The sequence below is a fragment of the Verrucomicrobiia bacterium genome, from assembly GCA_035946615.1.
In the GTDB taxonomy this organism is placed as follows: Bacteria; Verrucomicrobiota; Verrucomicrobiia; order Limisphaerales; family UBA8199; genus DASYZB01.
The window spans coordinates 1-57,671 of the sequence record DASYZB010000125.1 but is presented as its reverse complement, the minus strand read 5'-3'; the positions used below and the strand labels follow the sequence as shown (position 1 = coordinate 57,671).

General features: G+C 58.0%; 45 protein-coding genes, 1 tRNA gene and 1 pseudogene (1 of these 47 running past the window's edge). 25 read left to right on the top strand and 22 right to left on the bottom strand.

The features are described 5' to 3' along the window. A protein-coding gene (locus VG146_18550) for a DEAD/DEAH box helicase (protein HEV2394354.1) crosses the window boundary here: on the bottom strand, positions 1 to 644 show its 5' end (the start). 2,632 nt of this gene lie to the left of the window's left edge; only the first 644 of its 3,276 coding nucleotides appear in the window; its start codon is at positions 642 to 644; its stop codon lies beyond the left edge, outside the window. 255 nt (positions 645 to 899) lie between these two features. Between VG146_18550 and VG146_18545 the strand changes: the two genes are divergently transcribed. Together VG146_18545 and VG146_18540 are read left to right on the top strand one after the other, a co-directional pair. Further along, complete coding sequence (locus VG146_18545; protein ID HEV2394353.1) at positions 900 to 1,871, top strand: hypothetical protein; 972 nt, start codon at positions 900 to 902, stop codon at positions 1,869 to 1,871. A gap of 176 nt (positions 1,872 to 2,047) precedes the next feature. Continuing rightward, positions 2,048 to 3,175 carry an ATP-dependent 6-phosphofructokinase gene (locus VG146_18540; GenBank protein ID HEV2394352.1) on the top strand — a complete coding sequence of 376 codons (1,128 nt, stop codon included), beginning with the start codon at positions 2,048 to 2,050 and terminating at the stop codon, positions 3,173 to 3,175. 360 nt (positions 3,176 to 3,535) lie between these two features. Here VG146_18540 and secA read toward each other — a convergent pair whose 3' ends face one another. Continuing rightward, complete coding sequence (secA, locus tag VG146_18535) at positions 3,536 to 6,631, bottom strand: preprotein translocase subunit SecA (GenBank protein ID HEV2394351.1); 3,096 nt, start codon at positions 6,629 to 6,631, stop codon at positions 3,536 to 3,538. Positions 6,632 to 6,808: 177 nt separating this feature from the next. Here secA and VG146_18530 point away from each other — a divergent pair, with 177 nt between their 5' ends. From VG146_18530 to sulP, 3 genes are all read left to right on the top strand, one after another. Beyond that, positions 6,809 to 9,199, top strand: a complete 2,391-nt coding sequence (locus VG146_18530; protein ID HEV2394350.1) for a YfhO family protein — start codon at positions 6,809 to 6,811, stop codon at positions 9,197 to 9,199. After that, on the top strand, positions 9,200 to 9,958 hold the full coding sequence (locus VG146_18525) for a TSUP family transporter (protein ID HEV2394349.1): 759 nt from the start codon (positions 9,200 to 9,202) through the stop codon (positions 9,956 to 9,958). 392 nt (positions 9,959 to 10,350) lie between these two features. Continuing rightward, positions 10,351 to 12,066 (top strand): sulfate permease, encoded by a 1,716-nt coding sequence (sulP, locus tag VG146_18520; protein ID HEV2394348.1) that lies wholly within the window; start codon positions 10,351 to 10,353, stop codon positions 12,064 to 12,066. 119 nt (positions 12,067 to 12,185) lie between these two features. Here the strand turns inward: sulP and VG146_18515 are convergent, their stop codons facing one another. Beyond that, entirely contained in the window at positions 12,186 to 13,370 is a 1,185-nt protein-coding gene (locus VG146_18515; protein ID HEV2394347.1) for a sulfite reductase subunit alpha, read from the bottom strand. A gap of 492 nt (positions 13,371 to 13,862) precedes the next feature. Between VG146_18515 and gcvT the strand changes: the two genes are divergently transcribed. The 4 genes from gcvT to lipA are packed head-to-tail and all read left to right on the top strand — an operon-like array spanning position 13,863 to position 16,617. Then, positions 13,863 to 15,002 (top strand): glycine cleavage system aminomethyltransferase GcvT, encoded by a 1,140-nt coding sequence (gene gcvT, locus VG146_18510; GenBank protein HEV2394346.1) that lies wholly within the window; start codon positions 13,863 to 13,865, stop codon positions 15,000 to 15,002. 25 nt (positions 15,003 to 15,027) lie between these two features. Further along, a complete protein-coding gene (gene gcvH, locus VG146_18505; protein HEV2394345.1) occupies positions 15,028 to 15,414 on the top strand; it encodes a glycine cleavage system protein GcvH in 387 nt (128 codons plus the stop codon). 59 nt (positions 15,415 to 15,473) lie between these two features. Beyond that, entirely contained in the window at positions 15,474 to 15,746 is a 273-nt protein-coding gene (locus VG146_18500; GenBank protein ID HEV2394344.1) for a glutaredoxin family protein, read from the top strand. Then, entirely contained in the window at positions 15,724 to 16,617 is an 894-nt protein-coding gene (gene lipA, locus VG146_18495; GenBank protein ID HEV2394343.1) for a lipoyl synthase, read from the top strand. Before VG146_18500 ends, lipA begins: the two co-directional genes overlap by 23 nt. Here lipA and VG146_18490 read toward each other — a convergent pair. Beyond that, on the bottom strand, positions 16,600 to 18,663 hold the full coding sequence (locus VG146_18490) for a S46 family peptidase (GenBank protein ID HEV2394342.1): 2,064 nt from the start codon (positions 18,661 to 18,663) through the stop codon (positions 16,600 to 16,602). The genes lipA and VG146_18490 overlap by 18 nt on opposite strands. Before the next feature lie 237 nt (positions 18,664 to 18,900). On the opposite strand from VG146_18490, the gene VG146_18485 reads away from it, so the two are divergent. After that, complete coding sequence (locus VG146_18485; protein HEV2394341.1) at positions 18,901 to 19,806, top strand: hypothetical protein; 906 nt, start codon at positions 18,901 to 18,903, stop codon at positions 19,804 to 19,806. 504 nt (positions 19,807 to 20,310) lie between these two features. On the opposite strand, the gene VG146_18480 is transcribed toward VG146_18485, so the two are convergent. The 4 genes from VG146_18480 to VG146_18465 form a co-directional block, all read right to left on the bottom strand. Then, a complete protein-coding gene (locus VG146_18480) occupies positions 20,311 to 22,101 on the bottom strand; it encodes an SEL1-like repeat protein (GenBank protein ID HEV2394340.1) in 1,791 nt (596 codons plus the stop codon). 536 nt (positions 22,102 to 22,637) lie between these two features. Beyond that, a complete protein-coding gene (locus VG146_18475) occupies positions 22,638 to 24,605 on the bottom strand; it encodes an OPT family oligopeptide transporter (protein ID HEV2394339.1) in 1,968 nt (655 codons plus the stop codon). 9 nt (positions 24,606 to 24,614) lie between these two features. Next, on the bottom strand, positions 24,615 to 26,405 hold the full coding sequence (carB, locus tag VG146_18470) for a carbamoyl-phosphate synthase large subunit (GenBank protein ID HEV2394338.1): 1,791 nt from the start codon (positions 26,403 to 26,405) through the stop codon (positions 24,615 to 24,617). Between the two features lie 122 nt (positions 26,406 to 26,527). Beyond that, a complete protein-coding gene (locus VG146_18465) occupies positions 26,528 to 27,805 on the bottom strand; it encodes a 6-phosphofructokinase (protein ID HEV2394337.1) in 1,278 nt (425 codons plus the stop codon). A 61-nt stretch (positions 27,806 to 27,866) separates the two neighbouring features. Here VG146_18465 and VG146_18460 point away from each other — a divergent pair, with 61 nt between their 5' ends. Both VG146_18460 and VG146_18455 read left to right on the top strand, forming a co-directional pair. Next, complete coding sequence (locus tag VG146_18460) at positions 27,867 to 30,857, top strand: PVC-type heme-binding CxxCH protein (GenBank protein ID HEV2394336.1); 2,991 nt, start codon at positions 27,867 to 27,869, stop codon at positions 30,855 to 30,857. Between the two features lie 52 nt (positions 30,858 to 30,909). Beyond that, a complete protein-coding gene (locus tag VG146_18455) occupies positions 30,910 to 32,136 on the top strand; it encodes a DUF4185 domain-containing protein (protein ID HEV2394335.1) in 1,227 nt (408 codons plus the stop codon). A gap of 59 nt (positions 32,137 to 32,195) precedes the next feature. Here the strand turns inward: VG146_18455 and VG146_18450 are convergent, their stop codons facing one another. The 5 genes from VG146_18450 to nusA all read right to left on the bottom strand — a co-directional run bounded on the left by VG146_18450 (position 32,196) and on the right by nusA (position 39,163). Then, positions 32,196 to 33,533 (bottom strand): fibronectin type III domain-containing protein, encoded by a 1,338-nt coding sequence (locus VG146_18450; GenBank protein ID HEV2394334.1) that lies wholly within the window; start codon positions 33,531 to 33,533, stop codon positions 32,196 to 32,198. 166 nt (positions 33,534 to 33,699) lie between these two features. Beyond that, a complete protein-coding gene (locus VG146_18445; GenBank protein HEV2394333.1) occupies positions 33,700 to 34,686 on the bottom strand; it encodes a DHH family phosphoesterase in 987 nt (328 codons plus the stop codon). A 115-nt stretch (positions 34,687 to 34,801) separates the two neighbouring features. Further along, the gene (gene rbfA, locus VG146_18440; protein ID HEV2394332.1) at positions 34,802 to 35,164 is read right to left on the bottom strand and encodes a 30S ribosome-binding factor RbfA; all 363 of its coding nucleotides are present in this window, start codon (positions 35,162 to 35,164) and stop codon (positions 34,802 to 34,804) included. Between the two features lie 100 nt (positions 35,165 to 35,264). Further along, a complete protein-coding gene (gene infB, locus VG146_18435) occupies positions 35,265 to 37,796 on the bottom strand; it encodes a translation initiation factor IF-2 (protein HEV2394331.1) in 2,532 nt (843 codons plus the stop codon). A gap of 86 nt (positions 37,797 to 37,882) precedes the next feature. After that, positions 37,883 to 39,163 (bottom strand): transcription termination factor NusA, encoded by a 1,281-nt coding sequence (gene nusA / locus VG146_18430; protein HEV2394330.1) that lies wholly within the window; start codon positions 39,161 to 39,163, stop codon positions 37,883 to 37,885. Between the two features lie 257 nt (positions 39,164 to 39,420). Between nusA and VG146_18425 the strand changes: the two genes are divergently transcribed. Continuing rightward, on the top strand, positions 39,421 to 39,795 hold the full coding sequence (locus VG146_18425; protein HEV2394329.1) for a hypothetical protein: 375 nt from the start codon (positions 39,421 to 39,423) through the stop codon (positions 39,793 to 39,795). A gap of 4 nt (positions 39,796 to 39,799) precedes the next feature. Here the strand turns inward: VG146_18425 and VG146_18420 are convergent, their stop codons facing one another. The 3 genes from VG146_18420 to VG146_18410 all read right to left on the bottom strand — a co-directional run bounded on the left by VG146_18420 (position 39,800) and on the right by VG146_18410 (position 43,119). Further along, on the bottom strand, positions 39,800 to 40,687 hold the full coding sequence (locus tag VG146_18420; protein HEV2394328.1) for an inositol oxygenase family protein: 888 nt from the start codon (positions 40,685 to 40,687) through the stop codon (positions 39,800 to 39,802). A gap of 381 nt (positions 40,688 to 41,068) precedes the next feature. Next, positions 41,069 to 42,133 carry an ABC transporter permease gene (locus tag VG146_18415; protein ID HEV2394327.1) on the bottom strand — a complete coding sequence of 355 codons (1,065 nt, stop codon included), beginning with the start codon at positions 42,131 to 42,133 and terminating at the stop codon, positions 41,069 to 41,071. Beyond that, the gene (locus tag VG146_18410; GenBank protein ID HEV2394326.1) at positions 42,130 to 43,119 is read right to left on the bottom strand and encodes a substrate-binding domain-containing protein; all 990 of its coding nucleotides are present in this window, start codon (positions 43,117 to 43,119) and stop codon (positions 42,130 to 42,132) included. The genes VG146_18415 and VG146_18410 overlap by 4 nt, the downstream gene beginning before the upstream one ends. A gap of 190 nt (positions 43,120 to 43,309) precedes the next feature. Here VG146_18410 and VG146_18405 point away from each other — a divergent pair, with 190 nt between their 5' ends. From VG146_18405 to VG146_18385, 5 genes and pseudogenes are all read left to right on the top strand, one after another. Further along, a complete protein-coding gene (locus tag VG146_18405) occupies positions 43,310 to 43,588 on the top strand; it encodes a hypothetical protein (GenBank protein ID HEV2394325.1) in 279 nt (92 codons plus the stop codon). Between the two features lie 89 nt (positions 43,589 to 43,677). Continuing rightward, on the top strand, positions 43,678 to 44,631 hold the full coding sequence (arsS, locus tag VG146_18400) for an arsenosugar biosynthesis radical SAM (seleno)protein ArsS (GenBank protein HEV2394324.1): 954 nt from the start codon (positions 43,678 to 43,680) through the stop codon (positions 44,629 to 44,631). 13 nt (positions 44,632 to 44,644) lie between these two features. Further along, positions 44,645 to 44,872 (top strand): annotated as a pseudogene (locus tag VG146_18395) (VTT domain-containing protein). A gap of 45 nt (positions 44,873 to 44,917) precedes the next feature. Beyond that, positions 44,918 to 46,231 carry a TIGR04283 family arsenosugar biosynthesis glycosyltransferase gene (locus tag VG146_18390; GenBank protein ID HEV2394323.1) on the top strand — a complete coding sequence of 438 codons (1,314 nt, stop codon included), beginning with the start codon at positions 44,918 to 44,920 and terminating at the stop codon, positions 46,229 to 46,231. Beyond that, the gene (locus VG146_18385) at positions 46,228 to 46,449 is read left to right on the top strand and encodes an STAS/SEC14 domain-containing protein (protein ID HEV2394322.1); all 222 of its coding nucleotides are present in this window, start codon (positions 46,228 to 46,230) and stop codon (positions 46,447 to 46,449) included. Before VG146_18390 ends, VG146_18385 begins: the two co-directional genes overlap by 4 nt. A 176-nt stretch (positions 46,450 to 46,625) precedes the next feature. On the opposite strand, the gene VG146_18380 is transcribed toward VG146_18385, so the two are convergent. The 4 genes from VG146_18380 to VG146_18365 form a co-directional block, all read right to left on the bottom strand. Then, positions 46,626 to 46,700 (bottom strand) — tRNA-Met (locus tag VG146_18380). An 18-nt stretch (positions 46,701 to 46,718) separates the two neighbouring features. Then, positions 46,719 to 47,117: an ATP-binding protein gene (locus VG146_18375; protein HEV2394321.1), complete on the bottom strand. Its 399-nt coding sequence runs from the start codon at positions 47,115 to 47,117 to the stop codon at positions 46,719 to 46,721. A gap of 410 nt (positions 47,118 to 47,527) precedes the next feature. After that, complete coding sequence (locus VG146_18370; GenBank protein ID HEV2394320.1) at positions 47,528 to 48,631, bottom strand: aldose epimerase family protein; 1,104 nt, start codon at positions 48,629 to 48,631, stop codon at positions 47,528 to 47,530. Positions 48,632 to 48,993: 362 nt separating this feature from the next. Then, entirely contained in the window at positions 48,994 to 50,460 is a 1,467-nt protein-coding gene (locus VG146_18365; protein HEV2394319.1) for a C45 family autoproteolytic acyltransferase/hydrolase, read from the bottom strand. 141 nt (positions 50,461 to 50,601) lie between these two features. Between VG146_18365 and gatA the strand changes: the two genes are divergently transcribed. Beyond that, positions 50,602 to 52,065, top strand: a complete 1,464-nt coding sequence (gene gatA / locus VG146_18360) for an Asp-tRNA(Asn)/Glu-tRNA(Gln) amidotransferase subunit GatA (GenBank protein ID HEV2394318.1) — start codon at positions 50,602 to 50,604, stop codon at positions 52,063 to 52,065. A gap of 214 nt (positions 52,066 to 52,279) precedes the next feature. On the opposite strand, the gene VG146_18355 is transcribed toward gatA, so the two are convergent. Next, positions 52,280 to 52,735 carry a DUF6496 domain-containing protein gene (locus VG146_18355; protein HEV2394317.1) on the bottom strand — a complete coding sequence of 152 codons (456 nt, stop codon included), beginning with the start codon at positions 52,733 to 52,735 and terminating at the stop codon, positions 52,280 to 52,282. Between the two features lie 113 nt (positions 52,736 to 52,848). Beyond that, complete coding sequence (locus VG146_18350) at positions 52,849 to 53,031, bottom strand: hypothetical protein (protein HEV2394316.1); 183 nt, start codon at positions 53,029 to 53,031, stop codon at positions 52,849 to 52,851. 386 nt (positions 53,032 to 53,417) lie between these two features. Between VG146_18350 and VG146_18345 the strand changes: the two genes are divergently transcribed. From VG146_18345 to VG146_18320, 6 genes are all read left to right on the top strand, one after another. Next, on the top strand, positions 53,418 to 53,798 hold the full coding sequence (locus tag VG146_18345; GenBank protein ID HEV2394315.1) for a RidA family protein: 381 nt from the start codon (positions 53,418 to 53,420) through the stop codon (positions 53,796 to 53,798). Between the two features lie 12 nt (positions 53,799 to 53,810). Beyond that, on the top strand, positions 53,811 to 54,287 hold the full coding sequence (locus tag VG146_18340; protein HEV2394314.1) for a hypothetical protein: 477 nt from the start codon (positions 53,811 to 53,813) through the stop codon (positions 54,285 to 54,287). A 7-nt stretch (positions 54,288 to 54,294) separates the two neighbouring features. After that, on the top strand, positions 54,295 to 55,656 hold the full coding sequence (locus VG146_18335) for a DNA recombination protein RmuC (protein ID HEV2394313.1): 1,362 nt from the start codon (positions 54,295 to 54,297) through the stop codon (positions 55,654 to 55,656). Between the two features lie 189 nt (positions 55,657 to 55,845). Beyond that, the gene (locus VG146_18330; protein HEV2394312.1) at positions 55,846 to 56,220 is read left to right on the top strand and encodes a BlaI/MecI/CopY family transcriptional regulator; all 375 of its coding nucleotides are present in this window, start codon (positions 55,846 to 55,848) and stop codon (positions 56,218 to 56,220) included. A 37-nt stretch (positions 56,221 to 56,257) separates the two neighbouring features. Beyond that, a complete protein-coding gene (locus VG146_18325) occupies positions 56,258 to 57,241 on the top strand; it encodes an Ig-like domain-containing protein (protein ID HEV2394311.1) in 984 nt (327 codons plus the stop codon). A 127-nt stretch (positions 57,242 to 57,368) separates the two neighbouring features. Beyond that, the coding region (locus VG146_18320) for a molybdopterin molybdenumtransferase MoeA (GenBank protein HEV2394310.1) at positions 57,369 to 57,671 on the top strand (303 nt) is incomplete at its 3' end.

The window sequence follows — 57,671 nt, the reverse complement described above, 5'->3', positions numbered from 1 at the left end:
TGTTCGTGCGCTGCGCGAGTGGTCAGATCGACCAGTTCTCCCAGTGTTTTTATCTTTTCACCTGTTCGTGGCCGAATCAGGTGAAACTCAATGGCCAGTCGATGCCGCGCCGGGCACTGCTCGTCCGGCTCGCTTCGGCACAGGACGCTGAGCGCGGCGCGTGGTGAATCCAGATGAACTGGCCGGGTGGGGAAGAGCCAGTTCTCGATGTGCTTGATGAGTTGCTGTTCGTGGGTTGCCGCTTCGACCTGGGCGAAACGGCCAATGTTAGCGTGAGGCCCCAATTCGACCGGCACCGAGCGCTTGGCCCGCAGAAAAAGAAACGCCAATTCCTCCAGGCGCCCCTTTCCCTGAGCACCCAGCAGGCGCGGCCACCAATCCGCGCTGGGGAAATCTTTGCGCGAGAGCGAAAGCTTCTCGAAATAATCCTCGAGCAGCAACCACGCGCGCTGTGAATCAGCGCACACCGCGAAGTTCTTCAACAGAATCTCGCGCTCCGCAACCGCCGCCTTGGAATCCGACAGCTCCCGGCGCAAATCCGCCAGGGCTCCGTAGGTCTTCGAAAGCACCGTGTTGTGGGCGTCGTATTTGGACGCTTGCGCAGAACGTGACCCATTCCCGTTTTTAAGTAGGACTCTTGCCATCTGACTGAACCCGTCTATAGGTTCTATCATCCCGCCACAGAATGCCCTTGCTGGTCAATAGAAATGTAAGTGACTATTTGCATGTTAGAATTGGCTTTGCGACACCGCCGATCGGGGGTAAAAGGCGCTATGCGCATTACAGCGGCCCGAGCCTGCCTTTTAGCCATTTCGATGCTAGTTCCTGCGAATCAATCTTTTGCATCTGAAACTAAATGCCTCATCGAGTTCGGGTGGGACGAGCCAGACACGCGTTTTTTGCGCGCGCATATTGGTGAGTTACAGCAAAGCCCGTTTGCTGGTTGTGTTTTTCACGCCGATTTTGTCAAAAAAGATGGTTCCAAAGGCAGCTTCACCTGGCAGGCATGGGGTCAGCAGGAATTTAAAAACGAGGACCTGCAGAGCGCCTTTCAGGACCTGGCGAGTACGCAATTTGGGAAGTTCGGTCAGAATTTTCTCCGATTTAATACCACGCCGGGGCGGCTCGACTGGTTCGATGATCACTCTGCAGTGGTGGCCAATGCGATGCTCGCGGCGCGCCTGGCGCTAACGGGGCGCGGTCCGGGCATTTTGTTCGATATCGAGCAATACGAAGGGCCGTTGTTTGATTACAAGAAACAACGGGACGCCTCATCGAAATCATTTGATCTTTACGCGAAGCAGGCGCGGCAACGCGGGCGCGAGGTTATGGATGCTTTTCAACGGGGCTATCCCGGCCTGACGGTTTTACTTACCTTCGGCTATTCGCTGCCGTGGGCCGAATCATCCGATGGCCGGCGTTCTCTGGCTGATTGCAAGTATGGTCTGCTTGCGCCATTTCTGGACGGGATGCTCGAAGGCGTGAGAGGCCGCGCGCGTTTGATAGACGGTTACGAGCGCTCGTATGGCTACAAAACGGCTGAGCAGTTCGCTGTCGCGCGAAAAACTATGAAGCAGGACTTGCTCTCCATTGTTGCGCAGCCGGACAAATACCGGAGATTCTTTTCGATCGCCTTCGGCATTTGGCTCGACCACGACTGGCGCAAGCGAGGCTGGAACACCGAAGACCCGGCAAAGAATTATTTCTCTCCCGCCAGCCTTGAGCAGAGCGTGACCGAAGCGTTGCGCGCGACGGATGAATATGTATGGATTTATTCCGAAACGCCGCGTTGGTGGTCGCGGGAGGGCAAGCCGGAGAAGCTGCCGGAAGAGTATGGGGAGTCCCTGCGCAGGGCGCTGCTTGCCCGGTGAGAAAGCCGGCGTGCCTTTGTCGCACATCGATACAAGTTAGGCTTGCCCGCCAAAGCAACGAGGTATAAGGAACATCGAGCGGCACGCCATGTCATCAACTTTGCTAAAACCTTTCCTGACCTTTTCGCTTTGGCTTTGCATGGGGCTCGAGCTGCTGACTTCCTCAAGCTAACTCGATGAGCAAAAGCAAATGCATTGGCGTTCTGACTTCGGGCGGCGATAGCCCCGGCTTGAACGCCGCCATTCGCGGAATCGGCAAGGCGGCCCTTGGGTTTTATGGCATGGAAATCATCGGCTTTCGCGATGGGTTTCGGGGCCTGGCTGAGGACCGGCGCATCCGGCTCGAGAAGGAGGCTTTGGCGGGCATCCTGACGGTTGGCGGGACGATTCTGGGCACCAGCCGAGACAAACCCCACCGCATGGCCATCGATGGCCGCATGCTCGACATGACCAAAGCAATTCTCAAAACCTACGAGAAACACGAACTGGACGCGCTGGTCTGCCTCGGGGGCGGCGGCACTCATAAGAGCGCCCTGTACTTGGCCCAGCAAGGCCTTAACATTCTGACCTTGCCAAAAACCATTGATAACGACCTGGTCCTGACCGACGCCACAGTGGGATTTGACACGGCTCTGGGGATTGCGACGGAGGCCATTGACCGTTTGCACAGCACCGCCCACAGCCACCACCGCATTGTGGTGGCGGAAATTATGGGGCACCGCGCAGGCTGGCTGACGCTCGGCGCCGGCATTGCAGGAGGCGCGGATGTGATCTTGATTCCTGAGGTTCCCTACGACGTGGGGAGCATCGCACAGGCCATCCGCCGCAGGAGCAAGCACGGGACAAACTTCAGCATCGTCGCCGTAGCCGAAGGCGCCATGAGCCGCGAGGACGCGCGCGCCTTTCAGATGGCCGAGCAGAAAAAGGAAAAAGCGCGCAACAAGCTCGAACGCAGGGCTGCCCGGTTGGAGTTGGATGCCCTGGAAGCCAAACACCGGGGAAATACCTTCCGCCTGGCTCAGCATCTCGAGGAACTCACGCACTTGGAATCCAGGGTAACGATTCTGGGCTATGTTCAGCGCGGAGGCACCCCTTCGGCTGCCGATCGGCTCCTGGCAACCCGCCTCGGCACCGCCTGCGCAGATTTAATTCACGAGGGCGTGGTCGGTGTCATGGTCGCCGCCCGCGGCGAAGGGACCGACCCGGTCCCTCTTGAGAAGGTAGCCGGCAAGCGCAAAACTGTGCCAGCAGATCATCCCTGGATTGCCAGCGCCAGAAGCGTGGGGACGAGTTTGGGGGATTAGTTCCTAATATGTCCAATTCTTCGGGTCCAGAAAACCAGCCTGGCCGCACACCGCCCCGAAAACCATGGCCCAAAAATGTAGTCAAAGGTCAGACTGTCTGGAATTGGATCTCCCGGAGGTCTAATTTTGGAGCACGCTTGGAAAGGAAACGCCGAATTCCCGGATTTTGACGAGCCGACTTTCCACGGCCGCATCATCGCCGCTTGGCTCGGTAAAAGCCGGCTTCAACAACGCGCGTTCCTACTCAGTCAGAATCCGCCTTTCTCGCATAACGTCACGAGCGTGCTTGGTCAATTCATAATCCATCTGACGCGACAAGTTTGGCGGACTGAATCACTTGCGCGCTTTCTCAACGGCCAATTATTTCCCACAGCAGTGCTTATATTTCTTCCCGCTCCCGCAGGGGCAAAGGTCGTTGCGCCCAACTTTGGGACCCGCGCGAACGGGTCTGGCCTTTTCCACGGCGGCGGCGGCTTCGCTCACAATATCGCTGCCCTGGGGAGGGCCATTACGTGGGACCTGGGCGGCGGCCATATCCGGGTCCGTTGGGGCGCTGCCGCCAAACGCGCTGGTGGATTGGTGTGTCGTGCGCTGAGGGACATTGCGGAGGAAGTTCTCGAACGCCATCAGACTCGACGCGCTCCGGAAGATGTTGTGGCAAACCTCGGTTTTGATATTGACCATCAACTCCTCGAAAAGCCCATAGGCCTCGGCCTTGTACTCGATGAGCGGGTCGCGCTGGCCGTACCCGCGCAGGCCAATGCTGTAGCGGAGGCTGTCCATTTCATACAGATGCTCCTGCCAGAGCTTGTCAATCGCGCTGAGAATTGTGTAGCGCTCGATTTCCTTTAGGGCCACCGAGTTTTCGAAACTGGCCTTGAGGTCATAGGCCTTGCGGACTTGATCGGAAATGAATGTGCAGGCGGCGAACTGGGCCGGGCTGAGCCCGTCAAAAACGGAACCGGAGACGGGGTTGTCATGGCCGGCCTCGGCGGCTTTGGCGATTTCGCTTTCCGGCATGCCGAGCGGGAAATTAAGGTTTACCCAATCCGAAAGTCCGCGGAGCTTCCAGTCATGCAGGTCGGCTTCCGCAGTGGTGAACTCCTCGACTTTCTGGATGACCACTTCCTCCATGATGTCCATCAACCGGTCCCGCACATCCTCCGCGCGTATGATCTCGTTGCGGAAGCCATAAACGACTTCGCGCTGTTTGTTCATCACGTCGTCATATTCGAGCGTGCGCTTGCGGATTTGGAAATTGTGCTGCTCGACCCGTTTCTGGGCCGACTCGATGGACTTGTTGAGAGCCCAATGCTCCAATTCCTGGCCCTCTTCCAGGCCCATGCTTTCCATGTACTTGACGATTTTGTCCGAGCCGAACAGGCGCATCAAATCGTCTTCAAGCGAGATGAAAAAGTGCGAGGAGCCGGGGTCGCCTTGCCGGGCGCAACGGCCACGCAACTGGCGGTCAATACGCCGGGACTCATGGCGCTCGGTGCCAATCACGTGCAACCCGCCCGACTCCGCGACGCCCGTGCCCAGCTTAATATCAGTGCCGCGGCCAGCCATGTTGGTGGCGATGGTGACAGCCCCGCGCTGGCCGGCCCGGGTGACAATCTCAGCCTCCTGCTGGTGGTATTTGGCGTTCAGAACGGAATGAATAATCCCTTCGCGCTTCAGCATCCGTGACAGGTGCTCGCTGACCTCGACGGAAATCGTCCCGACCAGGATTGGCCTGCCCAGGCCGTGAATCTCCTTAATCTCCTTGAGCACCGCCGCGTATTTCTCGCGTTTGGTTTTATAAACCGAATCGTTGGCATCTTTGCGCGCAACGGGCTTATTGGTCGGAATAACCAGGACACCCAGTTTATAAATATCGAGAAACTCGGAGGCCTCCGTCTCCGCGGTGCCGGTCATGCCGGCCAGCTTTTGGTAGAGGCGAAAGTAGTTTTGAATTGTAATGGTGGCGAGGGTCTGCGTCTCGCGCTCGATGGTGACGCCTTCCTTTGCCTCGACGGCCTGGTGCAAACCATCGCTCCAGCGGCGGCCTGTCATCAGCCGGCCTGTGTTTTCATCGACAATAATGACCTTGTTCTCCTGAACGACGTACTGGACATCTTTCTGGTAGAGGCAATAGGCCTTGAGCAATTGCGAGATGGCATGGATGCGTTGGGCCTTGGCTTCATATTCCTGCTGCAGCTTGGCTTTGGCCTCCAGGCGCTTGCGCGCGTCCGCCTCCGGCCCGGTGTCAACCTCGTGCAGCGCCGTGCTCAGGTCCGGCAGCATAAAGGCATCAGGGTCTTTCGGACTGAGGTAACTGCGCCCCTTCTCCGTCAGGTCGGCTTCGTGGCTCTTTTCGTCCATGGCGAAAAAGAGATGCTCTTTTTCGGCATACAGATCGACCTTCTTCTGGTCGGCATGGAGCTGAAGTTCGGCCTGGTTCATCAGGCGCACATTCTCGGGGTTTTCCAGCAGCTTGAGAAGGCCGGCGGACTTGGGCTCGCCGAGCTTTACGCGGTAGAGCAGCAGCCCAATCTCCCGTTCCATGGCCTGGCCATCCTGAACGTTGGAACCGTCCTCCGGGCGAAGCTTGGCCAGCAACTGCTCGGCCTCCGAAAGGAACCGATTGCAGAGCCGTTCCTGGACCTGGAACAGCGATTCGACCTGCGGCTTGAAATTGGCGTATTGTTCGTCAAACGTGACGACTGCCGGGCCGCTGATGATGAGCGGGGTGCGGGCTTCATCAACCAGGATGGAGTCCACTTCGTCCACGATGGCGTAGTAATGGCCGCGTTGGACCTGCTCTTCCTTGCGTTGGGCCATCCCGTTGTCGCGCAGGTAATCGAACCCGAACTCGGCGTTGGTTCCGTAGGTGATATCGCAATTGTATTGTTCGCGCCGCACAGAGGGCGTCTGGTCGTGCAGGATGCACCCAACCGTCAGCCCCAGGAACTTATAGACTGCCCCCATCCATTCACTATCGCGGGCGGCGAGGTAATCATTGACCGTGACCACATGGACCCCGCGGCCAGTGAGGGCATTGAGATAGACCGGCAGGGTAGCCACCAGAGTCTTGCCCTCGCCGGTAGCCATTTCCGAGATTCGGCCCGAGTGGAGCGCATAACCGCCAATGAGCTGCACATCAAATGGGATCATCTCCCATTTGAGCGGGTGTTCGCGGACAATGATTTCTCTGCCCCAAAGGCGCCGGCAGGCATTCTTGACCACTGCGAAGGCCTCGGGAAGAATTTCCGCCAGGCGTTCCTTGAGCTGGTCATTATCTTCAATCTTCGAAAGCTCTTCTTTCCAAGCAGCGCTTTTTTGTTGCAGTGCTTCCTCGGGAAGTTTCTGCAACTCCTCCTCAATAGCGTTTATCTTCGCCACCAATGGGCGAGCCCGCTTTACTTCCCGGTCATTTTTGGAGCCGAGAATTTTCTTTACGATAAAACCAATCATGGTTTGCTGTCGAAAACTCAGACGCTACGAGAACACTGGCAAGGCGTCAAAGACTTAAAGAGGATACGATAAAACGGGAGAAACTCAAGGGCTGCGCGGAAACCTAAGGGCACGTGGGAATCATTCAGCTCCGAGCGTTGCTTGCCTTGCCTGCCTGGCTCTCTTTATCGTGTGCGGGTGCAGCAGCCAGCCGCTACGACCCACATTGAGCCCAGCCGCCTCCCGGCGGCTGAGCCGGGAGCATGGCTGACGCCTGGCCGGTTCGCGCTCATTTTGACTGTGCTCGTGTTCGTCTCCTTCCCGCAGGTCGTGCTCGGCCTCGAAACATTCGTCATTCGCGACTACGGCTTTTTCGCATTCCCTCTGGCTCATTACCAACAGGAATGTTTTTGGCACGGCGAGTTGCCCTTGTGGAATCCTTACAACAACTGCGGGGTCCCCTTTCTTGCGCAGTGGAACACCATGCCACTCTATCCGCCGGCGTTGATTTACCTCCTGTTCCCTTTGACATGGTCGCTCAGTTTTTTTTGCCTGCTGCACCTGTTCTGGGCCGGGCTGGGCATGTACGCCCTGGCCTATCGTTGGACCGGCCACCGGCTGGGTGCTTCCGTGGCGGGGGTGATATTTGCCTTCAACGGCTTTTCATTGAACCTGCTGATGTGGCCAAGTCATATTGCAACGCTGAGCTGGATGCCTTGGGTGGTCTGGAGCGCCGAGCTGGCCTGGAGCCAGGGGGGACGGCGTCTGCTCGTTGCCGCCGTTATCGGTGCGCTGCAAATGCTCGCCGGCGGCCCGGAAACGATCCTCCTGACCTGGCTGCTAGCGGCGGCACTCTGGGGTGTGCAGGCCATCCGCTGGCTTAGCGGGCGGCCTGAAACTGGGGGAGCCACCACAAGGGGACCCGAGCCGTCCGTCGCGCTAGGCGGATTCCAGGCTGCTGCGCTCTGGCGTTTCCCGCTGTTAGTGGCGCTGGTAGCCGCGCTCACAGCCGTGCAAATTGTGCCGTTCCTCGACCTGGCTGCCCACTCCGAGCGCCAGCAAGGCTACGCCGACGCCCGCTGGTCCATGCCCGCTTGGGGTTGGGTGAATTTCCTGGCCCCCATGGTCTTTGGCAAAACCTGGAACGAAGACTTGTTTTTTCAGCACGGCCAGTTCTGGACGTCGTCCTATTATTTGGGGATTGGGGCATTGCTGCTGGGGTTGCTGGCAATCTGGACCGTGCGCCAGTGGCGAGTCTGGCTGCTGACCCTCGCCACCTTCATCGGACTGGTGCTCGCCTGCGGCGACCAAACCCTCCCCTCACGCTGGCTCCGTCACCTGATCCCGCAGTTGAGCCTGATTACCTATCCGGTGAAATTCGTCGCAGTGGCTGTGTTCTCCGTACCCCTGCTGGCCGCGTATCCCTTGGCGCAACGGTCTGGCTTGGCCGGCAACGACTCGCGTGCCTGGCATCGGCGATTACTATTCGTCGCCAGCTTGCTCCTGGTGCTCATCGCGGGAATCCTGTTCTGGGCCTGGCGCTGGCCCTTTCCGCTTGATGATTTCCCTTTGACTCTGCGCAATCTCAGCCGCGTGGGCTTTCTTGTTTTGGTAACGATTTTGCTCCTGGCTTCGGGCCGCAGTTCGCGGCCCATGCTGGGCCAGGTGCTTGCCGGGTTGTTGCTCCTGTTGCTCTGGCTGGATGTATGGACCCATGAACCGCCCCAGAACCCGACGGTCCCCACCTGGATTTACCAACAGGACCTTGCGCGAAAGCAACTCGCGATGAACCCGCAACCAGCCTTGGGCGGGTCGCGCGCCATGGTGCAGCCGCTTGATGAAAAAAAATTCCTGCAACTCACCTTGAAGGACCCGAAGCAAAACTTCCTCATCAAACGCTTCGCCTACTTCTCGGATTGCAACCTGCTGGACGGGGTTCCCAAGGTAAACGGCTTTTTCTCGCTCTACCCGCGCGCCTCCGGCGAACTCTATTCCGTTCTCTACGGCTCAACCAATCCCATCCCGCCCGCTCTTGCTGATTTCCTTTCGGTTTCCCAACAGACCGCCCCGGTAAGGGGCGAGCAAGCAGACCCCCACAATTTATGGCGGCCCCGGACGAATTTCATGGAACTGGCCACAGCCGGGCAAAAACCGGTTTTCGCTGATGAGAACCACGCTCTGGCCCTGGTGGCCAATGGGGCTTTTGACCCGCGCCAAATCGTGCTTCTACCGCCCGAGTCCAAGGGGGGTCTCTCGATTAACAGCCCCACCCGGGCGCGAGTGGTCCGGCAGCAGTTCACCCCGCGTCAGATCGATCTGCAAGTCGAGGCGTTCGAGCCTTCGCTGGTGGTGCTTTCCCAGACCTATTACCACCCCTGGCACGCGTATGTGGATGGGCATCCACAACCGCTCTTGCGAGCCAATTATGCCTTTCAAGCGCTGCAAGTCGGGCCTGGCAATCACCAGGTGCGCCTGGTGTACCAGGATAATGCTTTTCGCGCTGGCGCACTGATCTCTGGCCTGGCTGCCCTCGCGTGGGCAGCCGGATGGTTCGCCTCCCGAAAGCGCAATGCAATTCACCTTCCCTGAGTGATTCAGCCCTGGCATCTCCCGTTGCTATTCGCCACTGGGTTGGTGGCGGGCTTTGTCGATGCCATCGCCGGCGGGGGAGGGCTTATCACCCTGCCGGTCCTGTTGGGCCTGGGCTTTAGCCCGCAAGCAGCCCTCGGCACCAATAAACTCCAGGCCACCTTCGGTTCCGGAAGCGCCGCATGGCACTATGCGCGCGCCAAAACAGTGGCGTGGCGGGAATGCGGACGCGGGTTTGCCTTCGCCTTTCTCGGCGCGGCTGCCGGGACGCTCTCAGTGCAGCGGGTGAATCCGTCTTTTCTCAAACAGGTTATTCCCTTTTTGCTGATCGCTGTTGCCCTCTACACGTTGTTCAAACCGCGCCTGGGTGCTGAAGACATTCAACCGCGGGTGTCGCGCTCGTGGTTCGATGTCTGGGCCGGACTCCTGCTCGGGTTCTACGACGGCTTTTTCGGCCCAGGCACCGGGACATTTTGGGCAATGGCCTGCATGCTGTTCCTGGGCCTGAATATGACCCGGGCGACCGGCTACACCAAGGTGATGAATTTCGCCAGCAATAGCAGCTCGCTCATTTTCTTTCTCGTGGCCGGACAGGCCTATTTCGCTGCCGGACTCACGATGGGGGCCGGCCAGCTCGTCGGGGCGAGGTTCGGTTCGCGCATGGTTATTGCCAAAGGCACAAAGTTCATCCGGCCCATATTCATTACTGTGGTTTTGGCAATCACCGCAAAGCTCATTTATAACAACTCTGGCTTATGACCCGGCTCCGGCCAATCGCTGTGCCCGGAAAAGGCTTCGGACCCGCCACGAGGTTAGGCTCCATTCCCGCATCTGGCCGGGCCAAAACCAGCGGCGCGGAGTTCCGCGAACTTCCGCGACTAAAACAAAAGATTCTTTCTCCAGAGGCATTCACAGATTCTCTCAGGCGCCCCCGCAAAAAATTTCGAAAGGATTGCTCCCAGTCGCGGCAAAATGGGTTTTGGGGATGCACCAATGGGTGCCGAGTGTAAACCAAACCCAAGGCCCGGTCTAAGAGCGCCAGAGACTGACGCAGTCCAAGACGCTTCGCGCTCAGCAAGACTGGTCGGTTGCCTCTGATAGTTTTGCATTCTCTGTTGGATTGCACCCGTCGCTCCTGCTAAAAAGACCCGATGCCAATCCGTTCCACGCTGCTGCGCTTATGCCCGGGACTGGCGCTGTTTGGCGAGTACCGCCGGGACTGGTTGCTGGGAGACCTGGTCGCCGGAACCAGCGTGTGCATTGTCATGATCCCCTCTGTCATTGCTTATGCCGAATTGATCGGTCTGGCGCCGGAGCATGGACTTTATGCAGCGCTGGTCCCACTGCTAATTTATCCGCTGTTCGGCAGTTCGCGGCAGGTGATCGTCGGGCCAGACATTGCGATTTCTCTGCTCATCGCCAGCACCATCGGCCCGCTATCTGGCGGCGATGTATCGCGGGCGGCTTCACTGGCGGCGACTCTGGCTTTACTATGCGGGCTTCTGTTGCTCATGGGGGCGCTGGCCAACTTCGGCGCGGTGGCTGATTTCCTTTCCAAACCGGTGCTGGTCGGCTACATGAGCGGGGCGGCCCTGATTCTGATGGCCTCGCAGCTCAGCCCTCTTTTTGGAATCCCGCTGGCGCATAATGATTTCTTCCCACATCTGTTCGAACTGGCTGGCAAACTGCCCCAAACCCACCCGCAGACATTGCTGCTTGGGATCGGACTGATTGTGTTGCTCGCGTTGCTGCGCCGTTTTCTCCCAAAAATCCCCGGCGCGCTGGTGGTGTGCGCGATTGGCATTGGTGTCTCCATCGAGTTCCACCTGGAACAGCGTGGCGTGAGTGTTGTCGGCTCCTTTCCTCGGGGTCTGCCCCGAGTCGCCCTCCCGCATACCCTTTGGCGGGACGTTCCCACTCTGCTGCCGGCCGGCATCGGCATCGCCCTGTTGACCTACACGGAAGGGATACTCCTGGCGCGCGCCTTTGCGGCCAAAAACGACTACGAAGTCAGCGCGAACCGGGAACTTAAGGGTCTGGCTTTCGCCGATCTGGCTTCGGGCCTTTTCCAGGGATTCTCGATTACCGGCAGCCAGGCGCGCACCACCCTCGCCGATTCCGCCGGCGCCAAAACACAACTCACCAGCCTCGTCGCCGCTTTCATGTTGAGCCTGTTTCTGTTGTTTTTGACACCCGTGCTGGCGCACCTGCCGCAAGTGGCTTTGGCAGCTATTCTCATTTATGCCGCCTTCGGGCTGGTGGAACTGGACGTGCTCGGGCGCATCTATCGCTACTACCCGCGGAGCGCCGCGGTATCAGCGCTGACGACCCTGAGTGTGTTGGCGGCGGGAGTCGTTCCGGGGATTCTCTTTGGCGTGGCGCTTTCGCTCATGGGCCTTATCCACAGAATCTCCAACCCGCCCGACGGGGTTTTGAGCGAGGTCCCAGGTCACGGATTTCATGACCTCGGCACGGCCGGCGATGGGCAAACCATCCCGGGCTTGATAGCCTATCGCTTTTATGCGCCGCTTCTGTTCTCAAATGCGGGCCACTTCGTTGAGCGCGCGCGTCGCCTGGTGGCGGCGTGTCCGCAGCCGGTGCGCTGGTTTCTACTGGATGCGCAGGCGATTACGGACATCGATGTCACAGCGCTGGATGCTTTACACAACTTGCGCGAGGAGCTTGCCCGCAAAGGCATCAGCCTCAAAATCGCCCATGCCAACCCGCCGCTACGCAGGCTTCTCGAAAGGACCGGGCTGGCCGATGAGATCGGGCAGGGCAGTTTTTTTGCCTCCGTGCATGAGTGCGTTGCAGCGTTCAGGGAGCAGCCTGAGGAGCGTGGGACAGAGACGACAATCAGCCTTTAGCCTGAACATTTCATACTCGATTCCGGGTCTCATTAACACCGGGGCTTTAGCCCGATGAACGGACTCGTTTTACGCGTTTGAACTGTTTCAATTCTATTTGTAAAACCTGCCCTCGGGGCTCAGTAAACATCTCTGAGATACCGCCGCTCGGTTCGCATCAAGGTGACATTCACATATTCCGCAGCGGCTTCGGGCCCCAACCCGCCGTGGCGTTGAGCAATTTGGATGAGGGCCTGGTGCGCGTCCTTTGCCATGTGCTTGGCATCACCGCAGACATAAAAGTAAGCCCCATTCTGCAGCCAGGCCCAAAGCTCCGCCCCTTGTTCGAGCATCCGATGCTGCACATAGACCTTCTGCTCCTGGTCGCGCGAAAAGGCCACATCCAGCCGGTGCAGCTTGCCTTGCTTTTGATACGACAGCCATTCGTCCCCATAAAGGAAGTCGGTTGCCTGATGCTGTTCGCCAAAAAAGAGCCAGTTCCTTCCGGTGGCTCCTTCGAAAATTCGCTGTTCGAGGAACGCCCTGAATGGAGCAATCCCTGCTCCCGGTCCGCACATGATAATATCCCTTGACGCATCCTTAGGCAGGCGGAATGTGCGTGATTCCTGCACATAGACCGGGATGCTCTTTGCAAACAGATCGGCATGGTCGGCGAGAAAACCGGATGCAAGGCCCTTTTTAGGGCGGCCATGGGTATCGTAGCGCACCACCGCAACGCAGAGATGGACTTCCCCGGGATGGGCCTGCAGGGACGAGGCAATCGAGTAAAGCCTGGGAACGTTCGGGGTCAACTGGGCCAGAAAGACCTCTGGCGACTCGAAACTCACCTCGTCGAAATCCATTAACACATCGACATAATCGCGCGTATCGATGTAGGAGCAGAGCAGTTCGCTGTTATCAACGATCTCCATCAAACGGTTGCGTTGCTCGCCCTGGGGCATGCGCTCCGCCAGGCCGCTGATGACCTTCCGGTTCGCCCGATTGATTATATAGTCCTGGAGCAACGTCTGGCGCAAGGTGGTGGGCTGCCCCCTCGGGTCGTTGACCCGCGTATTCGGATCAAATTCGAGGCATTGCAGCAATTCATCCACCACGGAGGGAGCATTGCGGCCAAACGCGCCGAGAGAATCACCCGGGGTGTAGGTCAACCCGCTGCCCTCCAGCCGCAGGACGAAGTGGCGGGTGTCCTTCTGCGAGCCGGGGCGGGTTAGCCGTTCATGCCCAATTAACTCGGCCAAAAATGGGTGCTTGCGCGAATAGGTTTGCGCGGGGGGGCTCGTCGAGAGATCAGTCAGGCTGCTCATAGTTTGCGTCGTGCACGGGACCAACAGTTCATTTTTCCAGTCATTTAATATTTATCATAAGTACGCCTATTAGCAATCCCGGGAGCTTGGGTGCAGAGGAGCAACAGCGGAGCACGGGTGCGTGTCCCGGAGGGGCATCCGATAATAGCCCAACGCTTCAGCGTTGGGGACGGGGCGTTGGAGCCCTTAGTCCCGGAGGGACGGCTGAACCTGGACACTTACGTTCTCCATTCAGCCGTCCCTTCGGGACTTCACGCCTCCCAAACGTCTCCCCAATGCTGAAGCATTGGGCTATTCTCGATCATTCCTTCGGGATGAGAACAAAGACTAGTGGCGTTAGGCGTCCTCGCCCGGTGGCTGAGACTTGCAGAGGAAGCCGCCAGAACTCGCAGCGGGGACGGTTGCGCCGCGAGCGACTGGTCAGTGCGCCCTTTACACCCGCCACCCTTCGTACTATGTTCCCTGCCGAATTTCGGGAATGGATTTTTGAAGATGAGACGCACGCCCCTGTTTAATGCCCACCAGCGGCTGGGTGGCAAGCTGATCGAATTTGGCGGTTGGGAAATGCCGGTGCAATACACCAGCATCACGGACGAGCACCTTGCGGTGCGGAATGCCGCCGGGCTGTTTGATATTTCGCACATGGGCGAGGTCCGGCTGAAGGGGCCGGGCGCCGCCGGGTTCCTGAATCACGTGCTGACCAATGACATCACAAAACTGAGGACCGGTCAGGGGCAATACACGCTAATGTGCAACGACCGGGGCGGGACGATTGACGATTTGTACGCCTATCGACTGGCAGAAAACGAGTATTTGTTGATCATTAACGCATCGAGGATCGAGGCCGACGTTGCCTGGCTCAAAAAGGAATGGAGCCTCTTTCCCCAATCCCAGGGGACTGTTCTGGAGAATATCTCGGACCAGACCGGGGCCTTAGCTCTACAGGGCCCTCGGGTGGCACATTTCGTTGACCGCTGTTTTAGCGGCCCTTCTCATGGCGGGACTGCGGCGCAGAAGGTGACTGACTTGGCGAAAAACCAAATTGCCGCATTCGATTTTGAAGGGCGCGAGGTTTGGGTCTCGCGCACCGGCTACACCGGCGAGGATGGGTTCGAGGTGGTGGCCCCCGCCGGGTTCATAGAAGCGGTTTGGAATAACCTGCTGGCAGCGGGCAAATCCTGCGGATTAAAGCCCGCGGGGCTGGGCGCGCGCGATACCCTGCGCACCGAGGTCTGCTACCCACTTTACGGACACGAGTTGGATGAACACACCACTCCGATTGAAGCGGGCCTGAGTTTCTTCGTGGCGCTCGATAAAGGACAATTCATTGCCCGCACGGTTTTGGCTGAACAAAAGGCCATAGGCGCGACCCGCAAACTGGTGGCTTTCAAAATGACCGATAAATCACCTCCACCGCGCCCGCATTATCCGATTTGGAGCGCTGGACCGAATTCGGCCCGGCTCGGTGAAGTGGCCAGCGGCACGCAAAGTCCCTCGCTGGGAGTAGGAATCGGGCTGGGTTTCGTACCGGCGCATCTCGCCAAGGCCCAAGCGCCTATCGAGATTGAGATCCGCGGCAAACGCTTCCCGGCTGTCATCGTTCCAAAACCCATCTATCGCAAAACCAATTGATCTCAAAAAATCCAACCCAAATCTTATGGCTCACATTCCCTCAGACTTGAAATACGCCAAATCCCACGAGTGGGTGCGGGTGACGGACGGCGTGGGCGCCGTCGGCATTACCGACCACGCCCAGCACGAACTCACCGACGTCGTGTTTGTCGAATTGCCACAAGTCGGCAAAACCGTCAAAGCCGGCGAGGCCTGCGCGGTGGTGGAATCGGTCAAAACGGCCAGCGATATTTATTCCCCGGTGAGCGGAGAGATCACCGAGGTCAACCCGGCTGTGACGGCCAATCCGGCGCTGGTTAATACCGAGCCCTACACCGGCGGCTGGTTTTATAAGGTCAAACTCTCCAATCCTTCTGAACTGGCCGGCTTGCTGTCGCCGGAACAATACGAGGCGCAGGTCGGCGGAAAATAGAGGGCCTGTCGGGTCAATCCCAATTTGAAAAGGCGCCGGACATCCGCCACTGTAACGGTGTGAAACAGAAACAAATTCGATTGTTTATCAAACCTTATTGCGAATGGTGTCATAAAGCGATGCGCTGGCTCGATGAACGGAATGTGGATTATGAAACAATTGATGTCATGGCGGACGAGGCTGCCTACGACGAGATGATTCGCCTTTCAGGACAGGAGCTGGCGCCTGTTATCGATGTGGATGGCGAAGTCCTGGCGGATTTCGGCCCGGATCAGCTCGCGGATTTCTGGAACAGATTGGAGAAAAGGAATGCCCGCACTGAATCCCGTTAAAGCCCCTGAGCGGCCACGCCTGCCGGAATGGCTGCGTATTCGGCTCCCCACCACCGATGGGTTCGCCCACACCCGCGCCCTGCTGGATGAGCTGAACCTGCATACCGTCTGCCAAAGCGCCAAGTGCCCCAATCATTGGGAGTGTTGGGCCAAGGGCACCGCGACATTCATGATAGCGGGTGACCGCTGCACTCGGGCCTGCGGCTTTTGCGCTGTCACCACGGCCAAGCCGCTCCCCCTCGAAGCGGACGAACCCCAGCGCGTGGCGGAAGCCGTCCGGCGCATGCGCCTCAAACATGTGGTCATTACGGCCGTTGCCCGGGATGATCTCCCGGATGGGGGCGCCGATCATTTTTGCAAAACGATTGAATTCGTGCGCGCATTTAATCCCGAAACCGTTATCGAGGTGCTGACCCCCGACTTTAACGAGCGCGATGCGGCCATTGAGGCGGTGCTCTCCGCTAATCCGCACATATTCAATCACAACCTCGAAACCGTGCGGCGGCTGACCCCTTCCGTGCGCTCGCGCGCCACCTACGACCGTTCCCTGAATGTTTTGCGCAAGGTGAAACTCAAACGCGGCCAACAGGTCTTCACCAAATCCGGGCTCATGCTGGGTTTAGGTGAAACCGAGGAGGAACTCTTCACGGCGCTCGCAGACCTGCGGCAGATTGGATGCGACATTTTGACCTTGGGACAGTACTTGCAACCCACCTTGCGCCATCTGCCGGTGAGAGAATTTGTGCCTCCGGAACGCTTTGCCGAGTATGGTAGCCGTGCCCGGGCGATGGGCTTTGTGCATGTGGCCAGCGGCCCCATGGTCCGCAGCTCCTACCACGCCGACGAATTCAATCTACGGAACCGAACCTAATTCCTGTACCAAAGCCCGCGCATTATAAACGCGGTCCAACGCTTCCAGGATTGCGGCTGAATCAACTGAGAGCGCGCACCCTTGTTTATCGCTGAAGGCAAAATCCCACGGAAGACTTTCGAGGTTGCCATCAAAAATGATGCCGACGAATTCACCCGCGCGATTGACCACCGGGCTGCCGGAGTTGCCTCCGATGATATCGGCGGTGCTGACAAAATCGAGCGGGGTCTTCAGATTAAGGCGTGACTTGCGCTTTTCCCACAATGGCGGCAACTCGAAGGGCGGGCGATTCTTCATCTCCTTTGCTCGTTGATAAAGTCCGGCAAACGTTGTGAAGGCAGGCACGGGTTTAGCGTCCTCTTCATACCCCTTCACGGTGCCAAAGGCCAGGCGCAGGGTGAACGTGGCGTCCGGATAGCCGGCTGTGCCAAAGAGGGCATTGCGGGCCCGGGCTATCGCAGCGTGGGCTTGCTGCTTCACCTCGCCTTGGGCCTCGGCGACCTTGCGCAACTCGCGGGCTTCAGGATCGACCAGGCTCGCCAACTCGATCATCGGGTCGTGCGCCGCAGACACCGCCGCAGCGCCGCCTTCGAAGAGCCGTTTGCGAAACGCCACATCACGCGCCTGCGTGTTTTGAATCAGTTCGACGGCGCGATCCCGGGGCGCTTTGCCAGCAAGGACCTTTTGCACCAGCGGGTCTTTATCGCCCAACTTGGATGCGAGAAATGTCAGGGAATCTGACAGCGTCAGGACTTCGAGGTCTGTATAGATCGGTTTGGTCGAAAAGAGCGCCAGTTCGAGCGAAGGCAAGTTGGAATCAAAGAACTCCCGGAGGCGTTCGCCGTTGGCCTTTGGCCGCTCCTCGCCTGAGCGCAGCAATGTGCGAGCGATATGGAAGCTATCGCAATTGAATGCCAGGCCGCCTTCGAGAAGACTGGAATGCACGGCCTGTGCCGCAAGGACTCTGGTTGCTTCCGCTATCTTGTCGTAAGCCGCCAGTGCGCTCGCAAACTCCGCTTTGCCGGCCAACTGCGCTTTAAAGTCAGCCTCGGCTTTGGCCTTGGGCCCCATCAAGTCGGGATCGAGCAGGCCGGCTAGCTGGCCGTCGAGGGCTTTGCGGGAGTTTTTCACCCCGAAAAGGTGTTCCTTAGCCCGCCGCGCATTTTCCTCGTTGCGTTCGCTCCAGTTGCCCAGGAGCACTTCGAGCCGCTTGAGAATGCACAGCCGAAAGGGCAGGGCCTGGTCGCGCGCGTTTTCCAGTTCGGACATCGTCAGAAGCCGGGCCGTGCGGGCAGGATTGCCGGAAACAAAAATCAGTTCCCCATCCCGCGGGCCGGATGCGGAGAATTTCAAATAATCCTTCACCTTCGCCGGCTTGCCGTTTTCGTAGGCGCGAAACAGGCAGATATCGAGGTCATACCGTGGAAACTCGAAATTATCCGGGTCGCCGCCGTAGAAGGCAATTTGCTGCTCGGGCGCAAAGACCAGCCGCACATCCGTGTAGCGTTTATACCGGTAGAGCTGGTAGGCGCCCCCCTGCCAGAGCGTGATGACGTCCGAGCGCAGCCCGGTTTGCGCGAGCGATTCCTTCTCGATTTCCGCAGTGATCTTGCGTCGCGCGCGAAATGCAGTGCCCGGGTCCGCGTCTTTGGGCACAGCGGCATTGACCCGCGCCGTCACGTCGTCAATCGACTCGAGCACATTCAATTCCAGGTCGAGGCACTTGACTTCCTCAGCCTGCGTGCGCGCGTAAAAACCTTCTTTCAAATAATTCTTCTTCTCCGAACTGAGCTTCTGCAGGGCGTCGGCGCCGACATGGTGATTGGAGATGAGCAGGCCATCGGGACTGATGAAGCTGCCCGAACCGCCAGAGTTAAAACGAATCGAGGATTTTTGAATGTGCTCCAGCCAGCCATCGGTTGGGTTAAACCCGTACCGTTCGCGCAGGAGTTGGCGTGGCGGCTGGTTGAAAAGCCACATTCCCTCATCGGCGCAGGCCTTGAAGACCAGCAGAGCCGATGCCAGAGCCAGTAGTGGAGCTTTCATTGTGGTTGGTAATCTAACTGAAAGGGATGCCGGGCGCGAATGGGAAAATGGCGGGCAAAGTTCTAAAGTTGCGGCAAGGCTCGAACCTATCGCAAAAGCGCCACTCAATGCAAATGCGTTTCCGTGCCGTGTTATCACACGAGTTGACTCAAATTAAAAGACACCGGGGAGGAGAAACTGAGGGGAGGCAAAAAGGGTCGTTGACTCATGGAAAAATGACACCGGAAATCGGTGTGAATGAACATGAGCCAGGAACTGAAAAGCCAATGGTTGCCCAAAGCCCAAGCTCGCTATGCGCGTCGGAATCGGGAAGGCAAGAGCCGGATGCTCGACGAGTTGTGCGAGGACTACCACTACGAGCGTAAGTATGCGATCAAACTGCTCAGCGGGACTTTAGCCCCGCCCAGCGGGCGAGCCCATCCCGGACCGGAGCGGCGCTACGAACTGATCGAACCGGTGGTGCGGAAAGTATGGCTGACGGCCGAGCAACCCCGCGGCAAACGTCTGGTGCCGATCTTGCGCCAATGGCTGCCGTATTATGAGCAGCGATTCGGATCTTTGAGCAGCCGGCAACGCAAGTTGGTGCGCCAAGTCAGCGCGGCGACCTTGGATCGGTTGCTGGCGCCAGCCCGAGCCGAACATTGGCGTGGACGATGCGGGACCAAACCGGGGAGTTTATTGCGTTCAGAGATTCCGATTCGTACCGGCACTTGGGATTTGAGCCGCGTGGGTTATTTAGAGGCCGACAGCGTGGCCCATTGTGGCGGCAGTCTGGCTGGGAATTTCATTTGGAGCCTAACCTACACGGACATTTTAAGCGGTTGGACCGAAGGTGGAGCGGTATGGAATAAAGGCGCAGCGGGCGTGATGGAAGCCACGCGCCAGGTCGAGCAACGGCTGTCCTTCCCGCTCCTGGGATTTGATTCGGACAATGGCGGGGAGTTCCTCAATCATCACCTCTGGTCTTATATGAGAGAGCGGCCGCAGGCGGTGGAATTTACCCGTTCGCGACCTTACCATTCCGACGATAACGCGCATGTGGAGCAAAAGAACTGGACTTGGGCGCGGCAGTTGCTGGGTTATGGACGATTGGAGAACCCGCTGCTGGTCGAGCCGATTAGCGCGCTGTATCGAGAAGTGTGATCTCCCTGGCAGAACTTCTTTTTACCCTGCCTGAAACTGGAGCAAAAATGGCGTGAAGGTAGTCACTGGCGCAAGCGCTACCAACCACCCCGGACGGCTTACGAACGGCTCTGCGCTCCAGGAATCCTGCCTCTCAAGAGCCGTCGCCAATTGCGCGAGCGCTATGAAAGTCTCGATCCCTTCGATTTGAAAGATCAGCTCGAAAAAAAGCTAAAGCAGATTGTACAGCCTTTGTGAATAACTCTGAGTACCAGCCCTCCCCCCGGTCCCCCCACCGGTCCCCCCTCCGAGGGAGTCCTTCCACATTCGACCGCAGGGCGGCGCGTGCTGGAAGGCAGGCAGCCCGCCCCCCTGCTCGTTTTAGCTCGCTATCGAACATCCAAAATTATACCAAGCCCAGGAAACCAAAACATGGGTCTGAAACGACTGGCTTACTCAGAACCCTTCGGTGTCTTTTTTCCATGAGGCAACGGGCACAGCCGTCTGCGGCCCAGGTCGCCAGTTTCATTGCTTCGGGCAGTCTGTCACTTCGAGCCCTGTCTTCTGGGCACCGGTCAATTTAGCCAGGAGAACATTCAGGTGCTCCGATGCCTCCTTTTCTCCGCTGGCGGCAGCTTTCTGAAACCACTTGCAGGCCTCAATCGGATCGAGCGTCACACCCTCGCCAATCTCATGGAGGAGTCCTAAATGGTATTGAGCTTCTGCAAAACCTTTCTCCGCTGCCTTACGGAAAAGGTCCACAGCTCCGGGTAAATTCTTTTGTGTCCCCTGCCCCTTCTTCATCAGAACCGCCAGCTTTGTCTGGGCAACGGGCAATTCCCTGGAAGCTGCTTTGCGATACCACGTGACGGCTTTGGCGAAATCTTGCTCGATCCCTTGACCGGTTTCATAACAGTACCCAAGGTTATACTGGCTTGTCGCGTGCCCAGAAATGGCTCCGTGTTGAAAAAAGTGAACTGCTTTCTGGGCGTCTTTGGGTACTCCCAGACCTTCCAAATAGCAGTGGCCCAGGTGACATTCCGCTACAGGCTGATGCTGGTCGGCGGCCAGGCGATACCACTTAATCGCCTGTTCCATGTTCTGCGCAACCCCCGTGCCCATGTGATAGAATATCGCGATGTTGCACTGCGCTGCTGCATTTCCTTTTTCCGCAGCCTCCAGATAATGCGCGGCAGCTTTGGCTAAGTCCTTCGGCACACCCAGACCATTGTGATAAGCGCGTCCAAGGTTGTTAACCGCGTTGGCACTACCTCGGCTGGCAGCAAGCTCGTACATTTCCTTGGCTTTTTGGAGGTCTTTCTCGACCCCATGCCCATTTCCAAAATAAGTGCCCAATCGAAATGCCGCTTCAGCGTGGCCATTTTCGGATGCCAAACTGTGCCATTTGAATGCTTCCTTAAAATCCTGATTGCCACCCTCGCCCTCGCGGTAACATTCGCCCAGCCGCCATTGTGCATCGGCGTCCCCTTTTTCCGCTGCTGCTTTTAGCTTCCTGGCCAATGCCGCGGGGCTCGGTGGAAATGGATATCGCTCGCTCTCCGAGATGAATTCGATCTCAAAGCCTGCGCGCTTTGTTCCGTCTAGAAGTTCGAAAACCTGATATGACCCATCTCCGAATCCTGAACGGACGAAGGGCATCACGGCTTCCGTCCCGGGGGCCAACACCGCAATTCCATGGCTGTCCGATTCCTCAATCGTCCCGCTTATCTTCTCGTAAGAGGCCTCATCATCATTTCCCCATGCTTTTAAAAATACCTCATAATCACAGCAACCGGTCATCGCTGTATCTGTCCAAGTTTTCCCAAGCTCCGGCCCAAGTTCTGGCTGCGTGCCTTTCAGAGAGACCCGCAGGCGCGATATACGGGCGTCGCCTCCATAATCGATGCATTTGGCCCGAACCTCGTATTGCCCAGGCGGAGCCTCAATTAGTAGGCCGTCCTCGGCCGATGGAACAAAGCTCGCATCTACGACCAAGAATTGTGGTCCGCTTAGCTTGATCTCATAAAGATCGAGCCATTCAGTTTGCTTGCCCTGACACCCTTGCTCTGCTTCGCCAGTTCGTTCGGCGCTCACGTAATCCTGCAATTTCATAAGGCTCTTTCCTTCGTTGCAGTTCAATTCAAACACCGCCATCTGCGTTGGCGCTCTCGCCAGCGCATCTTGCGGCTCAACCGGAAGGAAAACAATTGAATAACGTAAACCTCGGTAATCGGTTAGTGACGGCGGGCGCTGCCGCCTAAAGGCGGCGTTCCGCGTGTCCGGAACGCCGGCTTCAGCCGGCAGCCCCGTAGTCACTGAGGCATTACAAACCTCGGAAACCTCTTGCAGTCTGCGACCGTTCGCATATAACGGTCGCGAAAGATTTACACTTATGCGCTATTTGATTCTTCTGTTACTCACAGCGACACTGTCGTTTCCTGCCCTTGCAGGGGCCTCCACCAGCGCTTCCCGAAACAGCTCGGGTGGAACTCGGTGGGCGCTCTTCAGCGGAAAACATGCGAAGAAAGCCAAGAAGGCTCACAACGCCAGGCGCAGCAAGAAAGCCAGCAAACACCACCGCGCCAAGGCCAGCCATTGACCGGACAAGTGCTTTAAGGGCGGGAGCAGGGAGCCTTATTGATTGTTCATTGAGGGGTCATCGTTTCAGATGAGTCAGGTCCCATCCCGCCTGAAACAACAAAGATAACCAGGCAACCAAGGAGGAACCGAACGGAGCCGACGCTCACCGTTCCAGACCAAGAGTCCCTTCGTTTCCTTCGTTAGCTTCTTCTGTGAAGGGTCCTTTGTGCGTTCGCCTGCGGCGACATGCGCAATGAGGAGATATGAAGAGTTTAGTGCCCGCCGAACAGTTTCTTCATCATCTCCGGCCCGTTTTCGATAAAGATCAACAGCACACCCATGAGCGAGCCGCCGGCGATAACGCCCGAGGCAACCGGGTATGTAAATTCCTCCGCGTTTTTGGGCGCTTTCCTGGTCCAGACCCAGGCGATCAGGGCGCCGAGGAAAAACAGGAAGCTGTAATACCAATGGAAGGTCCACGCCAGGCCTGCCCCTGCGGCGGAGGGGAAGTACTGCTGCTTTTTGGGAAAGAGAATGGGCAAGAGGGCCATGACGACACCGACGGCGGCGCCAATCTCGATAGAATGGCGCTTGACCGGGTGCAACTCGCCAATCCCTCGGCTCATGGCCAGGGCCACCGCACGCCAGGTCTGCGCGGCGGGCGCCGGGAACTGGTCGGTGCCGAGGACTTTGTCGTTGGGCACAAGGACTGAGAAGGCCAGGACGGTGACGAGCGTGCCGATAAAGATGCCGGAGAATTGGGCGAGGAATTGTTTGCGAGGATTGGCGCCGAGAAGGTAGCCGCTTTTGAGATCAGTCAGGAGGTCCGCTGAGGAGATAGCGGCGCTCGACACGATATTGGCGCTCATCAGTGTCGTTGTGGCGCTGCCCGGATGAATGGCCCCGATGCTCATTTGAGTCAGGTGCCCCATCGCGCCGACCGGAGTGGTATCGGTCTCGCCGGTCACGCGACAAGCCACCAGCGCCAGCAGAAACGAGAGGACCAGGGCCAGGGCAGCAATCCAGTAGGGAATGTCAAAGGTGGCGTGCGCCAGAAAGCTCAGGGCAATGAGCGAGATGACCTGGCCCGCTAGATACCAGCTCATCGGGGCCTCGATGGCTTCGAGCGCGTCCTGAGTCTGATCGGCGCGCTTGAACATCTTGCCCAGGTTGCGAAAGGCCCGCAGCGATGTTTTCCATTGAAACAAAAAATTCAATAGACCGGAACTGACCATGCAGGCGGTGCCGCCCCAGAGCGTCCACTGCACCACTACTTTGAAGCCGGACCCGACGATAAGACCATGGGCTTGCAGGATCGGCACGAAAACCGCCCAGCACAGCGTGCCGCTGATGAGCATGCTCAGGCATACGCGCATTCCGGTAATGGCGCCCGCGGCCACAAAAATGGAATCCCATGAAAAGACGGTGGTCCGCCCGGTCCAGACCTTGAACGTTTCCTGGCCAAAGAGCAGGGCCTGCAATTTATCCAGCAGTGCGGTGCTGGACCAGTTTGCCAGGTGTGTTCTCGTGAAATGGTCTAGCAAGGCCAAGCCATCAGACCAAAGCTTGTCCAGTGCGGCCAATAACCCCGCTATGCCAAGGGCTTTGGCCGCCCGCATGCCTTTGGAGCCATGCGAGTGCAAGGCGCGCAAGGTCTCGGCTGCAGCCGTGCCGCTGGGAAATCGCAACTGCTCGATATTGATCATTTGCCGCTTCATCGGGATGGCCATCGTCACACCGAGCACAGCAAGGAAAAACACCCAGGCCAGCGTGAGGGTAAAAGGCAGAGGCTTGCCAGTGATGAGTATGAAAGCCGCAAAAGCTGAGATAAGAGTAGTGCCGGTCGAGTAGCCGGCGGCGCTGGCGGTGGACTGCATGCAGTTGTTCTCGAGAATGGTCATCTGAGTCTTGGCGATACCGAGCTTGTGAAAAGTGGTCCAGATCGAGTAGGACAGGATGCAGGCGGTGATGGCGACGCCAAAACCCCAGCCGGACTTGAGTCCGATATACAGATTGGTCAGCGACAGGACGCTGCCGAGGACCGAGCCCATCAGCGCCGCGCGCCAGGTAAGTTGGGCCAGCGTATCGCCTCGGCCTCGATAGACCTTTTCATACCATTGCCGCTCGATTTCGTCGGGTGTGCCCTTAAACCCTTCCACTTGCAGCTCGAAATTGGCGTAAGGACCGGTTTCGGCTTGGTTTTGCTCGGCATCGGCAGGCTTGCTCGGATTCTGACTCATTCAGACGGCTCAGTGATATTGCTGCAAGGGCTTGACCCCATAACCGCTCTTTCGCAGGGCGGCTATCCCCAAGGCGGCGGCCTTTGCTCCGCTTAACGTCGTCATAATAGGGGTGCCTGTATAGACGGCTGTTGTGCGTATCTTCACCTCGTCAGCGCGGGGAGTTTGACCGGCAGGGGTGTTGATCAGAAGCTGGATTTCGCGGTTCTTCAGCAAGTCAAGGGTGTTCGGACGGCCCTCGGCCAGTTTAAAAACGTGCGCCACTTTCAGTCCGGCTTTCTCGAGCACCGCCGCTGTGCCTGCGGTGGCAACCAACTCGAAACCAAGGTCAGCAAAAAGCCGGGCCACCTCGGCCACCTCCGCCTTGTGCGCATCGCTCACGCTCAGAAAGACCCGCCCGCTCAGGGGCAAGGGGCCGCCGGCGGCCATCTGCGATTTGGCATAGGCGATGCCCAGGTCAGCATCCAACCCCATGACTTCGCCCGTCGAGCGCATCTCGGGCGAGAGCAGGATATCTTGTCCGTGAAACCGGTTAAACGGAAACACCGACTCCTTCACCGTCCAATACTTCGGCCAGACTTCCTGAGTGAAACCAAGGTCTTTGAGAGTTCTGCCCGCCATGACCTTGGCTGCGAGCTTGGCCAAGGGCACACCGATGGCCTTGCTGACAAATGGCACGGTGCGCGAGGCGCGCGGGTTGACTTCGAGGACATAGACGGTTTCCCCTTTGACGGCGTATTGCACGTTCATGAGGCCGATGACCTTGAGTTCGCGCGCCATGGCGTGGGTGTACTGGCGGATGACTTCGATGACCTTTTCAGAAAGGGTATGGGGCGGCAGCACCATGGCCGCATCCCCGGAATGCACGCCGGCAAATTCGATATGCTCGAGCAGGCCGCCAATCACAATTGTCCCCTGGGCAGGATCGCTCATCCGCCCCACATCGGCAATACAGTCCACATCCACTTCGGTAGCGTCTTCGAGGAATTTGTCCACCAGCACAGGCCGTTCCGGGGAGGCCTCGACGGCAAAGCGCATATAGTGCTGCAACTCGGAATTGGAATAGACAATCTGCATCGCCCGGCCCCCGAGGACGAAACTGGGCCGCACGAGAATGGGGAAGCCCAATGTGCTCGCCACGGCCAGCGCTTCGGTTTCATTGGTTGCTATCCCATTGGGAGGTTGCGGGATATTTAACTTGTGCAGCATGGCCGCAAAGAGCTTGCGGTCCTCGGCTATCTCGATCTCACGCGGCGAAGTGCCGATGATATTGACTCCATTCTCCTGCAACCCCTGCGCCAGGTTCAGCGGGGTCTGGCCGCCGAATTGGGCAATGGCCCCCCAGCATCCCTCGCGTTGATAGATATGGAGCACATCCTCCAGGGTCAGCGGTTCGAAATAGAGCTTGTCGCTGGTGTCGTAATCGGTCGAGACGGTTTCGGGATTGGAGTTGACCATCAGGGTCTCGAATCCTTCTTCCTTCAGCGCAAAAGCGGCGTGAACGCAGCAATAGTCAAACTCAATTCCCTGACCGATGCGGTTGGGGCCGCCCCCAAGAATCATCACCTTCCGCCGCTCACTCCGATCCACCTCATCATCGCCCCGGTCGTAGGTTGAGTAATAGTAAGGCGTGTAGGCCTCGAACTCGGCTGCGCAAGTATCTACCAGCCGGTAACTAGGCACCAACCCAACCTTGTTTCGCAGGGCCCTAACCTCCCCTTCAGTCTGGCCGGTTAAAAACGCGATTTGCCGATCGGAAAAGCCGAGCGACTTGGCTTTGGCGAGCCGGTCGAGGTTCAATTGACTCGCCTCCCGTCCCCACTCGCCCTCGTCCTCGTTCTCGAAAGCCCCGAAAAATCCAGGACGAAGGACCAGGACGAAAACGAGGAGGAGAGGGAGCCGTCCATTTTCAAAATGCGCTCTCAGGCCCGCGGTGGCAGCTTTTTCTCGACTTTGCTCTTCTCCAAATCGACATATTTAGGCAATCCGCCCTCGATTGGAAACCGGACTTCTCCTTCGATGAGAGGTTGGGCGTATTCGACAAACTTTGTGTTTGGAAGGAATCCATCCTCGCTGATCCAATCGCGAGGGACAAAATGCTCGACATTGGCGATGTCGGCCAGGGGTTGCAGCCCAGTGGCCCAGCGCACGGAACCGGTGGTTTGATCGCGAACAATTTTTACCATGAACCCGCTTTGACCGGACACCGCGGCGCGCACAGCGGCTTCCCCGCAAGCAAAGGAGTTATTGGCATCGGTGAGGCTGGCGAGGTGCCCGGCGGCCCGTTGCGCGTAACCCAATTGCACGGTGCGGGTCTTGGTATTGAGCTTGCCTTGGACAAGTTGTTTGAGCTTTTCTGCTGCGCCGGCAAGCACCGGATGCCCGAAGGCGTCCAAACGAGTTTTATCGGCGCCGACCTCCTCGCCGGAGGCGTACTTGATGCCCTCGCCCACCACCACCAAACAATATCGGTGGGCATCGACGGTTTGCTTTACTTTTGCCAGAAATTTCTCCTCCTCGAAGACGAGTTCAGGCAGGAGAATAATATGGGGCGGATGAGCGGGGTTGCCGCGTTTGGCCAGCACCGTTCCGGCGGCAATCCAGCCCGCCGAGCGGCCCATGACCTCAACGATGCAGCAGGACCCATCGTCGGTGGCCATGCAGGCCACGTCAATGCCCACTTCCATCACGGTGGTGGCGTTGTATTTGATGGCCGAACCGTAGCCCGGGCAATTGTCCGTATGAGGCAGATCATTATCGATGGTTTTGGGGACACCGATGATGCGAAGCTCGTAACCGCGTTTGACAGCCTCTTCGTGAATCTTGTGAGAAGTATCCTGCGAGTCGTTGCCGCCAATGTAGAAAAAATAGCGGATGTTATGGGCCTGGAAAACTTCGAACAGGCGGTCCATATCCTGAGCGGCTTTTTCAGGTTTCCTCTTGAAATCAATCTTGTAACGGCAGGTGCCCAGTGCGGCGGCGGGAGAATAGCGCAAGGCCTGGATGGTTCGTGCCTTCTCATCGTTAATATCGAGCAGGTCCTCGCCCAGAATGCCCAGAATCCCGTTGGCTCCGCCATAAATCTCCTCGATAGCATCGTGGCGTCCGGCTTCCTGAATGACCCCAGCTAAACTGGAGTTAATAACGCAGGTAGGCCCGCCGGATTGAGCGACCAAGAGGTTTCCAACTAAATCTGCCATAGTTTTGTTTTCAACTGGACCGGTGATTCAGGGCCGGCCAAAGCGGAATTGAGGCGGAACGATGCCAATCGGCTGGGCGTCTGTCAAAGAGGAATTCACAACAGACTTCCATGCGGGCGGCACTTGCGCCATGATTTTGGGTATGGGCACCAGGAAATTGGCGTTGGGGGCGGCAGGATTCGCGCTTTTGTTGGCTCTGAACGCTTTGGCGGCCGACGTCGGGCATGGCTCGAACAGGGTCCAAGTCGCCGCCGTTCCGGCCACACCGAGCAGGCTCGCTGCGTTCCGGCTCGCTCCCGGTTTTAGGATCGAATTGGCTGCCGCCGAGCCAATGGTTTCGGCTCCCGTTGCGCTGGCTTTCGACGAGAATGGCCGGCTGTTTGTGGCTGAGTTGCCAGCTTCTCCCACTGGCGCGCAGCGGCCAGCACAGGGGCGTATTCGTTTGCTCGAGGCCCCCGATAAAAATGGAGTCTATCAAAAGAGCACCATTTTCGCCGAGGACCTTTCAATGCCTTCGGCGGTGGCCTGTTACGCCGGGGGTGTCTTCGTGGGGCTCACACCCGAAGTCCAATTCCTCAAGAGCACGAAAACCGAAGGCATCGCTGAAGTTAAAAAAGTGGTTTTGGCCGGTTTTGGGGGAACGAATGCCCCCAGCCAACGAGCCCTGTTGAACAATTTCAATTGGGGCCTGCAGAATCGCATCTATGGAGCGACCGCCGGCTTGGGCGGCGTCGTCATTTCGCCGAATTGGCCTGGAAATCCCATCTCCGTCGGCGGCTGCGATTTCTCCTTCAATCCGCGCACGCTGGCCGTTGTTCCGGAAGCGGGACCCGCTCAGTCCGGGCTGGCCTTCAATAATTTTGGCCGCCTGTTCGGATGCGATTTCTCTCGGCCATTGCGCGTGGCAATGTGCGAACCGCGATATCTTGGCCGAAATCCCTTTTTCCCAAGAGCGCCATGGATGATTGATGCGGCCAGCCCGGCCACAGCGTTGTTTGGCCTGCTGGCCTTGCCGCAGCAAACGGGGTTGTCTTCGCCGACTCGACTAACCGAGGTAGGAGGGGCTCGGCAGGTTAGCGTTCAGGGCGCAGCCTGGTTGACGGGCGCGCGCGGCTGCGTCGTTTGCCGTGGGAACATCTTTCCGCCCGGCTATCAGGGCAGTGTGTTCGTTGCCGTCCCTGATAGTCATGCCATTCATCGGTTTGTTGTGCATCAGGACGGCCTGAGCATTTCAGCCCAACGCCCGCCTGAAGAACCTTCCAGCGAGTTTTTGGTTTGCAGCGACCCTTCTTTCCGGCCCGAACAGATCGTCAACGGCCCGGATGGGGCGTTGTATGTAGCCGACCGGCAGGACCGAAGCGACCATGGGCGAATTTATCGAATTGTGCCGGAGAATTTTCGGCGCCCTGCTCTGCCGCAACTGGGCAAGGCAAGCACCTATGAACTGGTGTCCGACCTGGCGCATGCCGATGGATGGCATCGCGATACAGCCGCGCGCTTGCTCTTCGAACGAGGCGACCCCGCGGCCATACCGCTATTGACGAACATGGCCGATCATGCCCGGTTGTCCCTGGCCCGCCTCCAGGCCCTCCACACACTGAGCGGTTTGGATGCCTTGCGTCAGACTCAGGAGTTGAGGGCTTTAAGCGACCCCGATCCTCTCCTGCGCGAGCATGGGGTGCGCCTTGCCGAGAAACTTCTCACCAATGGCATCCCCTCTGACGAACTCTGGAACGCGCTAAAACCTTTGGCAACCGATCCATCTATCCGCGTGCGTTATCAATTGGCGCTCACGTTGGGGGCGGTCGGGCTTTCAGAGAAGCCCTCGATCCTGGCTCAAATCCTTAAACAGGACTTGGCTAATCCTTGGATTCAGACTGCCGTCCTCAGTTCACTGGCCGAAGGAAGCGCCGCATTGTTCGAGTTGCTGGCGAGCGATGCGCGATTCATCCGCGACCCGCAAGGATTCGAGTTTCTGCAGCAGCTCGCCTGTATGATTGGCACTCAAGGCAACAAAAATGAAGTCGCACAGGTCGTAAATTTCATTACGAAGGCGCGCTTGGAACGGATTGTCTCTTATACCGCGCTTTTCAAACTGGGCGAAGGATTGCGCCGAACACAGAGCTCGCTCGGGCTGGTGGATGCCCAAGGCCTGCTGCAGCCATTCTTTTTCCAGGCCCTCTCCGATGGAACGGATGCAAACCTTTCGGAGCCGGTGCGAGTTGCAGCCGTCCGCCTGGTTAGTGTCTCGACGCTTCGGTTCGACGAGACCGGGGATTGGCTTTTGCTTCTATGCAATCCACAGCCTTTTCCAGACTTGCAACAGGCTGCGATTGACGCTTTAGGCCGCTACGAAGACCCGCGCGTGCTGGCCGGTTTGCTCAATTCCTGGAGCGCCCTCACCCCTTCTCTCCGCATCCGCGCAGTAAGCGCCCTGCTCAGCCATACCTCGCGCGTGGCCGGAGTGCTCGCCGCCATTGAAGCAGGTAAAATCGCGCCCACTGACCTTTCCTGGGCGTTAATCAATTTCTTGCGGACCTTACCCGACCCGGCGCTCAGCCGGCGCGCGGTTCAATTGTTGGGCCCGGTCCCACTGCGGCGTCCTGAGGTGGCGCAACGCTTACAGGGGGCATTGCGCTTGAGCGGGATTGCAGATAACGGACGCAGTATTTTCCAGGCCCGCTGCGCTCAATGCCATCAAATCGCCGGGAACCGCCAGTTGCCGGGCCCCGATTTAGCAGGCGCCCGGACCTTGAGCAAAGCGGAGTTGCTGAGAAACATCATTGAACCCAGCGCCAATCTGGCGGCGGGGTTCCAAACCGTTGTAGTCACCACGCTCGAAGGTGAGAGTCGAGTTGGGGTTCTTGCTGATGACAATGAGGTCACCTTGACCCTGAACGAGCCTGGCGGGGCTCGGCAGGTCTGGCCCAAACTCAACGTTCTATCCGTGGTGATGCAGCCCTGGTCGCTTATGCCCAATGGCTTGGGGCAGGGTCTCTCGGTGCAAGACATGGCTGACCTTTTGAGTTATTTGGAAACGGCGCAACCGTAAGGAGGCAGAATCATCGGGAGCAGAACCACCAAACAGAAAAGAATCGTCCTTTATGATTCTATCCTCACATCATTCGGTCTTTAAGCAGAGGCCTAACATGGTTGTCAACCCGGTTTTGCTTTTCCTCGCCTTGCTGGTGTTGGGGCCGGGAGCATTGGCCGGGTATGCCGGGCCAAGCGAGGAACAGGCTGGGCCAAACCCAACCCCGCCCGCGAATGCCCGCCATTTTCGCGCAGCGCCTTACCCGCCCAGCCGCCTCATTGAGAGCATCGACTGGCATTGGGAGACCTATCAGACTTCCGCTCCAGGCAGCGATTTGTGGCCAATCACCTGGGGACCGGATGATCACCTTTATGCAGCCTGGGGCGACGGCGGCGGTTTTGGCGGCTCAGATTCCGATGGCCGGGTGAGCATGGGCTTTGCCCGTATTGAAGGAAGCCCCCAGAACTACCATGGCTTCAACATAAATGGCGGCAAAGACCCGGAACATCCCGCCTCCTTTCCAAAGAAGGGCAAAACTGGCGGAATTCTTTTTGTGGACGGCACACTCTACGCCCTGATCAATCTCCAGAATAACCCTTGGCCAAACGTGGACCACGTCCTGGCGTGGTCAACCAATGCGGGAGCGGCATGGACTCGGGTTGAATGGGTTTTCCCAAAAGGCCCCGGCAATTTCCAGCCAGCAAAATTCCTTCAATTCGGACCCGATTATACCGGGGTGCCAGCACACCTGGATGGTTTCGTGTATATTTATGGACCAAGGCAAGCGGCTCGCGCCGGCGAGGAGAAGGAACTATTCCTGGCGCGGGTGCCCAAACACCGGCTTCGCTCGCAAGGCGCATACGCGTTCTTTAAAGGTTTCGCTGCAGATCAGAAGCCTCTTTGGACCTCAAATGCGGCGCAGATGGCCCCTGTGTTTAAGGATGTCAATGGGGTCACCCCTTGCTCCGTTTCCTATGACCCGGGACTTAAGCGATTCTTGCTTACTAGCTTCCATACCGGACCGGGGCAGTTGGGGGTTTTTGATGGCCCAGAACCTTGGGGACTATGGACTACAGTGGAGTATCTCGAGGACTGGGGCCGCATGGGCCGGCTTGGAGAAGGATTGAGTTGCAGCTTCCCTCAAAAATGGATGAGCTCGGATGGCCTGAAGCTTTGGAGCGTTTTTAGCGTTTATGGCCCCGGCGCCAAAAAAGGCATCCAGGCCCATGACCGCTTCAATCTGATCGAAGCGACGCTGAAAGACCTGAAAGGGCGGTTGGCCAAACCTTCTCCTTAATTTGGCAAAGCCATGGATGGCTTCAATGGAATCTCACGGAGTTCGCCCCCCTGCAGGAATCACTCCCGGTTGCCATCCGTGAACCATTGCTGCAGGGCTTGATACTCTTTCGAGCTGGGCGTCAGCAGGCGCACTTTGGAATGGACTCCTTGGATTTGTCCCGCGGGGGCTTGGTACAGGCGCGCGCCTTCGGCCAGAGCGCTGAGATAATCCGTGGGCGGGCTGCCGTTGCGGTCAGCTAAATCAGGCATGGCCCCATAGCCATGGCAGGAGTTGCAGGCGCCTGAGTCGTAGCTCTTTCGGAAAATGGCGCGCAGGTTGTCTGCGAGGTATGAAACCTTGGGTACGGCTGAAGCGGCTTCTGAGGGGTTGCTCCAGCCGGCCGCTGTGTGCGCAAAAACATAGAAGGTGTAATCCTGTCCGCAATTGCCTTCCGGATAATTGCAACTGGGCAGATTCGTCACGAGCGCCGCAGTGCCCGTGGCAAACAACGATTTCATGAAGCGGCTGCCTTTATAGACATCGATGCGGTATTGATCGATGGCGCAGCCATGGTTGGCCGGCTTGTTCCACAAGACAACCAGCCGTGCCCCAAAGTCCTTCGGGAATGACAACAACGGTTTTTGGGGTGCGTCGGGCGGCGCTTGAGGGGTCACAAGGTTTGATTCAGCAGAGGCCAGGCTGGGACCCGCGGCGTTGCTGGCTGTCACGCTGAAGGTGTAGCTCACACAATTGGGAATGCGGGTAAAACTGACGGAAGTCAGGCCCGTGCTGGCCGGGAGGTTCGTTTCAAAATGACCCGGACTGGAAACGATTTTATAGCTGGTGATGGGAATGCCGCCATTGGTGGCGGGCGACTGCCACGTTACCTTTGCAAACTGGTCTCCACTCTCTGCGCGGATGCTGATGGGCGATGAGGGCGCGGTAATACCCAGGTCCGTGATTCTTAATCGCATAAAGCGCGGGGCGGGGCCGGGCGCCGGAGCGTTGTCATGCACCTGCAACAAGGCCGGAGTGTTTTGCTCGATTGTCGTGCCGTTGGTTGTCCAACTAAACGCATTGGCCGGATCGCTGGTGACTTCCACCGCAAAGGCCACATCCCACGCCTTTGGGTTCCGGGGAATAGTCAGGCGCAAGTGGCCGGTTTTAATATCGGCTGTCATGGCGCTGCCGGACGGGGCCAAAGGGTTCAAATCCAAAGCGTATTCGAGCAGATTCGGTATGCCGTCGTGGTCCGGGTCGGCTGTGTCCGCCGCGCTTTTTGCGTTTTCTATTGTGCCAAAATAGGCCAGACGCCAGGCCTGCAACGGTGAGAGCGCGAAGGCTGGGAGTGAGATCAGAACGAACAAAGCCAGAAACACAATGCAACGTCTATCGCAGCGCCTGGCATTCTTCATGGTGTCAAAGCTCCCGAACTACTAATGCCCAATTGGCCTGTTTAGGCAAGTGGGGCGTTAACAGAAGGGGCGTTAACAGAAGCAAACGAAGGAAACAAAGAAGCGAACGTGGGCGGAGAAGGGGCGGCCTTCGTTCCTTCGTTTGCTTTTGTTAATACCGCTTCTGTTAAAGCTCGGCCGAATCGAGGGCCTTTTTGATCGCGGCGATGACCTTGCGCTGGACCGAGAGCGGTTTGCCGGCTATGCGCGCGCCGGCGGCGGCCATGTGCCCACCCCCGCCGAACTGGGCAGCGATTTCATTGACGTTAATTTTTTGGCTTTTCGAGCGCAGGCTGATGCGCGTCAATTCGGGCTCGATCTCCTCGAAGACGCACGCGACTACCACTGGTTCGATAGCACGGACATGATCGATGAGGCCTTCGGAATCACAGCTCTGGGCGCCGGAACGGGCGAAGTCGGCTTTCTTGAGCCAGAAATAACCGATTTGGTTCTGATGCGTGAGGCGGAAATGATTATAGACGTGCTTGAGCAACCGCACACGCGACAGGGGATAAGACTGGTACACTTCATCGCAGATGCGCGCCAGGTCGGCCCCGCGCCGGACCAATTCCGCCGCCGTATGAAAAGTGCCAGGCCGTGTCGTGGCGTACTGGAACGAGCCGGTGTCGGTTGAGACAGCGGCAAAGAGGCAATCGGCAATGGTTTTGGTGATCGGCCACTTGGCAATCTTAAGCAAATGGAAGATGAGTTCGCCGGTGGAAGGTTCACGGCCTGAAACCCAATTCAGATCACCATATCGCGTATTGCTTTCATGGTGATCGATGTTGATCAGGGTCCGCCGGGCCCCTATGAACGACCCCACCTTGCCCAACCGGTCGAAACTAGCCGCATCGGTCGCCACCACGCAATCAAACTTCAAGCCGCGCTTGGGTTTTTGAATGGTGTGGTCCGGGTCCAGGAACTTGTACTTTTGCGGAATACAGTCTTCATTCCAACAGCAGACGTTCTTGCCTGCATTCTCCAGCGCAAGCGTCAGGCCCAGTTGCGACCCCACGCAATCGCCGTCGGGCCGAATATGGCCCACAACACAGAGGTTGCTGCTGTTCTCGATGACTTCAATGATGCGGCCAATTATTTTGGGGTGAGGTTTCATCCGGTGCCATCTTTGATGACCAGTGCCTTTATCATTTCCTCATCGCGGTTTTGGCCGAACCGGAGTGATTGGCCGTGACGCCAGCGGAAAGGCCGATGCGATGCCGTCTGCACAGCTATTCGGTTGTGCTCGGATTGGATTTTTCGAGCTCCTCGATGATCTGTAAAACGCGGTTGCCGCGGGCGACGGAATCATCGATCAAGAACTTAAGGGTGGGGGTGTATTTGAGCACAACCGCACGGGCGACCAAACCCTGAATGCGTTTGCGGTGCCGGCTGAGCAGGTCCAGGCCGCGTTTTTGCTGCTCCGCAGTCCCCAGAATGCTGATAAAGACAAGCGCTGAGTGCAAATCCCCAGCCACATCCACATCGTTGACGCTAACCAGACCGGCTTCGCTGACGGGAAACTCCCGCCGAATGACTTCGCCGATCTCGCGTTTGAGCAACTCGCGCACTCGTTGGAGCCGTAGAGAAGGCATAAATTCATCGAACCTTAAATGAGAAACCAACGCATAACGCCCTGTGAGGATCGATCGTTGAGCCTCTTCAAAATGAAATGCCTCAGTTTTGCCGCGCGGTTCATAGCTTTTGCGCCACCTTCTCAACCGTATAACATTCGATATTGTCTCCAACCTGGAACTCGCTGAAACCCTCGATGCGGATGCCGCACTCCATCCCGGCGCGCACTTCATTGACCTCGTCCTGGAACCGGCGAAGCGATTGGGTCAGGCCCTCGTAGATAATCTCCTTGCGCCGGCGAATGCGCGCTTTGCCTTTGACAATCCGCCCGCTCACGACCATGCATCCGGCCACCGGGGCGCCTTTTGAGAGCTCAAAGATTTTCCGGACCTCGGCGACACCCGCCGTGACATCCTTGAGGAGTGGTTCGAGCAATCCCGCCATGCCTTCTTTGACCTGGTCAATCAGTTCATAGATGATGGCATAGAGCTTAATCTGCACGCCTTCGTGCTTGGCCTTGTCGGCCACTCCGCTATCGACCCGGGTATGGAACCCCAGAATCACGGCTCGCGAGGCAGAGGCCAAGGCAACATCTGATTCGGTAATAGTGCCCACGGCGCTGTGAATGATCTCGAGAGCTACCTTGTCGGATTCAATTTTCCTCAGCGCCTCGACGATCGCTTCAACCGAGCCCTGGGTATCGGCTTTAACAACGACCCTGAGGGCCTTGGAGGTAGTCGATTCAAGCTGAGCGAAGAGGTTTTCGAGGGTGACTTTCGCCCTGGGTTGTTCCTGTCCCAGCGCCTTGGCTTCGAGCGCCCGTTGCTCAGCCAGATCGCGGGCGGCTTTCTCATCCTCAACGACGCTGAACTCCAATCCCGCCTCGGGCACTCCATTCAAGCCCAGCACTCGCACAGCCACCGAGGGGGCCGCCTCCTTGAGCCGCTTGGCTTCCTCATTAATCAGAGCGCGCACTCGCCCATAGTACTGGCCGCAGATGATCACATCCCCAACACGCAGAGTGCCTTTGCGCACCAGCACGGTGGCGGTCGGACCGCCGGGCTCCAAGCCGGACTCGATGACATTGCCCTTGGCGCGGCGGTTGGGGTTGGCCTTGAGCTCGAGCAGGTCGGCCTGCAGCAACAACATTTCAATCAGTTTATCCACTCCCTGTTTTGTCAGGGCAGAGACATCGACAAAGATGGTGTCGCCACCCCAATCATCGGGGACCAGGTCCTTATCCTGCAGTTGCTTGCGAACCTTCAGCGCGTCAGCGTTGGGATGGTCCATTTTATTGACCGCAACCAGAATTGGGACCTTGGCAGCCTTGGCGTGGTTAAGCGCCTCGATGGTTTGGGGCATGACGCCGTCATTGGCCGCTACCACCAAAACCACGATATCAGTCACATTGGCGCCCCGTGCCCGCATCGAACTGAAAGCGGCATGGCCGGGAGTATCCAGGAACGTAATCTGCGCCAATTCGTTTTTCCGCTCGGGATGTGGGAAGGAGATCGTGTAGGCGCCGATATGCTGGGTGATACCGCCAGCCTCGCCGGCAGCCACATTGGACTTGCGAATCACATCCAGCAGCGTCGTTTTCCCATGATCGACATGCCCCATGATGGTGACCACCGGCGCGCGCGCAACCAGTTCTTCGGGTTTATCTTCGACATCCAGCTCCACCTTTTTGATCGGAGCATGCACTAGCCCGCTGCCGCGCTCGCGTTTCTCGACCTCGAACCGGTAGCCGTAATTGGCGCAAACCTTTTGGGCAACCGGCTCTTCGATGTACTGGTTCACCGTGGCAAACACGCCTAATTGCATCAGGTCCGCAATAATTTTGAAGGGCTTTTGTTTGAGCTGCTCGGCCAACTCTCGCACTACAATGGGCGGTTTTATCGTGATTACCGGCGCCTCAGGCGGCAATTTCGCCGCCTCGGGCCTTCCGGCCTGCTTGGGTTGGGAAGGAAACTTCGCAGTCGGAACCGCAGGGCCGGAGGGAGCGGGCGCGCCACGGACCGTCCGGATGTCGCCGCGTTTGTGAATCTCCGGGCGCCTGTGCTCGGCAGGGCGCTGCGGCAGCTTAACGGCGCTGGGTTTTTCGCTCGATTTCAATACCGGCTTGCTGGGCAAATTGATGAAGCCCACCTTATCGCCAACTTTAGGCCGGGGTGGCGGGAGCGGAGCGGCAGGCGGGGCTGGAGCGGGAGCGGGAGGCGGGGGTGGTGGCGGGGCCTCCTCGACCTGGGGCTCATGGGCCGGAGCAATGGCTTCGGGAGCCATAGCCGGCGCTTCTTCCACCATCTGGGAAGCTTCAGCCGGGGCGTTTTCGGGCTCGAGGACGGCGGTGCTGGTAGCCGTAGTGACAATCGTCTCAGGTTCCTGGGCTAAGGCCTCTGCAGGCGGCGGGTTAACGATTGTGATGGGCTCGTTTGCAAGAGGGACCGCCTGAGCGGCAACGGGCGGAGCAGCCGGAGAGGACGGTTGAGGATGCAGCAGAATTAACTGCTGTTCGAGGTATTCGGCGGTGATCTTATCCAGCGAACTCGAGGCGACTCGCGCGGCGGCAATGCCCAATTCTTTGGCTTTGGCAAGAACTTCTTTGTTCTCCAAGCCGAGTTTTTTTGAAATGTCGTAAATACGAACGGGCATAAATCTCTAACTCTTCGGGCGGGCTTTGCCGTACAGCCTTCATAGGCTTGGTTGCCAAAACACCGAAACTTTCTTTTTTGTCATACTCAGCCGGAAACCGGCGCTTCGCCGACCTTTATGGTGCGGCGGGCCGCTTCCGCGCGAGCCGCTTCCAAAATGGACGCTGCCTGCTCGCCTACCTGCGCTATTCCAGCCAAATCGCTCACGTCGGCCTGCAATAAATCTTCCAAACGGGTCAAGCCGTGATGGACCAACACATCGGCCTGCTCACGAGAGATGCCGGGAATGGAGGCCAGCAGCTCCACCGCCTCGGCCACCTTTTCTTCAAAACCTTTGGTCACCACCACTTCCGCTACAATATCCACTTGCCAGCCCGTCAGCTTCGAGGTTAACCGCGCATTCTGACCCCGTTTCCCAATCGCCAAAGAAAGCTGATCCTCGCTGACAATAATCTTAACCCTTTTGTTGGTTTCGTCGATCTCGAACGACTTCAACTTGGCGGGCGCCAGGGCATTTGTAATAAACATCCGCACGTTGGGGTCCCAGCGGATGATGTCCACCTTCTCGTTATTCAACTCGCGCACGATGTTTTTCACGCGCTGGCCGCGCAGTCCAACGCAGGCGCCCACCGGATCGACCTTCTCATCGCGCGTCCACACCGCCAGCTTTGTCCGAAACCCGGGCTCGCGCGCGATTCCTTTGATTTCAATGGTCCCATCGTTGATTTCAGAGACTTCGAGCTGGAACAGCTTCAAAACAAAACGCGGGTCTGAGCGGGAGAGAATAATCTCGGGGCCATGGGGACCCTGCTCGACTGCTTTGACATAACACCGGATGCGCTCCCCAACCTGGTACTCCTCGCTCGGGACCCGTTCGCGATTGGGCAACAGCGCCTCGTACTTCCCAAGGTCCACCAGCACATCCGAGCGCTCGAAACGACGCACCGTCCCGCTGATGATATCCCCGACCCGATCTTTGAATTCTGTAAAAATCAGCGCCTTTTCCGCCCGCCGAATCTGCATCATCAGCGCCTGCTTGGCATATTGAGCCGCAATCCGTCCAAAACCGACGGGAGTCACCTCCACTTCCAGTTCTTCCCCCACCTGGGCATCGGGTTTAATGCGGCGCCCGTCGAAGACGGAAATCTGATCGTGCTTGGAAATGACCTTTTCCGAAACAATGAGTTTGGCAAAAGCCCTGATATCGCCGGTTTTCTGGTCGATGACCACACGCAATTCCCTGGCCGGCCCAACCGCCTTCTTTGCAGCCGACAACAACGCCTCCTCGACGGCCCCAACCAGGATTTCCCGGTTGATTCCTTTCTCTCGTTCCCAAAACTCCAACACTGCTAAAAAATCGGCGTTCATACGTCTTTTCAATGAACGGTCCCCCTTCCAGGGGAACAAAAAAGTCGGCAGATTGAACTCTTCCGACTTTGGCGCGCTGGACAATCCAGCAATCTTTACCGTTCTCTACTAGATTAGGTCTATAGACAAAACCAGTCAAGCCCTAAACCTTTCGCCTTTCGATTAGGGCACATCCCCACACGACCGGCGCGGTAAGGCGGAACGCAACGCGGGAAACATTTTGCAATTTAATGCAGCCTGCTCCACCCTTCGGGAGCATGACACAACCGCTAGCGCTCGTTCTGTATGAGAGATTATTGCCGGGCAGCCAGCTTGTCAACCGCCTGCAAGACTTAAAGTATCGTGTTCAAACCCTTTCGGACCCTGCCCTCCTGGTCGAGGTCGCCCAGCAAGCCAAACCCATGGTGGTCCTGGCCGATCTCGAACCAGCCACCAATAACGTTTGCGAGGCGATTACCCGGCTCAAGGCCAACCCGGCAACAGGGCATTTGCCGGTCATAGCGTTCGCGGCGGGGCAGGTCGCCACGCTTCAAAGCGCAGCGCAACAGGCTGGGGTCACCCTGATGGTCAGCGAAACGGCCATTCTTAACCACCTGCCCCAGGTTTTGGAACAGGCGCTCCAGGTGGAGTAGCCCGCTACCATTTCAGCGTAGGAGGCAGGTACTCCTTTATCAGCTCATCGTAGAAGGGCCGCAACTCGTTCAGGTTCGGCTTTTGCTGATTCTTGGTATATAGGTCGTAGGGATTGAAGGCCCGGACCCAGCGAAACATCTCCCGGTCCTGGTCATTCATCAGGTAATCATATTCCCCGTCGCGATGAGCCGGGTAAAAGGAATGATACCGGATCATGTAGAGGGCCTCGGTCGGCAGGTAGTCCTTCACCACACTATATAGATACTCGTCGTGACCCCATGACATCCTCACTTTGTCCAGCCCGCAATGCTCCTCATAATTGCCCAACCGGCTCTGAAACTGCGGATTCTCCCGGTCCGGGTTATCGCTGAAAAACTCGTGAAAGACGATCTTGTCCGACCAGGCGCAGCCGACCGGGAAGGTATCGCCTACGACGGCCCATTGCGGCTCCCCAAACAGGCAGAGGATTTTGCCCAGGTCATGAATAAGCCCCGCTAAAATGAACCAGCGCGGGTGGCCGTCTCTGCGGATTTGTTCCGCCGTCTGCAGCAGATGGTCCAACTGCGACAGGTCCGTGTCGGGGTCGCTATCATCGACCAGGGTGTTCAGGAATTCCAGCGCCTCCCACGTGCTCATCTGCTTGCGGCTTAAAGACAGATACTCATTGCGTTTGCCCTGAACAAACCCATGCGTCTGGTAGCGATGGTTGAGCCGGTAAAACTCCCGCACCGAAGGGCGGGCATTCGCTTCGTAGTTGCGGAACTGCTCTTTCTTTTTTTCGGGATTAACCGTCTGAAAAGGTTTGGCTGCCGGTTCAGCCTCCGGGTAGCGCACTTTCAGGAAATCCTCCCACTCTTCGAGCGTGCCCAGCGGGCGATTGGAATCATTCATAGCCGATAAAGGATTAATTATGGTTGCCATTAGTATTTAACCTGCCTGACCCGGTTTGGCAAGGGGGAGAAAGCTTCGATTGAGATTTGATAGAAAATTGCTTTTGGCTGCGCCGGAGAAGATAAAAATGAACCTCCTGTCCCAGCCGCGGAATGTTTGGGGCCACGATATCCTCGACGAAGGACCCCGTCTTTTGCGCAATTTCGCCCCATTGCTTCTGCGATTGCATACGCCACTGCCGCATTTCGGCGATGTCCTGGTGAACCTCAGAAATGAAACTGGTCAGCACAGTTTCCAGCCGGTCCATTCGTTCCGCGAGCCCTTCATGGCATATTTAAAGCATACGGTCTCAGGGCTTCTTAGCAAGCGATCTTGGCAATATCAACCTCTGGCGCGCAGGCGAAGTTGGTCCACCCCCACCGCCAGAATGATGACAGCGCCGATGATGATTTCCTGCATGTAGGTGGGCCAGCCCATCTGGTTGGAGCCATTGCGCAGCACCGCCATCGTCAGGGCGCCGATCATGGAGCCCAGGATGCTGCCGCTGCCGCCGCTGAGGCTCGCCCCGCCGATGACCACCGCTGCAATGATGTCCAGTTCCAACCCGATAGCCACCGTCGGGTCGCCTTGAGTAAGCCTCGAAAGCTGTAACAGCCCCGCCAAGCCGAAGAAAATTCCCGCTACACTGTAGATGAAAACCTTTTGTAGCTGGACGCGGATGCCGCACAGCCGAGCGGCGTTTTCGTTGGAACCCAGCGCGAAGAGATACCGGCCAAAGACGGTCTTGCGCATCACGATGCTCATCAGCACGGCCAGCCCGATGGTTATCCAAACCCCGATGGGCACCGGAAACAGCCGGGTAGGGTCCTTTAAGTCCATGATGTTGTTGATGACCGAATCGGGGGCGCTGACCGTTTGGTTATCGGCCAGCCATTTGGCCGTGCCCCTCGCAACCCCCATCATGCCGAGGGTCACAATAAAAGGCATCATTCGCAGCCCTCCGATAACCAACCCATTGAGCAAGCCGACCGCCACACCCACGGCGATGCTCAGGGTGGCCGCCAGCCAGACCGAGTGGCCCTTGAGCAAAACAACCGCCCCCACCACGCTGGCCAGGGCCACAACCGAGCCCACGCTCAAGTCGATTCCACCGCTGACAATGATGATCGTCATGCCCAACGTGCCTACCGCTACGATAACGGTTTGGGTCAGGATGATTTTGAAATTGGCCCCGGTCAGGAAAAATGGACGCACACTCGGGCTTAAAGAGAATAATCCGACAACCAGCAAAAGGCCCAGGAAAGGGCCTGCGACATTGAGCAGGCGCCGCCAGGTCATCGCCCTCGATGGCGGGCGGGAGGCGGTTTCGTTTTGCTGGTCCGTCAGCGGGCCCAAGCCGCGCCACTTCCAAAATGGCCATTTGGTGTTTTGAACCGGGAAACTCATTTCAAATAGCGGTCGATGGGTGGATAGAGCAGTTCCTTGATTTCAGGCTCATTCATGTTTTCTGGCGTCACCAGGACGACCCCAGTATCGATGCGCTTTTGCACCTTCTGGCCCTGCAAGTATTTAATGGCGGTTTCCACTCCCAAGTAGCCGATCAACATCGGATTCTGCACCACCACCGCCTGAATATCCCCGTTCTTCATGTCCACTACAGATTGTGAGCCGGCGTCAAATCCGATCATTTTCACTTTCCCCCCGGCCAGGCCAAGGTCACGCAAGGCCTTGGTCATCGCAATGGTGGGGGCTTCACAAGGGCAAAAAACGCCGTTGACCTCGTGGCCAAAGCGATTGAGCAGGTTCTGAGAGGCCTGGTAAGCCAATTCGCGAGTGGCTCCTGCATGTTGTTCCGAAGAAATGAGCTTAATCGACGGATATTTTGATTTTAGAACCTCGAGGAAACCTGCTTCCCGCGCCTCCGTGCTGGCAGAGCCGACTTGGTATCGCAACAGGATGACATTGCCCTTGCCCTCGAGCAGTTTGCCCATCTCCTCTCCCGCCAATTGACCGCCCTTATAATTATCTGTCGCCACGAAGCTGACGTAATCCTTGGAATGAAGGGCCGAGTCGATCACCACGACCGGCACCCGCGCCTCGAGCGCGTTGTGAACTGGCCGCACCAGGGCCTGCGAATCCAGCGGCGCCAGCACAATAGCGCTGACGCGCCGGGCCATGAAATCCTCGACAACTTGAATCTGCTGGTCGCGATCATCTTCGCGCAAGGGCCCCTTCCAGAGAATCTCGACAGAGGTCCCGGCGGCCCTCAGCTCTTGTTGGGCCTTAATGGCGCCGGCATTGATGGATTTCCAGAACTCATGGGTGGTGCCCTTGGGGATAACCGCGATGGTAAAGGCGGGGTTGGCGGCCAGCGCGCCGGACAGGCCGGCGCATACCCACGCCAACAGGAGGGCCCGCAAGCATTTGGACATGCCCCATCATAGCGCGGGCACTGTTCTATTTCAATGTTTTGAATTCTATCCATTATGTTTTCTGCTTCGCCAGCAGGCGGGTAAGTCTTGCTTTTTGCCCCAGCCAGTGAAAACATGGTATATTTGAGCGCCATGAATGGAACCGGAATGGACATCTGATGCCCATGACCCCACGTCAAAAAGAAAACGGATGAGATTCCAATTAACGGTTCTCGCCATTGCCGGCCTGTTCTGTGCCGGGAATGCGCGCGCGGAAAACAAGAAAGTCCTTCCGCCTGATCGCGTCAGCATCTATCAAGTTTCGTTGGTATGCCCCGCCGCTCCGCAAATCGGCTATGGCACCCGGGCCAAGCCCGTCCTGCTGGCGCTGGAGCGTGAAACAACAGTAGCGGAGGCCTGGCTGAACCGAGCGGGCACATTGATGGCAATCGAGGACGCGCTACAAAACTATCGCCCCAATCACGACTAGCCCTAATCACCGCTTGGAGCTATAGATTGGTTTCGAGGCTCGGGCGCTTTGGAATAACCGGGTCCCTTTTGGCTCTCATTTGCGTGGGTATGCATCGTTTTGACAAAAAGCTGATGGAGCATGGATTTGCCCTTCGTCGGGGGCGCCTGCAAACGCTCCAGATCAACGTCGGGCGCAAGTGCAACCAGGCCTGCCGCCATTGCCATGTGGATGCCGGCCCCTGGCGCACCGAGATGGTCAACCGCACCGTGGCGCATCGTATCGGGGAGTGGATTGAGCAGCATCATCCCCCGATTGTGGACATCACTGGAGGCGCGCCGGAATTGAGCGAATTCTTCCGCTGCTTCGTCGAGACCGGGCGGGCTGCGGATGCTCACGTGATTGACCGCTGCAATTTAACCATCATCGAGGAACCGGCCTATGCGGACCTGCCGGAGTATTTGGCCGGCCATGAGGTCGAAATAATCGCCTCGCTGCCGTGCTACACCGCCGAGAATGTGGCGAAGCAGCGCGGGCAGGGGGTCTTCGAGAAAAGTATCTCCGCCTTGAGGAAATTAAACGCGATTGGCTATGGGACCCGGCTGCCCTTGAACCTGGTCTATAACCCAATTGGCCCCCTGTTGCCTGGGCCTCAAGCTGAGCTGGAGTCGGACTACAAAGAAATCCTCGGACGCGATTTTGGGATCGTCTTCAACCGCCTGTTTACCATCACCAACCAACCCATTGCGCGATTCGCCGAGGACTTGCGGCGGCAGGGCAAAGCCGAAGAATACATGTCGCTTTTGGCGAGCAGTTTCAACCCCGCCAATCTTGATGGCCTCATGTGCCGCACGACCTTGAGCGTGGGTTGGATGGGCGAGGTGTACGACTGCGATTTTAATCAGATGCTCGGGATGCAGGTGCGCAATGGCAAGCCCCTCTACTTGTGGGACGTGACGCCCGAGCTTTTGGAGGGGTGGGCGGTGCGCACGGGAGAGCATTGTCTGGCATGCGCCGCCGGCTGCGGCAGCAGTTGCACTGGGGCGCTGCAACGGAGCGCGTGATAATTTGCCCTGCCTGGCCTTGGGGGCCACGTGCGCTTTCCTGATTGGCCGCTACTTCGCTCGGGAGACCATCGCCAGAAAAATCGAGGGGAATGAGAAATTCGCTGCCATAGACAAAGCCGTCGCCGACGAGGGCTGGAAGATTGTCTTCCTCACACGGCTCTCATCGGTTTTTCCGTTTACATTGCTGAACTACGCCTTTGGTTTGACCCGTGTGAAGCTGGGCCAGTACGTGATGGGACACTGGCTCGCCTGGCAACGCCAATAGCGGTATTCTTTCACAATTGTGGCGAATGGCGTTCGACGGATAATTCTTTTTGCCCGATTCCCTGAGCCAGGCCGGGTGAAGACTCGGCTCATTCCGGCACTCGGGCCGCAGGGCGCGGTCAGGCTGCATCGGCGATTGGTCCTGCGCACCCTGCGCATCGCTGAGGCGGCTTGCCGGGCGTGCCATGCGCAATTGGAGGCCCGTTTCGATGGGGCCAACGAAGCGGCGATGCATCATTGGCTCGGAGATGATTTTCGCTGCCGCCCGCAAGTGGAGGGGGACCTCGGCAAGCGCATGGCCGGCGCCTTCGAGGACAGCTTCCGCGAAGGCTCGCGTGCCACCATCATTATCGGGACCGATTGTCCCGGGTTGACTCCGCAAATCCTGGCAACCGCGTTCGAAACGCTTGCCCAACACCCGGTCGTGTTCGGCCCGGCAACAGATGGGGGCTATTATCTGGTTGGGCTGGTTCGCGAAATCCCGGAACTGTTTCGCGGGATTCCCTGGGGCAGCAATCGTGTTCTGGCTGAGTCTGTGCAGATTCTCAAGGCAAACGGCGTCACCCCGGGCTTGTTAGCGCAACTGGATGATATCGATCGCCCTGAGGACTTGGAGGTGTGGCGCCGGTTGAACGAAGCCGAATCATTGGGCGCTCGCCAGCTCTCCGTAATCATTCCTGCTCTAAACGAACAGGACCACATAATTGATATTTTAGAATCGGTTCAACGGGGCCTTCCGCTCGAAATCGTCGTCGCAGACGGCGGCAGCACGGATAATACCTGCAAGCTGGCAGCCGGTTTTGGCGCCTGCGTGATTTCCGGCAAACCGGGCCGCGCCCGGCAGATGAACGCAGGGGCGGCGAAGGCGGCTGGCACCCTGCTTTTGTTCCTGCATGCGGACACCATTCTTCCTCAAGGCTGGAGCCGAGTTGTTATCGAGACATTACAACGCCCCGGAGTGGTGGCGGGAGCCTTTGGTTTTGGTGTCGCAGGAGACTTTCGCGGGAAGCGCATCCTGGAGTGGGCCGCCAATTGGCGCTCGCGTTGGCGTCAGATGCCCTATGGCGACCAGGCCCTCTTTCTACGCCGTGATGTTTTCGAAGAAGAGGGCGGGTTCGCTGATTTGCCGATAATGGAAGACTACGAGTTCGTCCGACGCTTGCGTGGCCAAGGCCGAATTTTGACCGTTAAGGAGCGGGCGCGCACTTCGGCTCGCCGATGGCTGCGCCTCGGAGTCATCCAAACGACTTTGCGCAATCGGCTGATGATCGTTGCTTATCATCTTGGCGTCCGTCCGCATAAGTTGGTTAAGATTTATCGAAGGGGCGCTTGACGCTCAAAGAGCACGGCAAGATTCGCGTCTCGATCGAGATGCTTGATTTCCACGGCTGGACCGCGGACGTGTTGTGGCAGGACACCAAATTTCATGCCAAGCATTTCAGCGACATTGAGCGCGTGGCCATGGTTGGGGAAACCAAGTTAAACCAAGTGGCAGCATGCAATGGCTGTGTTCTGCAAACCATTCACGGCCGCCACGGTTCGTTACTTTGATCGAACGGCGATTGACCAGGCGCGCGCGTGGCTGATCTCGGCGTAAGGGGTTGCAGATGGAGCTGCAACAGCCGGCGGGAAACTGCCAGCTCGTGCAACTCGAATGCCTTCGTTCAGCGCTGGGGGCGCCGAAAGCGTGTGGGGACGCGTGCTGACATCTAAGGGATAACCTCGAATGGTGCCAGAGGAGGGATTTGAACCCCCGACCAAAGGCTTATGAGTCCTCTGCTCTACCCCTGAGCTACTCTGGCAAACCGTCGCCAGACAGGCTAAATTCGAGGGATTCTGCTGTCAAAAGAATACACGCCCGGCAACCCGCCAAGCGAGGGTCGCCTGGGCCTTGGCTCACGGAGAATTACCCAATTTATTGCGTTGCGCAGCGCCATTGCGGTCCTCATGCCAAAGCCGCGTCCCTCCACCAATTTTGTTCCACCGAAGGCAAACTGGAGCTCCGGGTTCCGATTGTGCATCGGGGCGGTGAAGGACTGCAGTTGTTCGAGGGTGACTGGAGCTAGCGGGGCGCCCGGGCTTTTCACCGTGACCGTGTCGGGCGTCACCACAAGATGGCAGATGGCGCCGGTCAGATCGTAGTCGCGGTGAACCAGCGCGTTGATGATCCCCTCGCCGAGGAGCTCAAAAGGCAAAGCTGGGCGGTCCTCCCGTGTCATGCGGCTGCAGTCGATCACATTGGGCAACCTCGGCGACAACCATTGTTCGACCAGGTCGGGCACCAGGGTAAGGGAGAGACCAAGGCGCGTCGGCGAGCGCGGTGGCCCGAAAGGACCACCGTGCCAACAGAAATCTGTACACCTGTAACACCCATTACAAAAAGTCACGCAATTATGCGCTGAATGTCGCTGAAAGCTGGATAAGTTGCACGGAAATTTCGAGAAAAAGAGTCAGTCTGTTTAACCCTTGAAACGTTGGGCTATTCTCCGGATGTCCCCCCGGGACATGGATTGCCAGTCACAAATCTTTATCGGATGTCCATCCGGAACAAGGATTGCCAGTCAAGAATCTGTGGCCATTGACTGTAGGCATTCATATCCCCATGAAGGCCGGCGATTGGCCTTTCGGCTCAGAACCCAAATTTGAGCACCGTCAGGGCGTGGTAAGTCTCACCCGGCCTGAGAATGGTGGAAGGGAACTGGGGCTTGTTCGGCGAGTCGGGGAAATGCTGGCACTCGAGGGCGACTCCCAGGTGACTGGGATAAGAATAGCCACCGGGTCCTTTGAAGGCGCCGCTGGGGAAATTGGCGGTGTACATTTGAACTCCAGGCTGGGTGGTAAAGACCTCCATGGCGCGGCCCGAGTTGGGGTCTTGGAGTTTCGCGCAAAAGGCGAGGTCGCCGGGTGTTTGGTGCTTCACCACGAAACAATGGTCATAACCGCCATTGAACTGTTTCTCTTTGATTTGGTTGATGCGTTCTCCAATGGGATGAGGGGAGCGGAAATCCAGGGGCGTGCCTGCCACAGGGGCCATCTGGCCTGTCGGAATCAGCGTTTCATCCGCAATCAGGTAGCGGTCGGCATTCACCGTCAGAACCTGGTCCAGCACCGTGCCCGATTCTGCTCCGCCAAGATTCCAATAGGCGTGGTTGGAGAGATTTACCGGTGTAGGCTTATCGGTCGTTGCGCTGTACTCCATTCTCCACTCGTTTTGATTATTCAATTTGTAAACCACCGTGCAGCGCAGGGTGCCGGGGTAGCCGTTTTCACCATCTTTACTGGTGTGGGTTAATTTCACCGCAACGAACCCCGGGCCTTTGAGCGGTTCGGCCTCCCACACCTGTTTGTCGAATCCCCTGGGGCCGCCATGGATATGGTTGGGTCCGCCGTTGAGCGGGAGCGAGTAGGTCTGGCCGTCGAGGGTGAAGCGGCCTTTGGCGATGCGATTTGCGTAGCGCCCAAGCAAGGCCCCGAAGCAGGGACTCCGATTCTCATAATCGGCAACCGACTGGCAATTGGCAGTGATGTTGGTGAGGTGGCCGGCGCTGTCCGGTGTTTCCATGGAATAGATAATCGCGCCGTAAGTGATTACTTTTGCGGTGATCCCGCGTTCATTGCGCAGAGTAAACAAATCCACGGCCTGCCCGGCGCTGGTTGCGCCAAAAGAGGCTTTGGTAATGCTCTGGGCGGAGGTGGTTTCAGCCAAGGCATTCGAGGAGATCAAGTGGCTCATAAGAATGAATGCAAGCGTTGCGACCAGACTCGGGCGCGATGAAATGTGCATGAACCCATCTTGCGCAATTTAACCTGTTCGAGCAAGGGCCGAGCGGCGGGCCAATCCGTCCCGGGGCTTTCTGAGGCGCGTATTTCGGGTTGGCGTTGGTCTGGAGTGGAGATAACCTTCGGTTATGAGTGTTCCAGAGCTGAAGCGAATCGTAGATCGGGCGACACCCGAAGAGCGTCTCTTCCTTGAGCATTACTTGGCTCGTTTGCGTCGTGAGCAAGACCCCGAATATGCCGAAGAGCTTGCCCGCCGTCATCGTGAGACGGAAGCTGGGCAGAAGGTTTCCTGGAAACGTCCGGCTGGTCCAATCGCTATTCCCCCGAATGAAACTCCGTCCAAGGCTCTGAGGGCCGGCTTTTGAGGATGTCCTTCATCCAATCAAATTGCGGGTGAGCGGTAAGGTATTGATGAGCGTCAAATGGCCGCCCGCAGGCCGTGCCCCAGCGCGCGGCGAAACTCATGTGCTGGGCCATTGTGGCATCCACCACCTTCGCATCCACCGTCCCGGCGCAACCAAACGGCACCCCGGGCCAGGGACCGGCCGGCTCGCCTTCGAGTTCGAAATGCCCGCACAAAGTACGCCCATCAGGCTGTGTTTTGTCCAGGTACGTATCGTAATGGTCCGCCTCGAACTGCTTGGCCAGGGGCGCGTCAATGCGCCCGGCATATTGCTTGAGCAATTGTTTCCAACGCACCCGGCGGGCAACGCCTGAGGTCCGGATATCGGTTTCCTTGGTGCCGGTTTCAAAGCGAAGGAGCTTGAGGTCTTCGGCTACGTTCGAGCCCGCAAAATAGCCATCGCGTTTCTTTTCAAAGCCGACCTGTTTCAAGCCCAATTCGAGCCGGGCAATTTCGCGGGAGTGGATGTCTCCGAGCAGCCAGGCATTGGCATAACCGCCGTTGTTGCCCTGCCGCATAATATCGCACCATTGGTCGATTGAGCCGGCATCCTGAGTCGCGCGGCGCATCCGCACAAACTCCGGAGTGCCATTGGTGTCAAACCCCTCGAAATCGCCGATCGTTGTCTCCGAACCAGCCAGCCCGGCACCGGTGATGAAAAAATCCGTTCCACTGTGAATCCAACCCGGTTCGGTTTGCCAGAGAATGCGCTTTCCATGGGTTGGGACGATGTCAGCGATCACATTCGGAAACACATCGTTGTAATCCATCATCGTGTTATGCCCCAGCACGATATTGCCGTCGCGAGTGAATGAGCCGGTGGCGATAAAGGAACTGCACGATTCTCGCACAGAGGGGGGAGGCGCATCCTTGATCTTCTTCAGCTCGGTGGGCCACCAGTAGCCCGAGAGCTCGATAATCCCGTTATAGGTGATTAACTCCTCGCGGGTGCATGGCTTCCCCGCCATCGTCATCCCCTCGGCGATGCCGTCCAGCTCCGCCAAATCCTCCGGGTCGATACGCCGCTCAAACATCTCTTTGGCATGCTCGACCAGCCAGGGCCAGGTCATCGCGCTTTGATATTCCCAAATCATCCGCGTCGCGCGCAGGCCATCGGTTATTTCCGGCGCCAGCAGGTAGCCGTGCTGGAACCCCCGTTCCTTTGCCTCCCCTTCGATGTGCAGGTAAATCCAGCCATGCCGCTGGAAGCGGTGCCCCTTGGCCAGCCATTGTTGTTGCGCTTCCGTCAGTGGCGCCCCTGTTGCGTTCACGCCCCATAAAGCAATAAGCACTAATGCCAGAAAGCCCCGGTGAAAATTGGATTGCATCGTCCCAATAAACCAGCCCCAGCCACTCTTGGCAACTAATTGGTAGCTCAATTCCGGCTGCTGCTTAGGGCGTCGAACAACAGAGACGCGACAGCTTTCGGAAGGTCACCCCTACGACGGGGTTTGGTTGTGGACTCTTCAATATCTGCGGTTGACTCCACGGTGTCCGCAGTCAACCTTTCGGCGCCTGTCATGCTCAATCAACTGACGATTGCCCAAGTGGCCGAGCAATTGGCCCGCCGGGAAACCTCCTCGCGCGAGGTCGCGCAGGCCTGCTTGGAACGGATTCAGCGCGCCGATGCCCAGCTCGGCGCCTTTATCAGTTACGACCCCGCCGATATGCTGGCCCAGGCTGAGCGGGCGGACCAAGCCAGGGCGGCAGGTGAGAGCCAGTCGAATCGCCCGCTCCTGGGGGTGCCCATCGCCATCAAAGACGTCATTGCCGTCAAAGGCCAACCTCTCAATTGCGGCTCAAAAATTCTTGGGCAATTCGTCGCTCCCTACGATGCAACCGTCATCGAGAAGCTCAGGATGGCCGGCGCCGTGGTCTTTGGCCGGTTGAACATGGATGAGTTTGCGATGGGCAGTTCCACGGAGAACTCGGCATTTCAAATCACGCGAAATCCCTGGGACCCCTCGCGCATCCCCGGCGGCTCATCGGGCGGTTCGGCGGCGGCGGTGGCCGCCGATGAGTGCGTGGCGGCCCTTGGGTCCGACACCGGCGGTTCGGTGCGGCAGCCAGCGGCGTTGTGCGGCTGCGTGGGCCTCAAGCCCTCGTATGGCCGGGTTTCCCGCTACGGCCTGGTGGCATTTGCTTCTTCGCTCGACCAAATCGGCTGCCTCACAAAAACAGTTCAGGACGCTGCCACATTCCTCGAGGTTATCAGTGGACGCGACGAACGGGATTCGACCAGCGTCCCTCGGCCCGTGCCCCGTTACGGGGCCGTGCTGAGCGGCGACATTAAGGGCCTGAAGCTCGGGTTGCCTAAGGAATACATGATTGGCGGCCTGGAGCCGGCAGTCAAACAAGCCATTGCCGGCGCCATTAAGCAACTCGAGAACATGGGCGCCGAGTTTGTCGAAATCTCCCTGCCTCACACAGAATACGCCATCGCCGCTTATTACATCATCGCCACCGCCGAAGCCAGCGCCAACCTGGCCCGCTTCGATGGCGTTCGCTATGGCCGGCGCGTCGAGGGCGCCGACCCGCTTCAACTCTATGCAAAAACGCGCGGGGCCGGGTTCGGGGCTGAGGTCAAGCGGCGGATTATCCTGGGCACTTACGTGCTCAGCACCGGCTATTATGACGCTTACTACCTTCGCGCCCAAAAGGTCCGCACCTTAATCCGAACCGATTTCCTCAAGGCATTCGAAAAGGTGGATGCCCTCATCGCGCCCACCTCTCCCACAGCCGCCTTCAAGATTGGGGAGAAAGTCGATGACCCTTTGCAGATGTATCTGACGGATATTTACACGATCTCTGCCAACCTGGCCGGCCTGTGTGGCATCAGTCTGCCTTGCGGCTTTACTCAATCGCCAAAACTGCCGATTGGTTTGCAGGTCCTCGGCCCACCTTTGGGCGAAGAAACCATTCTCCGGGTGGCGCATGCCTATCAAGCCGCCACCAACTGGCACAAAGAGAAACCACCACGATAGGAGAGAAGCGAGAACTTAGCGCAGAGAGCGTGGCCGGTCCGCGGAATTCAAAGCCAGAGGACGTGGGAGGTGGAACTTAACACAGTCCGCGCGAAGCGTCGTGGACTGCGCCAGTCCTCTGGCGCTTTTAGGCCGCCCGCTGGACCGGGTTGCCAATGCGCACTCCAATAGAGCGACGTCCGGTGTGATGGGTCGGCCCTCTGAGCCGTCATCTTTACGAACGCCAGCGCTCCTGCGAGCGGGTTCGGGCAGCGCGCCGGGCGATAGCGCTTCGGCTGCGAGCACTGCGACGCCAAGCGGTGCTGCGGGCCTGGCGCGAAAGAGCGGCGTGCGACGCTGCGCTGCTCCCTTTGCGTTTGAGCGCCTTCAACCGGGCACGGGACCGCTTCGGTGAGGGCTTTTGGCCCCTCTGGCCCTTGCGATAGGCGCTGGCCGCGCTCCGACGTGTCTTTTCAGAGACCCGGCCTTTGCGAGGCGGAGGCAACTTTACGCCAGCCCGGCGAGCCTTCGAAAGGCCGATAGCAATGGCTTGCTTGGTTGATGCGGCGCCATGTTTGCCTTCGCGGATATGGTGCATCTCTTCACGAACGAATTCGCCCGCTTGGGTCGATGGCGCTTTGCCTTGCTCTTTATCGCTTTCCGCGCGCTTTAAGGTACTGATTTCAGCCATAACTCCCTTTTTGGTTTTGACTAGCATTCATCGCCTGCGCGCTCGATTCGACATGAACCGGGCGGGCCGACAGCTTCCACGAACGAATTGTTCCAGCACCGCTGCTGGGACTCCTAACCCAGCACCGGGGCGCTGGCCAAGCTCGACACGACAACCTGCTTGGGGTAACGCACCCCGTAGATGCTCTCGTGCAGCGAGAACTCCTCGACGCTGGCCTCGCCTTTATCGCAGACGGTTTCCGTCTTATTTTGGCGTTTGACTGGACGAACGCGTTCTGGGGACTTCTTGTCGTTCATAAGGTTTGGGGGATGGATTGGATTCGTGAGGACCGTTTGCGCGGATAGCCACCCGGGCGGCGGGCCTCGGCTCCTCCGCCGATTTCTGCGCTGCTGCAAGTTGGGTCTCCGCTGCCAGCCAGTTCTCCACATCGTGACCGGGAACTTTCCCGCTTTGCTCGTAAATCTCACGGGCCCGCTGGGCGATTTGCTCGTGAGTCGGGGTCGAACTAGAACTTTCCATTCTCTTTGCCATAAAGCCTCTTTATTGGGTTTGTTTGCTTTAATTCTTTCACATCGACAGGGTTCCGCAAACCGGAAACCAGCTTATTCAAAAACGGTTCCGCCTCACAATGGGGTGTTGACCTGACCCCCGGTCTCGCCACAGATTGATGCCTCAGACGTTTATGCCAAAGAAAATCATCAAGCCAGCCAAATCACCCCCGGCAGTCGGCCCTTATAATCATGCGGTCCGGTTTGGGGACCTCCTGTTCTGCGCCGGCCAAATCCCCATTGACCCGGCCACAGGCAACCTGGTCACGGGCGACATCAAAGCCCAGACCGAGCGGGTCCTGCAAAACGTGAAAACCATCCTCGAAGACCAGAACCTCACGTTCGCCAACGTGTTGAAGAGCACGGTCTTTTTGACCAACCTGGCCGACTTCGCCGGCATGAACGAGGTCTATTCGAAACATTTCACCGCGGATTACCCGGCGCGCTCGACCGTTCAGGTTGCTGCCCTGCCTAAAGGGGCCAATGTGGAGATTGAGATCGTCGCGCATTTTTGAAAGGGCAGGACAATGAAGCCAAAGAAGTCCTGGCAAGAGAAACTGGCGGACGCCAAGGGCCTCCCCAGAGTCAGTAAAGTGACTGGCAAAATGAGCAGGCGCTGGGGCGTAGGCACAATGGTCATCCCGGCCCCTGCCGAAGTGAATGCCTTGATGAAGCAGGTGCCAAAGGGCAAGATAGTCACGATAAACGAACTGCGCGCCGCTTTGGCAGTCCGGCATGGCGCAAGCTTTGCCTGCCCGATCACTACGGGCATCTTTTCCTGGATCGCCGCTCATGCCGCCAATGAAGCAGAATCTGAGGGCGCCAAACGCATCACACCTTATTGGCGGACGTTGAAAGCCGGCGGCGAATTGAATCCGAAATATCCGGGCGGTATCAAGGCAGTCCGACGGCGATTGAAACAAGAAGGGCACCGGTTTACCCGAAAGGGAAAGAGATTGCTGGTAGCCGGCTATGAAAGAGCCCTGTTCAGCCGATTTTTCTAATGCTTCCATGTCCGCTCTTACTTATATTTTAGCCGGAATCAGCCTCGGATTTGTTATCGGGTGGTTGTTCCGGGCGCTGCGCCACCCTGCTGCTGCAGATAACCGGCTCGAAACCGAATTTCGAAACCAACTAGCGCAACGTGAAGCCGATCTGGCAGCTTCGCGTTCGCGACTCACTGAAGCTATTAGTGCCCGGGCAGCCGAAGAGGCCAAAAGGAGGGCGGCTGAAGACCTGCTTAAAGCTCAAAGGGAGATACACGACAACGCCATGCGCCAGGCAAGGGAGGCGCAGGAGAGAGCTTTAACAGACTTGCGGCAGGCCTTTACCGCCCTCAGCTCCGAAGCCCTCAGGCAGCAGGCCCCGGAATTCTTGCGATTGGCGGGACAGAATTTCGAAAAATTGCAGGCCTCAGCCAAGGGCGAGCTTGCCCAAAGGCAAGAGGCCATCAAGACATTAGTGGAACCGCTCAAGCAGCAGTTGGAGACTTATCAACGGCGGCTGCAACAGGCTGAAACCGCGCAGGCCGCCGCTCTGGGTGAGCTGAAAAAACAATTGGAAACTCTTGGCCATCAAAACCTGACTCTCGCCCAGGAGACCCAACAGTTTCGCATTGTGCTCAAATCAAATCAGGCGCGTGGCCGCTGGGGAGAGGAAACCTTGCGCAGGGTGGTCGAAGCGGCCGGAATGAGTTCCCACTGCGATTTCGATGAACAAACGATGGCGGGCGATAGCAAACCGGACTTGGTGGTGAAATTGCCGGGAGACCGCGTCATCATTGTCGATGCAAAGGTCCCTGACCTGGATTTCCTGAGCGCGCTGGAGTCGGCCGACCCGGCCAAACGGGCGGAATCCCTCCTGGCTCACGCGGCCAGGCTCAAGGCGACCATCAAGGCCTTGGCTGAGCGCGATTATCCCGCCCAATTCCCAAACGCCCTGGACCACGTGGTGCTCTTCCTCCCGGCCGAGTCGCTCTTCAGCGCGGCCCTTGAAGGTGACCGGGACTTAATCGTTTGGGCTGCCGCCAAACGCATCCTGCTTGCCACCCCCGCCTCTCTCATCGCCCTTCTGCGCTCCGTCAGCGTCAGTTGGCAGCAGCACGCCCAAACCGAGAACGCTCAAAAAATTGGCGAGGCGGCGCAGGAGCTTTACCGCAGGGTGGCCAAATTCTCGGAGCACTTCAAAACGATAAGGTCAGGTCTGCAGACGGCAAATGCGGCTCTTAATGACGCCATCGGCAGCTACGAACGCATGATCCGTCCCAGCGGGGAGCGCCTGGTCAAGCTATCGGCCGCCGAACCGGTTAAGGAACTCGTTGAAATCCACCCCGTCGAGAGCGCTCTCCGCTTGCCTTCCAACGGACAGGACTGAACAGAGCCCTCGGGGGATTACCTTCAAAGCTCCCTGGAGAGGTATTTCCGTATTTCCGCCGAGGATTTGCCGCCTGGCGCAAAATCCGCTAAGCATTTGCCAAAAAATGTTCAGGGGTTAACTGTGGAAACTTCTTGACAGTCTGTTACAGGCGTAACATAAAGGTCTATGTTACGTATGTAACATAGCATGAAAAGACCAATCCGCATTTCCAATGCCGAGTGGGAGGTGATGGCCGTCGTGTGGCAGCGGGCGCCTGTTGCCGCGAGCGCAGTTGTCGAGGAATTGCACGAGCGCAAACAGTGGAGCCTGGCGACGGTGCGCACCTTGCTGAGGCGGCTCGTCAATAAAAGGGCCCTGGCCCAGCATTTTGACGGCAAGCGCTATCTTTATCGGCCGCTGGTTTCGATGGAGGCCTGCGTCCACCAGGAGAGCGAGTCGTTTTGGGACCGTGTTTTGGGCTGCGCCCCTTCCGCCGCCCTCATGCACTTGGTGAAGCGGGCTGATTTATCAAAAGAGGACATTCAGGAACTTCGCCGCATCCTGCGCGAAAAGGAGAAATGACCAAAACCACCTCCACCCAAACCTAACAACCTAACCAATGAAAACTCAAACAAACCTGACATCACGAATCATGCTCGGAGTCGCTCTCATGGGCCTCGCGGGCGGACTGGCCAAGCCGGCGCCGGCAAACGCCACGGACCTGCTCCAGCGCTATCCAACCACGCTGACGGGCGGCATCCTGCAGGGAAACCAGGCGCGCCCCTGGCAGTTCACTCCAGGCGATATCTACCAAATCTCGCGCTTTCATCTTGAAGTGGGCGGCCAGTTGAAAGTGGAAACTGGCGTGGCCAACGTCGGTATCGGCCACTGCGCCGACGGCGCGGTCTGCGCGATGCTCATCCCGCTCGAACCCGGCGCCCTGACGCGCCAGGGCGTCGGTTCGCCGGAGCAGATCGCGCACCTCTGGCTTCGATTTCATCCGAGCCAAATCAACCAATTATTTCCGCCAGACACGGTGCTCGGGCCAGCCACCAATAATCTCATTACCCAAATGCGCGCCATAGCGGCGGGCAAATTGAGGTCCAGCTATCATGCAGGCATTAACGTGATGATCCCGGAACCAAAGGACATGACGGTGGACGTGGATACTAAAGGCGGTCCGCGCCGCTTTTTCATGGTGGACACCCAAGCCAAGACCGCTCAATACGTCAATGCCTTCGAACGGCAAACGGTCCGGCTGCCTGCCGCTTCGGGCGCCCCGGGAACGGGGACGCCCAAGGTTGTCGCCACCATCCCAGCCGACGGGGCCACTGATGTCGATCCTGGCCTTGCCGAAATCACAGTGACCTTCGACCAGGACATGGGGGAAGGATGCTCATGGACCGGCGGCGGCCCGGAGTACCCGCCGTCGCCCCAAGGCGCGAGCGTCCAGTGGCGGGGCAAACGCACCTGCGCCCTGCCGGTGAAACTCGAGTCGGGACACCACTATCAGGTAGGGATCAATTCCCGAAGCTATCGTAACTTCCAAAGCGTATCCGGCCAGCCCGCTGAAATTTCGAGCATCAGCTTCACAACCAAATAACGCAGAGCCCGGCTTTTTCTCCTTTTGCATTGAACCTTTCTTTGCGTTCTCTGCGTTCCTTCGCGGCAACTCGCGGCAACTTCCTCATTTGCGGTTGCAAGCTGTTTGCGGTAATCCACCTTGCGTCATGCTCAAATTAGAAGAAGCCGTTGTGCGAATTCTTGAGGCCATTCCTGCTCCCAAGCGCCAGTCCGTTGCGCTGAACGCCGCCGACCGGCGCGTCCTACTCGACCGGCTGACCGCGCCCATCGACTTGCCCCCTTTCGACAATTCTGGAATGGATGGCTACGCCGTTCGTGCGGCCGATGTCGCCTTAGCCCGCCCGGAAACGCCTGTCTGCCTCCACCTCAGCGGACGCGTCCCGGCAGGCGAAAACTTCTCCGGTGACCTGGCCCCTGGGAGTTGCATCCGGCTTTTTACAGGGTCGCCT

What these genes read in the sequence shown, in the direction of transcription:
- VG146_18540 (HEV2394352.1), top strand. Translation starts at nt 2,048, where the DNA reads ATGAGCAAAAGCAAATGCATTGGCGTTCTGACTTCGGGCGGCGATAGC.
- secA (HEV2394351.1), bottom strand. Translation starts at nt 6,631, where the DNA reads ATGATTGGTTTTATCGTAAAGAAAATTCTCGGCTCCAAAAATGACCGG.
- sulP (HEV2394348.1), top strand. Translation starts at nt 10,351, where the DNA reads ATGCCAATCCGTTCCACGCTGCTGCGCTTATGCCCGGGACTGGCGCTG.
- VG146_18515 (HEV2394347.1), bottom strand. Translation starts at nt 13,370, where the DNA reads ATGAGCAGCCTGACTGATCTCTCGACGAGCCCCCCCGCGCAAACCTAT.
- gcvT (HEV2394346.1), top strand. Translation starts at nt 13,863, where the DNA reads ATGAGACGCACGCCCCTGTTTAATGCCCACCAGCGGCTGGGTGGCAAG.
- gcvH (HEV2394345.1), top strand. Translation starts at nt 15,028, where the DNA reads ATGGCTCACATTCCCTCAGACTTGAAATACGCCAAATCCCACGAGTGG.
- lipA (HEV2394343.1), top strand. Translation starts at nt 15,724, where the DNA reads ATGCCCGCACTGAATCCCGTTAAAGCCCCTGAGCGGCCACGCCTGCCG.
- VG146_18490 (HEV2394342.1), bottom strand. Translation starts at nt 18,663, where the DNA reads ATGAAAGCTCCACTACTGGCTCTGGCATCGGCTCTGCTGGTCTTCAAG.
- VG146_18485 (HEV2394341.1), top strand. Translation starts at nt 18,901, where the DNA reads ATGAACATGAGCCAGGAACTGAAAAGCCAATGGTTGCCCAAAGCCCAA.
- VG146_18475 (HEV2394339.1), bottom strand. Translation starts at nt 24,605, where the DNA reads ATGAGTCAGAATCCGAGCAAGCCTGCCGATGCCGAGCAAAACCAAGCC.
- VG146_18465 (HEV2394337.1), bottom strand. Translation starts at nt 27,805, where the DNA reads ATGGCAGATTTAGTTGGAAACCTCTTGGTCGCTCAATCCGGCGGGCCT.
- VG146_18460 (HEV2394336.1), top strand. Translation starts at nt 27,867, where the DNA reads ATGCCAATCGGCTGGGCGTCTGTCAAAGAGGAATTCACAACAGACTTC.
- VG146_18455 (HEV2394335.1), top strand. Translation starts at nt 30,910, where the DNA reads ATGATTCTATCCTCACATCATTCGGTCTTTAAGCAGAGGCCTAACATG.
- VG146_18450 (HEV2394334.1), bottom strand. Translation starts at nt 33,533, where the DNA reads ATGAAGAATGCCAGGCGCTGCGATAGACGTTGCATTGTGTTTCTGGCT.
- VG146_18445 (HEV2394333.1), bottom strand. Translation starts at nt 34,686, where the DNA reads ATGAAACCTCACCCCAAAATAATTGGCCGCATCATTGAAGTCATCGAG.
- rbfA (HEV2394332.1), bottom strand. Translation starts at nt 35,164, where the DNA reads ATGCCTTCTCTACGGCTCCAACGAGTGCGCGAGTTGCTCAAACGCGAG.
- infB (HEV2394331.1), bottom strand. Translation starts at nt 37,796, where the DNA reads ATGCCCGTTCGTATTTACGACATTTCAAAAAAACTCGGCTTGGAGAAC.
- nusA (HEV2394330.1), bottom strand. Translation starts at nt 39,163, where the DNA reads ATGAACGCCGATTTTTTAGCAGTGTTGGAGTTTTGGGAACGAGAGAAA.
- VG146_18425 (HEV2394329.1), top strand. Translation starts at nt 39,421, where the DNA reads ATGACACAACCGCTAGCGCTCGTTCTGTATGAGAGATTATTGCCGGGC.
- VG146_18420 (HEV2394328.1), bottom strand. Translation starts at nt 40,687, where the DNA reads ATGAATGATTCCAATCGCCCGCTGGGCACGCTCGAAGAGTGGGAGGAT.
- VG146_18415 (HEV2394327.1), bottom strand. Translation starts at nt 42,133, where the DNA reads ATGAGTTTCCCGGTTCAAAACACCAAATGGCCATTTTGGAAGTGGCGC.
- VG146_18410 (HEV2394326.1), bottom strand. Translation starts at nt 43,119, where the DNA reads ATGTCCAAATGCTTGCGGGCCCTCCTGTTGGCGTGGGTATGCGCCGGC.
- VG146_18405 (HEV2394325.1), top strand. Translation starts at nt 43,310, where the DNA reads ATGAGATTCCAATTAACGGTTCTCGCCATTGCCGGCCTGTTCTGTGCC.
- arsS (HEV2394324.1), top strand. Translation starts at nt 43,678, where the DNA reads ATGCATCGTTTTGACAAAAAGCTGATGGAGCATGGATTTGCCCTTCGT.
- VG146_18375 (HEV2394321.1), bottom strand. Translation starts at nt 47,117, where the DNA reads ATGACACGGGAGGACCGCCCAGCTTTGCCTTTTGAGCTCCTCGGCGAG.
- VG146_18370 (HEV2394320.1), bottom strand. Translation starts at nt 48,631, where the DNA reads ATGAGCCACTTGATCTCCTCGAATGCCTTGGCTGAAACCACCTCCGCC.
- gatA (HEV2394318.1), top strand. Translation starts at nt 50,602, where the DNA reads ATGCTCAATCAACTGACGATTGCCCAAGTGGCCGAGCAATTGGCCCGC.
- VG146_18355 (HEV2394317.1), bottom strand. Translation starts at nt 52,735, where the DNA reads ATGGCTGAAATCAGTACCTTAAAGCGCGCGGAAAGCGATAAAGAGCAA.
- VG146_18350 (HEV2394316.1), bottom strand. Translation starts at nt 53,031, where the DNA reads ATGAACGACAAGAAGTCCCCAGAACGCGTTCGTCCAGTCAAACGCCAA.
- VG146_18345 (HEV2394315.1), top strand. Translation starts at nt 53,418, where the DNA reads ATGCCAAAGAAAATCATCAAGCCAGCCAAATCACCCCCGGCAGTCGGC.
- VG146_18340 (HEV2394314.1), top strand. Translation starts at nt 53,811, where the DNA reads ATGAAGCCAAAGAAGTCCTGGCAAGAGAAACTGGCGGACGCCAAGGGC.
- VG146_18335 (HEV2394313.1), top strand. Translation starts at nt 54,295, where the DNA reads ATGTCCGCTCTTACTTATATTTTAGCCGGAATCAGCCTCGGATTTGTT.
- VG146_18330 (HEV2394312.1), top strand. Translation starts at nt 55,846, where the DNA reads ATGAAAAGACCAATCCGCATTTCCAATGCCGAGTGGGAGGTGATGGCC.
- VG146_18325 (HEV2394311.1), top strand. Translation starts at nt 56,258, where the DNA reads ATGAAAACTCAAACAAACCTGACATCACGAATCATGCTCGGAGTCGCT.